The sequence below is a fragment of the Lentzea sp. NPDC058436 genome (genome assembly GCF_042721515.1).
Lineage (GTDB): Bacteria > Actinomycetota > Actinomycetes > Mycobacteriales > Pseudonocardiaceae > Lentzea.
In genome coordinates this window covers 222991-277446 of sequence record NZ_JBHXLF010000009.1, presented here as the reverse complement: position 1 = coordinate 277446, position 54456 = coordinate 222991, and the positions used below count along the sequence as shown (strand labels likewise).

52 protein-coding genes, 3 tRNA genes and 1 pseudogene (1 of these 56 only partly in view) are annotated in these 54456 nt (G+C 68.2%); 22 read left to right on the top strand and 34 right to left on the bottom strand.

All coding sequences use genetic code 11. The annotated features are described in order from the left end of the window. Positions 1 to 286 precede the first annotated feature (286 nt). The 4 genes from ACFWN2_RS29310 to ACFWN2_RS29295 all read right to left on the bottom strand — a co-directional run bounded on the left by ACFWN2_RS29310 (position 287) and on the right by ACFWN2_RS29295 (position 2910). On the bottom strand, positions 287 to 943 hold the full coding sequence (locus ACFWN2_RS29310) for an NAD(P)H-binding protein (protein WP_382432776.1): 657 nt from the start codon (positions 941 to 943) through the stop codon (positions 287 to 289). A 46-nt stretch (positions 944 to 989) separates the two neighbouring features. Continuing rightward, positions 990 to 1610, bottom strand: coding sequence for a hypothetical protein (locus tag ACFWN2_RS29305; RefSeq protein ID WP_382432774.1), 621 nt, complete (start codon positions 1608 to 1610; stop codon positions 990 to 992). 315 nt (positions 1611 to 1925) lie between these two features. Further along, the gene (locus ACFWN2_RS29300; RefSeq protein ID WP_382432772.1) at positions 1926 to 2711 is read right to left on the bottom strand and encodes an NADP-dependent oxidoreductase; all 786 of its coding nucleotides are present in this window, start codon (positions 2709 to 2711) and stop codon (positions 1926 to 1928) included. 116 nt (positions 2712 to 2827) lie between these two features. Further along, positions 2828 to 2910: transfer RNA gene (locus ACFWN2_RS29295), tRNA-Leu, on the bottom strand. 116 nt (positions 2911 to 3026) lie between these two features. Here ACFWN2_RS29295 and ACFWN2_RS29290 point away from each other — a divergent pair. The 7 genes from ACFWN2_RS29290 to pknB are packed head-to-tail and all read left to right on the top strand — an operon-like array spanning position 3027 to position 12678. Next, complete coding sequence (locus ACFWN2_RS29290; RefSeq protein WP_382432770.1) at positions 3027 to 4286, top strand: DUF3662 and FHA domain-containing protein; 1260 nt, start codon at positions 3027 to 3029, stop codon at positions 4284 to 4286. Positions 4287 to 4337: 51 nt separating this feature from the next. Next, positions 4338 to 4799, top strand: coding sequence for an FHA domain-containing protein (locus ACFWN2_RS29285; protein ID WP_030465595.1), 462 nt, complete (start codon positions 4338 to 4340; stop codon positions 4797 to 4799). Beyond that, positions 4796 to 6214, top strand: coding sequence for a PP2C family protein-serine/threonine phosphatase (locus ACFWN2_RS29280; protein ID WP_382432768.1), 1419 nt, complete (start codon positions 4796 to 4798; stop codon positions 6212 to 6214). Before ACFWN2_RS29285 ends, ACFWN2_RS29280 begins: the two co-directional genes overlap by 4 nt. A 3-nt stretch (positions 6215 to 6217) precedes the next feature. After that, the gene (locus tag ACFWN2_RS29275; protein ID WP_382432766.1) at positions 6218 to 7690 is read left to right on the top strand and encodes an FtsW/RodA/SpoVE family cell cycle protein; all 1473 of its coding nucleotides are present in this window, start codon (positions 6218 to 6220) and stop codon (positions 7688 to 7690) included. Then, positions 7687 to 9159, top strand: a complete 1473-nt coding sequence (locus ACFWN2_RS29270) for a peptidoglycan D,D-transpeptidase FtsI family protein (RefSeq protein ID WP_382432764.1) — start codon at positions 7687 to 7689, stop codon at positions 9157 to 9159. Before ACFWN2_RS29275 ends, ACFWN2_RS29270 begins: the two co-directional genes overlap by 4 nt. After that, positions 9159 to 10622, top strand: coding sequence for a serine/threonine-protein kinase (locus ACFWN2_RS29265; RefSeq protein ID WP_382432762.1), 1464 nt, complete (start codon positions 9159 to 9161; stop codon positions 10620 to 10622). The genes ACFWN2_RS29270 and ACFWN2_RS29265 overlap by 1 nt, the downstream gene beginning before the upstream one ends. A 55-nt stretch (positions 10623 to 10677) precedes the next feature. Then, a complete protein-coding gene (pknB, locus tag ACFWN2_RS29260) occupies positions 10678 to 12678 on the top strand; it encodes a Stk1 family PASTA domain-containing Ser/Thr kinase (RefSeq protein ID WP_382432760.1) in 2001 nt (666 codons plus the stop codon). Positions 12679 to 12735: 57 nt separating this feature from the next. On the opposite strand, the gene ACFWN2_RS29255 is transcribed toward pknB, so the two are convergent. Further along, positions 12736 to 13377 (bottom strand): aminodeoxychorismate/anthranilate synthase component II, encoded by a 642-nt coding sequence (locus ACFWN2_RS29255; RefSeq protein ID WP_382432758.1) that lies wholly within the window; start codon positions 13375 to 13377, stop codon positions 12736 to 12738. A gap of 77 nt (positions 13378 to 13454) precedes the next feature. Here ACFWN2_RS29255 and ACFWN2_RS29250 point away from each other — a divergent pair, with 77 nt between their 5' ends. Together ACFWN2_RS29250 and ACFWN2_RS29245 are read left to right on the top strand one after the other, a co-directional pair. After that, positions 13455 to 14798, top strand: coding sequence for an FAD-dependent oxidoreductase (locus tag ACFWN2_RS29250; protein ID WP_382432756.1), 1344 nt, complete (start codon positions 13455 to 13457; stop codon positions 14796 to 14798). A 146-nt stretch (positions 14799 to 14944) separates the two neighbouring features. Beyond that, a complete protein-coding gene (locus ACFWN2_RS29245) occupies positions 14945 to 15256 on the top strand; it encodes a hypothetical protein (protein WP_382432754.1) in 312 nt (103 codons plus the stop codon). Here ACFWN2_RS29245 and ACFWN2_RS29240 read toward each other — a convergent pair. Together ACFWN2_RS29240 and ACFWN2_RS29235 are read right to left on the bottom strand one after the other, a co-directional pair. Beyond that, complete coding sequence (locus ACFWN2_RS29240; RefSeq protein ID WP_089928321.1) at positions 15243 to 15398, bottom strand: hypothetical protein; 156 nt, start codon at positions 15396 to 15398, stop codon at positions 15243 to 15245. The genes ACFWN2_RS29245 and ACFWN2_RS29240 overlap by 14 nt on opposite strands. Continuing rightward, the gene (locus ACFWN2_RS29235) at positions 15398 to 16702 is read right to left on the bottom strand and encodes a class E sortase (protein WP_382432751.1); all 1305 of its coding nucleotides are present in this window, start codon (positions 16700 to 16702) and stop codon (positions 15398 to 15400) included. Before ACFWN2_RS29235 ends, ACFWN2_RS29240 begins: the two co-directional genes overlap by 1 nt. Positions 16703 to 16914: 212 nt before the next feature. On the opposite strand from ACFWN2_RS29235, the gene crgA reads away from it, so the two are divergent. Both crgA and ACFWN2_RS29225 read left to right on the top strand, forming a co-directional pair. Next, entirely contained in the window at positions 16915 to 17181 is a 267-nt protein-coding gene (crgA, locus tag ACFWN2_RS29230; protein WP_030465604.1) for a cell division protein CrgA, read from the top strand. Positions 17182 to 17413: 232 nt separating this feature from the next. Further along, positions 17414 to 17809, top strand: coding sequence for a PH domain-containing protein (locus ACFWN2_RS29225; protein WP_382432749.1), 396 nt, complete (start codon positions 17414 to 17416; stop codon positions 17807 to 17809). Position 17810: 1 nt separating this feature from the next. On the opposite strand, the gene ACFWN2_RS29220 is transcribed toward ACFWN2_RS29225, so the two are convergent. Then, the gene (locus ACFWN2_RS29220; protein ID WP_382432747.1) at positions 17811 to 18563 is read right to left on the bottom strand and encodes a rhomboid family intramembrane serine protease; all 753 of its coding nucleotides are present in this window, start codon (positions 18561 to 18563) and stop codon (positions 17811 to 17813) included. A 167-nt stretch (positions 18564 to 18730) separates the two neighbouring features. After that, on the bottom strand, positions 18731 to 19279 hold the full coding sequence (locus ACFWN2_RS29215; protein ID WP_382432745.1) for a peptidylprolyl isomerase: 549 nt from the start codon (positions 19277 to 19279) through the stop codon (positions 18731 to 18733). Between the two features lie 93 nt (positions 19280 to 19372). Here ACFWN2_RS29215 and ACFWN2_RS29210 point away from each other — a divergent pair, with 93 nt between their 5' ends. Next, positions 19373 to 19939 (top strand): hypothetical protein, encoded by a 567-nt coding sequence (locus tag ACFWN2_RS29210; protein WP_382432743.1) that lies wholly within the window; start codon positions 19373 to 19375, stop codon positions 19937 to 19939. A gap of 1 nt (position 19940) precedes the next feature. Here ACFWN2_RS29210 and ACFWN2_RS29205 read toward each other — a convergent pair whose 3' ends face one another. Continuing rightward, the gene (locus ACFWN2_RS29205; protein ID WP_382432741.1) at positions 19941 to 20474 is read right to left on the bottom strand and encodes a DUF2020 domain-containing protein; all 534 of its coding nucleotides are present in this window, start codon (positions 20472 to 20474) and stop codon (positions 19941 to 19943) included. A 110-nt stretch (positions 20475 to 20584) separates the two neighbouring features. Between ACFWN2_RS29205 and ACFWN2_RS29200 the strand changes: the two genes are divergently transcribed. Continuing rightward, on the top strand, positions 20585 to 20980 hold the full coding sequence (locus tag ACFWN2_RS29200; protein WP_382432739.1) for a DoxX family protein: 396 nt from the start codon (positions 20585 to 20587) through the stop codon (positions 20978 to 20980). A 660-nt stretch (positions 20981 to 21640) separates the two neighbouring features. Here ACFWN2_RS29200 and ACFWN2_RS29195 read toward each other — a convergent pair. The 11 genes and pseudogenes from ACFWN2_RS29195 to dnaA form a co-directional block, all read right to left on the bottom strand. Further along, positions 21641 to 21713, bottom strand: a tRNA-Ala gene (locus tag ACFWN2_RS29195). 40 nt (positions 21714 to 21753) lie between these two features. Beyond that, positions 21754 to 21873: pseudogene (locus tag ACFWN2_RS29190) on the bottom strand (DLW-39 family protein); the annotation flags it as partial. 202 nt (positions 21874 to 22075) lie between these two features. Further along, a tRNA-Ile gene (locus ACFWN2_RS29185) sits at positions 22076 to 22149 on the bottom strand. Between the two features lie 70 nt (positions 22150 to 22219). After that, positions 22220 to 23230 (bottom strand): DUF3566 domain-containing protein, encoded by a 1011-nt coding sequence (locus ACFWN2_RS29180; RefSeq protein ID WP_382432737.1) that lies wholly within the window; start codon positions 23228 to 23230, stop codon positions 22220 to 22222. 34 nt (positions 23231 to 23264) lie between these two features. Next, complete coding sequence (gyrA, locus tag ACFWN2_RS29175; protein ID WP_382432735.1) at positions 23265 to 25808, bottom strand: DNA gyrase subunit A; 2544 nt, start codon at positions 25806 to 25808, stop codon at positions 23265 to 23267. Positions 25809 to 25864: 56 nt separating this feature from the next. After that, positions 25865 to 27835 carry a DNA topoisomerase (ATP-hydrolyzing) subunit B gene (gene gyrB, locus ACFWN2_RS29170; protein WP_382432733.1) on the bottom strand — a complete coding sequence of 657 codons (1971 nt, stop codon included), beginning with the start codon at positions 27833 to 27835 and terminating at the stop codon, positions 25865 to 25867. 245 nt (positions 27836 to 28080) lie between these two features. Beyond that, positions 28081 to 28614 (bottom strand): DciA family protein, encoded by a 534-nt coding sequence (locus ACFWN2_RS29165; RefSeq protein ID WP_382432731.1) that lies wholly within the window; start codon positions 28612 to 28614, stop codon positions 28081 to 28083. Positions 28615 to 28732: 118 nt separating this feature from the next. Then, positions 28733 to 29839, bottom strand: a complete 1107-nt coding sequence (gene recF / locus ACFWN2_RS29160; RefSeq protein WP_382432729.1) for a DNA replication/repair protein RecF — start codon at positions 29837 to 29839, stop codon at positions 28733 to 28735. A 3-nt stretch (positions 29840 to 29842) separates the two neighbouring features. Continuing rightward, positions 29843 to 30757: a phosphogluconate dehydrogenase (NAD(+)-dependent, decarboxylating) gene (gnd, locus tag ACFWN2_RS29155; RefSeq protein ID WP_382432727.1), complete on the bottom strand. Its 915-nt coding sequence runs from the start codon at positions 30755 to 30757 to the stop codon at positions 29843 to 29845. A 43-nt stretch (positions 30758 to 30800) separates the two neighbouring features. Then, positions 30801 to 31925: a DNA polymerase III subunit beta gene (gene dnaN, locus ACFWN2_RS29150; RefSeq protein WP_382432725.1), complete on the bottom strand. Its 1125-nt coding sequence runs from the start codon at positions 31923 to 31925 to the stop codon at positions 30801 to 30803. A 777-nt stretch (positions 31926 to 32702) separates the two neighbouring features. Continuing rightward, positions 32703 to 34307 carry a chromosomal replication initiator protein DnaA gene (gene dnaA / locus ACFWN2_RS29145; protein ID WP_382432723.1) on the bottom strand — a complete coding sequence of 535 codons (1605 nt, stop codon included), beginning with the start codon at positions 34305 to 34307 and terminating at the stop codon, positions 32703 to 32705. Between the two features lie 347 nt (positions 34308 to 34654). On the opposite strand from dnaA, the gene rpmH reads away from it, so the two are divergent. The 5 genes from rpmH to ACFWN2_RS29120 are packed head-to-tail and all read left to right on the top strand — an operon-like array spanning position 34655 to position 37090. Then, a complete protein-coding gene (rpmH, locus tag ACFWN2_RS29140; protein ID WP_030465619.1) occupies positions 34655 to 34798 on the top strand; it encodes a 50S ribosomal protein L34 in 144 nt (47 codons plus the stop codon). Between the two features lie 26 nt (positions 34799 to 34824). Then, positions 34825 to 35166 carry a ribonuclease P protein component gene (rnpA, locus tag ACFWN2_RS29135; RefSeq protein WP_382432721.1) on the top strand — a complete coding sequence of 114 codons (342 nt, stop codon included), beginning with the start codon at positions 34825 to 34827 and terminating at the stop codon, positions 35164 to 35166. Next, complete coding sequence (yidD, locus tag ACFWN2_RS29130; RefSeq protein ID WP_030480223.1) at positions 35163 to 35420, top strand: membrane protein insertion efficiency factor YidD; 258 nt, start codon at positions 35163 to 35165, stop codon at positions 35418 to 35420. Before rnpA ends, yidD begins: the two co-directional genes overlap by 4 nt. Before the next feature lie 5 nt (positions 35421 to 35425). Then, positions 35426 to 36472 carry a membrane protein insertase YidC gene (gene yidC / locus ACFWN2_RS29125; RefSeq protein WP_382432718.1) on the top strand — a complete coding sequence of 349 codons (1047 nt, stop codon included), beginning with the start codon at positions 35426 to 35428 and terminating at the stop codon, positions 36470 to 36472. Positions 36473 to 36502: 30 nt separating this feature from the next. Beyond that, a complete protein-coding gene (locus tag ACFWN2_RS29120; RefSeq protein WP_382432716.1) occupies positions 36503 to 37090 on the top strand; it encodes a protein jag in 588 nt (195 codons plus the stop codon). 529 nt (positions 37091 to 37619) lie between these two features. On the opposite strand, the gene ACFWN2_RS29115 is transcribed toward ACFWN2_RS29120, so the two are convergent. Next, the gene (locus tag ACFWN2_RS29115; protein ID WP_382432714.1) at positions 37620 to 38054 is read right to left on the bottom strand and encodes a hypothetical protein; all 435 of its coding nucleotides are present in this window, start codon (positions 38052 to 38054) and stop codon (positions 37620 to 37622) included. Between the two features lie 209 nt (positions 38055 to 38263). Between ACFWN2_RS29115 and rsmG the strand changes: the two genes are divergently transcribed. The 3 genes from rsmG to ACFWN2_RS29100 all read left to right on the top strand — a co-directional run bounded on the left by rsmG (position 38264) and on the right by ACFWN2_RS29100 (position 40853). Continuing rightward, a complete protein-coding gene (gene rsmG / locus ACFWN2_RS29110; RefSeq protein ID WP_382432794.1) occupies positions 38264 to 38911 on the top strand; it encodes a 16S rRNA (guanine(527)-N(7))-methyltransferase RsmG in 648 nt (215 codons plus the stop codon). Positions 38912 to 39006: 95 nt separating this feature from the next. Then, positions 39007 to 39882 carry a ParA family protein gene (locus tag ACFWN2_RS29105; protein WP_382432712.1) on the top strand — a complete coding sequence of 292 codons (876 nt, stop codon included), beginning with the start codon at positions 39007 to 39009 and terminating at the stop codon, positions 39880 to 39882. Beyond that, complete coding sequence (locus ACFWN2_RS29100; protein WP_382432710.1) at positions 39879 to 40853, top strand: ParB/RepB/Spo0J family partition protein; 975 nt, start codon at positions 39879 to 39881, stop codon at positions 40851 to 40853. The genes ACFWN2_RS29105 and ACFWN2_RS29100 overlap by 4 nt, the downstream gene beginning before the upstream one ends. An 86-nt stretch (positions 40854 to 40939) precedes the next feature. On the opposite strand, the gene ACFWN2_RS29095 is transcribed toward ACFWN2_RS29100, so the two are convergent. From ACFWN2_RS29095 to ACFWN2_RS29085, 3 genes are read right to left on the bottom strand one after another with little or no spacing between them, the layout of a single operon-like run. After that, a complete protein-coding gene (locus ACFWN2_RS29095) occupies positions 40940 to 41374 on the bottom strand; it encodes a hypothetical protein (RefSeq protein ID WP_382432708.1) in 435 nt (144 codons plus the stop codon). 21 nt (positions 41375 to 41395) lie between these two features. Continuing rightward, a complete protein-coding gene (locus tag ACFWN2_RS29090) occupies positions 41396 to 42340 on the bottom strand; it encodes a D-alanine--D-alanine ligase (protein WP_382432706.1) in 945 nt (314 codons plus the stop codon). 16 nt (positions 42341 to 42356) lie between these two features. Then, positions 42357 to 43673: a PLP-dependent aminotransferase family protein gene (locus tag ACFWN2_RS29085; protein WP_382432704.1), complete on the bottom strand. Its 1317-nt coding sequence runs from the start codon at positions 43671 to 43673 to the stop codon at positions 42357 to 42359. Between the two features lie 133 nt (positions 43674 to 43806). Here ACFWN2_RS29085 and ACFWN2_RS29080 point away from each other — a divergent pair, with 133 nt between their 5' ends. Continuing rightward, the gene (locus ACFWN2_RS29080) at positions 43807 to 44439 is read left to right on the top strand and encodes a GNAT family N-acetyltransferase (RefSeq protein ID WP_382432702.1); all 633 of its coding nucleotides are present in this window, start codon (positions 43807 to 43809) and stop codon (positions 44437 to 44439) included. 50 nt (positions 44440 to 44489) lie between these two features. Here ACFWN2_RS29080 and ACFWN2_RS29075 read toward each other — a convergent pair whose 3' ends face one another. From ACFWN2_RS29075 to ACFWN2_RS29035, 9 genes are all read right to left on the bottom strand, one after another. Then, complete coding sequence (locus tag ACFWN2_RS29075; protein WP_382432700.1) at positions 44490 to 45629, bottom strand: N-acetylmuramoyl-L-alanine amidase; 1140 nt, start codon at positions 45627 to 45629, stop codon at positions 44490 to 44492. A 220-nt stretch (positions 45630 to 45849) separates the two neighbouring features. Beyond that, positions 45850 to 46179, bottom strand: a complete 330-nt coding sequence (gene trxA / locus ACFWN2_RS29070) for a thioredoxin (protein ID WP_382432698.1) — start codon at positions 46177 to 46179, stop codon at positions 45850 to 45852. Positions 46180 to 46213: 34 nt separating this feature from the next. Beyond that, positions 46214 to 47194 (bottom strand): thioredoxin-disulfide reductase, encoded by a 981-nt coding sequence (gene trxB / locus ACFWN2_RS29065; RefSeq protein ID WP_382432696.1) that lies wholly within the window; start codon positions 47192 to 47194, stop codon positions 46214 to 46216. 77 nt (positions 47195 to 47271) lie between these two features. Beyond that, positions 47272 to 48018 (bottom strand): hypothetical protein, encoded by a 747-nt coding sequence (locus tag ACFWN2_RS29060; protein ID WP_382432694.1) that lies wholly within the window; start codon positions 48016 to 48018, stop codon positions 47272 to 47274. Next, entirely contained in the window at positions 48015 to 48632 is a 618-nt protein-coding gene (gene sigM, locus ACFWN2_RS29055) for an RNA polymerase sigma factor SigM (protein ID WP_089927514.1), read from the bottom strand. The genes ACFWN2_RS29060 and sigM overlap by 4 nt, the downstream gene beginning before the upstream one ends. Before the next feature lie 100 nt (positions 48633 to 48732). Then, on the bottom strand, positions 48733 to 50253 hold the full coding sequence (locus ACFWN2_RS29050; RefSeq protein WP_382432692.1) for a protein kinase family protein: 1521 nt from the start codon (positions 50251 to 50253) through the stop codon (positions 48733 to 48735). A gap of 37 nt (positions 50254 to 50290) precedes the next feature. Beyond that, a complete protein-coding gene (murJ, locus tag ACFWN2_RS29045) occupies positions 50291 to 51931 on the bottom strand; it encodes a murein biosynthesis integral membrane protein MurJ (protein ID WP_382432690.1) in 1641 nt (546 codons plus the stop codon). Next, positions 51928 to 54225, bottom strand: coding sequence for a DUF6049 family protein (locus ACFWN2_RS29040; protein ID WP_382432688.1), 2298 nt, complete (start codon positions 54223 to 54225; stop codon positions 51928 to 51930). Before ACFWN2_RS29040 ends, murJ begins: the two co-directional genes overlap by 4 nt. Next, positions 54222 to 54456: the end of an NUDIX hydrolase gene (locus ACFWN2_RS29035; RefSeq protein ID WP_382432686.1), read on the bottom strand. 281 nt of this gene lie beyond the right edge of the window; the window shows 235 of its 516 coding nt (coding positions 282–516); its start codon lies off the right edge, out of view; it ends in the stop codon at positions 54222 to 54224. The genes ACFWN2_RS29040 and ACFWN2_RS29035 overlap by 4 nt, the downstream gene beginning before the upstream one ends.

Below are 54456 nucleotides of genomic sequence, written 5' to 3'. Positions count from 1 at the left end.
TCTGGTTGGGGTTTCAACTCTACTCGCTTTTCGTCGTGTCCACACCCCTACCTGACTGTGGCCCGCTCTTGGTGCGACTCGTGACGGGACCCCACCGCCAACGCAACAAACAACGCAACCGGCAGCCGCCCTACGCAACAGGCGTGCCATCAACCTGCTCACAGCGCTATCCCCCGATCAGATTGCCGGGGGTCTGGGGGCAGAGCCCCCAGGGGAAGCACGCAACGCAAGGTCGCCGCACGCAAAAGGCGAACACGGCAAACAGGCGAACACGACCAACGAGCCGTCAAAGAACGCCCCGAACCGCCTCACCAACAGGCGTCTCCCCGTTGACCAACTCGATCGTCTTCCCAAAAGTGTTCCGAGCGACCAAAAGCTCAACCAACACAGCAGCAACATCAGCACGGGTAACCGGCGAACGAGGCAACCGAGGCGCCCCCAAAGTAACCAGCCCAGTACCAGGCCCATCCACCAACGGCCCAGGCCGCAGAATCGTCCAATCCAGATCCCGCCCCCGAAGATCCTCCTCAGCCATCTTCTTGGCCTTCAGATAGACCGCAAAAGCAGGATCCACCTCAGGCGAGTCAGCGGCCTCGATCCCCACCGTCGACACCTGGAGGAACCGCCGCACCCCCGCCTCCACAGCAGCGGAGGCGAACAAAGCGGCGGCCCCGTAGTCCACGGTGTCCTTGCGGGCGGCACCGGATCCGGCACCCGCACCAGCGGCGAACACGGCCGCGTCTGCACCGTTCAAATACGAGGCGACCGAGTCCAGATCAGCGGACTCCAGGTCGCACAACACCGGAACGGCTCCGGCTTCCTGCACGTCACCAAAGTGATCGGGATTGCGGACCAGTGCGGTGGCGGCGTCTCCACGGGTGGCCAGCTGCTGCTCGAGAAGCAGCGCGATCTGCCCGTGTCCGCCGGCTATGACTACTCGCATGGTCCCGACCGTAGATCAGTGAACCGCGGGCGGCACGACTCGTGGATCAGGAGGCGGTGGTGGCGAGGACCTGCTCGTAGACCAGTTCGTTGACCCAGCGCGTGATGGCGGTGTCCTCGGCGGGCACGCACTCCTGGCGGCCGGACACGTCGACCGAGAGGTCCTTCTCGTCGTCGGCCAGCAGGACGGAGACGCCGTAGCGGCGGACGCGCGGCAGGCAGTTCGCGAGGTAGTCGTGCGAGAAGGCGACCGACTCGGGGAGGACGACCGCGGCGTTGCCGTAGCGGGAGAAGGGGACCGCGGAGGCCAGTGCGGTGCGCCAGTGGCGGGCGACGGCCAGGACGCCGACGATGCGGACGGCGGACGGCGGCACGCGGCCTTCCATCTCCGGCCACACCCAGGTGGAGACGGTGGTCTTGTCGGCCTCGGGAGCCGCACCCACGCACACGCGCTCGGCGTGGGCGTCGGCCAGGAGCTCGGCCACGACGACGACCTTGCGGCCCATGAGGACCATTTCGGGGAGAACCACTCCGTGCCAGCCGAGGCGGATCGCCGCAGCGGCTGCCAACTCCTCGACGGACGCGGGCAGTTCCGGAACCGGGACCGGGGTGGTCGACAGACCGTTCGAGCTGTCGAGTGCCGCGATCCTTGCTGGGGTGCTGCTCACGCCAGTGCCTCCTCGTCACCCGCGGCGGGAGATCCGCCACGTTTCGACTCGTGCTCTGGATAAGAATTAGCAGGAAGCGCGCGGCCCGCCCCCAGGTCAGAGGACCCCCTGCGATCGACGGCGCCGACCGGTCGGTGACCGGTCGAGGAGTGGCGAGGGGAGTTCGGTCCTACGGTGCTGCCGTCTGGGTGACGTTAATCCGTATGGACGCACGAAAAGAGCTGCTCAAAGTGGGTGCGCCAGGCGTGGCGGCGAAAAACCGCTCAACGGTGCCGGTCACCGTCCGTCGACCGTTCACCGCGCCAGAACGACCACCTACATGATGATCACTGTCTTACCCGGCCCGTGACCTGCGAAAACATCAGCGGCATCACGCAACGGCACGCGTCGCGAAATCGGCACTTCCAGGTCGCCGGCCTGCACCAACGCAGCCAGACGCACCAACGCTTCCCGCGATCCCTTCATGCCGAAGTTCTGCGCCGGATCAGCGGACACGTAGTTCGTGTTGAAGGCCAACGGCGCGTAGCGCGCGTTCGCCTCGAACGACGAACGGTCGGCGCTGACGAGGTCGACCAGCGCGTCGGCCTCCACGAGAGAGTCGCCGCGACCAATTGGGATCACACGCTTCCCGGCCGCACGGGCGATCTGGACGGCGAACGACCCGACCCCGCCCGACGCACCCACGATCAGAACCGACTGAGCGGCGCCGAGGGACTCGACCAACTGCAAGGCCGTCATACCCGCGGTGGGCAATGCGGCGGCGACGGCGGGATCCATGTCATCGGGCAACGGAGCCAATGGGTTCTCCGCCGGAACCGTGACGTACTCGGCGTATGTACCGCCGCCGACCGGGCGCCGGAAGAACGTGCCGAAAATCCTCTCCCCGGAACCTTCCACCACTCCCGCACCATCTGTTCCTGGAACCAGGGGGAAGTGATGGGGAGCGGAGTCGCGCAACATCCCGTTCACGACTTTGCGGTCGAACGGGTTGACGCTCGCCGCGAGCACCCTGACCTTCAACTCGTTCGGGCCCGCCACCGGCTCCGGAAGCTCGACGAGGTCGAGGTCCGCCCCGAAATCGGCCGCCGCGATCGCCCACATGGTGCCCCCCGAACGAGTGACAGACATCACCCGGTGGATCAAGGAATCGGATAGTGCCGATCAACGAAAGAACCCCCCTCGCGATTTCCGCGAGAGGGGTTCTTTCTGTCTATCTATGGGCAAGGGGGGAGTTGAACCCCCACGTCCTTTCGGACACACGGACCTGAACCGTGCGCGTCTGCCATTCCGCCACTTGCCCCTGGAGACGTTGGGAACACTAGCACGCGTCCAAACCAGGTTCCTAATCGCCCCCTGTAGGCGTCGTCGTACCCGGATACGATCGGTACAGGAGCCGGTCCGAGCGGAAGGAGAGACATGGGCCTGCAGCGCTTCGAGCGCAAGCTGGAGGGTCTGGTCGGCAACACCTTCGCGCGCGTGTTCGGCGGCAGCGTGGTGCCCCAAGAGGTGGCACAGGCACTGCATCGGGAGGGTGACAGCAACATCCGCGAACTCGCGGGTGGCAGACTGCTAGCCCCCAACCACTACAAGGTGCTCCTCGGACCTCAGGACCACGAACGTCTTGCGGGCGACGAGCAGGATGAACTACGCATCACACAGCTTCTCGCAGAGGGCCTGCGAGAGCACCTGGCCGAGTCCGGATGGGATACCTATGGTGACGTCGTAGTCTCCCTGGAGCGCTCCGAGGCGCTGCACACCGGACAGTTCCGAACCAGCTCGTCCGTCGACCCCGACGTGAAAGCGGCCAGCCGACGGTCAGCACAACCTCGCACCGCAGGAGACCGACCCATGAGCCAGCCACCCGGCTACGGACAAGGACAGGGCCAGCCCGGCCAGGACCCTTATGGTCAGGGCGGCTACGGCCAGCAGGGCTACGACCAGCAGGGCTACGGCCAGCAGCAGCAACAGGGCTACGGCCAGGACCAGGGCTACGGCCAGCAGGGCTACGGCCAGGACCAGGGCTATGGCCAGCAACAGCAGCAGGGCTACGGCCAGCAGGGCTACGACCAGGGCTATGGCGGCGGCCAGCAGGGCGGCGGCTACGACCAGGGTTACGGCCAGCAGCAGCAGGGCTACGACCAGGGCTACGGCGGCGGCCAGCAGCAGGGCTACGGCCAGGACCAGGGTTACGGCCAGCAGCAGGGCTACGGCCAGCAGGGCTACGACCAGGGTTACGGCGGCGGCCAGCAGGGCGGCGGCTACGACCAGGGTTACGGCCAGCAGCAGGCAGGCGGTTACGACCAGGGTTACGGCCAGCAAGGTGGCTACGACCAGGGCTACAACCAGGGCGGATACGCCCCGCCGGCCACCCAGGGCGGCAACCGTCAGCTCAACGCGACGCTGCACCTCGACGACGGATCGAACCGGACGTACAACCTGAAGCAGGGTGGAAACGTCGTAGGACGTGGGCAGGAAGCCGACTTCCGCCTCCCGGACACGGGTGTCTCCAGGCGCCACCTGGAAATCTCCTGGGACGGGCAGAATGCGATGCTCGCTGATCTCGGTTCGACCAACGGCACCACGGTGAACGGCACGCCAGTGCAGACTTGGCAGCTCGCGGAAGGCGACGTCGTCCGCATCGGCCACTCGTCACTGGTCTTCCGCACCGCGGGCTAGAGGTCGACACGGGCGTCGGTAAGCAACTCAAGGCAGGAGCGGTTACAACCGGTGCCAGAGCTGGTGATGCAGCTGACCAGAGCGGGCTTTCTCGTGCTCCTCTGGCTCTTTGTGCTGGCCGCCCTACGTGTGGTCCGCTCTGATCTCTACGCAGCCTCAGGGCTCCGGGCGTCAGGTCTGCCCGGATTCCGGAGGTCCGAGAAGTCGGCGAGGGGAAGCAAGGCGCCTCGGCAACTCGTGGTCACCCACGGGGCGCTGACCGGCACCCGCATCTCGCTCGACGGCAGGCCGATCCTGATCGGCCGTGCTGACGACTCCACTCTCGTGCTGGACGACGACTTCGCGTCGACCAGGCACGCGCGGCTGTCCATGCGCGGTACCGACTGGTACGTGGAGGACCTCGGCTCCACGAACGGCACCTACCTAGACCGAGCCAAGGTCACCGCACCCCTGCGCGTACCTCTCGGCACCCCGATCCGCATTGGCAAAACGGTGATCGAGCTGCGCTCATGACCTTGGTTCTTCGATACGCGGCCCGAAGCGACAGGGGCCTGGTTCGTTCCAACAACCAGGACTCCGTGTACGCGGGCCCCCGCCTGCTCGCAGTGGCCGACGGCATGGGTGGCCACGCCGCCGGTGAGGTCGCGAGCAAGGTGGTCATCGCCTCGCTGGCCCACGTCGACGACGACGAGCCCGGCGACGACCTCCTCGGCAAGCTGCGCGACGCGGTCGCGAGTGGCAACGGCGCCATCTCCGAGCTCGTGACGAGCGACCCGGACCTGGAGGGCATGGGCACCACGCTCACGGCCATCCTGTTCGCGGGCAACCGCCTCGGGCTCGTGCACATCGGCGACTCGCGTGCCTACCTCCTGCGGGAAGGTTCCTTCGCCCAGATCACGCACGACGACACGTTCGTCCAGTCGCTGATCGACGAGGGCCGGATCACGCCGGACGAGGCCGCCACGCACCCGCAGCGCTCGTTGCTGTTGCGCGCCCTCACGGGCCACGACTTCGAGCCCAGCCTCACCGTGCGCGAGGCGCGCGCCGGCGACCGGTTCCTGCTCTGCTCGGACGGTCTGTCCGGTGTCGTGAGCCTGGAGACGCTCGACGAGGCGATCCGCATCCCCGACCCGCAGGCCTGCTCCGACCGGATGATCGAGCTCGCGCTCAAGGGCGGCGGTCCCGACAACGTCACGGTGATCGTGGCGGACGTCGAGGACGTCACCTTCGGCGACGACTACCCGATCGTCGGTGGCGCGGCCGGTGACGGCAGCGAGGAGCACAACGCTCCGCCGGACTCCGCGGCCTCACGGGCGAGCGCGCTCACGCAGCAGCGCCCGCCGATGCCGCAGCGCATGGAGGCCCCGCCACCACCCCCGCAGGACCCGAAGCGCAAGAAGCGCAACGCCCTCAAGGCGTTCGCGCTCATCTTCGTGCTGCTCCTGCTGGCAGGCGTGGTCGCGGTCGGCGGCAAGCTGTGGCTCAACACCCAGTACTACGTCGGCGCCACCGAGGACGGCCAGGTCGCGATCTTCCGCGGTCTCAACGGCTCGGTGCTCGGCTTCAAGCTGTCGTCCAAGGTCGAGGACTCGTGCCCGCCCGGATCCACGGGCTGCACCCCGATCACGCTGAAGGACCTGCAGGAAGCCGGTCGCAAGACGATCACCGCCGGCATCCGCAGCGACAACGGCCTGGACGGAGCGCGCGCCGCGGTGCGTCTGCTGCGCACGGAGCACATGCTGCCGCTGTGCAAGGACACGTCGTCGACCAGCACCACGCCCACGACGCCGTCGTCCACGCCGAGCAGCACGCCCGGCAGCGCGTCCAGCACGCCGCCCGCCAACGGGTCGCCGGAGTCCACGTCCACCGAGCCTTCGCTCACCCCCTCCCAGCAAAAGCCGGGTGTGGAATGCCGGGAGGGTCCGTAGTTGATGGGCTCGCCCGCCCCCACCGGGGAAGGCTCACCAGGCGCGTCGCCTGCGACGAACACGTCGCCAGGCCTGAAGGCGCCGACGCGACGCGGCACCGAACTGGTGATGCTGTCGTTCGCCGCCGGTCTCGTGACGCTGGCACTGATCCTGGTCGAACTGAACCAGGAACGCTCGCTGAGCATGAGGATCCTCTACCTCGGCGTCGCGTACCTGGGTCTTTTCGCGTGCGCTCACCTCGCCGTGCGCAGGTGGGCGCCCTACGCCGACCCGGCGATCCTGCCGTGCGTCGCGCTGCTCAACGGGCTCGGACTGGTGGTCATCCACCGGATCGACCTGGCCCTGGAGGGCACCGTCTTCCCGGACGGCTCCGTGTGGGACCCGGTGGCGTTCAAGCAGGTCATCTGGACCGGCATCGGCTTGTTGCTGTTCGCGGCCACGCTGAAGTTCCTCCCTGACCACCGGATGCTCGCGCGCTTCGGCTACACGTTCGGCCTCGTCGGACTGGTCGCGCTGCTGCTGCCCGGTGTGCTGCCCGGCTTCATCGCGCCGACGATCAACGGCGCGAAGATCTGGCTGCGCATCGGCCCGTTGTCGATCCAGCCGGGTGAGTTCGCCAAGATCCTCCTGATGGTCTTCTTCGCCGCGTTCCTCGTGTCGAAGCGGGACCTCTTCACCGTGGCGGGTCGCCGGTTCCTCGGCATGGACCTGCCCCGTGCCCGTGACCTCGGGCCGCTGTTCGCGGCATGGGGCGTCACGGTCGCGGTCATGGTGCTGCAGAAGGACCTCGGCTCGTCCCTGCTGTTCTTCGGCATCGTGCTCGTGCTGCTCTACGTCGCCACCGAACGTGCGGCGTGGGTCGTGCTCGGTCTCGGTCTGTTCGCCGGCGGCGCGGTCGTGGCGTGGAAGCTCTTCACGCACGTCCAGCAGCGCGTGGCGAACTGGCAGGACCCGATCGCCCGCTACGACATCATCGGCGGCGGCTACCAGATCTCGCAGTCGCTGTTCGGTCTCGCGACCGGCGGCATCGGCGGCGCCGGTCTCGGCGCGGGCCGGCCGGAGATGATCCCCGAGGCCAACACCGACTTCATCACCGCCGTGATCGGCGAGGAGCTCGGGTTCGTCGGCTTCGCGGCGCTGCTGCTGGTCTACATGGTCTTCGCGTTGCGCGGCCTGCGCGGCGCCATCGCCGTGCGCGACAGCTTCGGCAAGCTCCTCGGCGGCGGCCTCGCCTTCGCGGTCTGCTTCCAGGTGTTCATCGTCGTCGGCGGTGTCACCAAGCTGATCCCGATGACGGGTATCACCGCGCCGTTCCTGTCCTACGGTGGTTCGTCGCTTCTCGCGAACTACATCCTGGTCGCGTTGCTACTGCGAATTTCTGCGGCGGCACGGACCCCGCAGAGGGTCGCGAAGCCGAAACCGCAACAACCGGCCATCGCGGACCAGCACACTGTGATGGTGGAGCGTCCCAAATGAACACACCGCTCCGCCGCGTCGGCATGGCCATGATGGTCATGATCCTGCTCCTGCTGGGCAACGCCACGTGGGTCCAGGTGATCAACGCCGACGAGTGGCGAAAGAACGCCTACAACCGCCGGGTGCTGCTCGACGAGTACGCCCGCAAGCGCGGTCTCATCACCGTCGCCGACGGCACGGTGATCGCGGACGTCAAGGAGACGACCGACCGTCTCCGGTTCCTGCGCACCTACAACGCGGGCCCTGCCTACGCTCCCGTCACCGGCTACCTGTCGGTCACCTACGGCACCTCCGGCATGGAGCGCGCCGAGAACGACCTGCTGAACGGGTCGGACGACAGGCTGCTCGCCCGCCGCATCTCGGCGCTGATCACCGGTCGCGACCCTGTCGGCGGCAACGTCCAGCTCACCCTGAACTCCAAGGTGCAGCAGGCCGCGTACGACCAGCTGACGGCGAAGGGCTACACCGGCTCCGTCGTCGCGATCAAGCCGGACACCGGTGAGATCCTCGCGATGGCGAGCACGCCGTCCTACGACCCGAACCTGCTCGCGAGCCACGACGTGAACGAGCAGGCGGCGGCGTGGAAGCAGCTCACCGCGAAGGACGCGAACGACCCGCTGGTCAACCGCGCGACGCAGGCCCTCTACCCGGCCGGCTCCACGTTGAAGGTCGTCGTCGCGGCGGCCGCGCTCGCCGACGGCAAGACCAAGGACACGCAGTACACCGCCAAGGGGTCGATCACGCTGCCCGGCAGCACCGCACCGCTGCCGAACTTCAACGGCACCCCCTGCGGCCCCGGTGAGACCGTGCCCATGGAGACCGCTCTCGCCAAGTCGTGCAACACGGCGTTCGGTGAGATGGCGGGCCAGGTCGGCGCGAACAAGCTGCGCAGGCAGGCGGAGAAGTTCGGGTTCAACGACCCGGACCTCACGGTGCCGCTGGCCGTCGAGACCTCGACCCTCGGCCCGATCCCGGACGAGGCCGCGCTCTACCAGACCGGCATCGGCCAGCGCGACGTGCAGATCACCCCGCTGGAGAACGCGGTGGTGGCGGCGACGATCGCGAACAACGGCAAGCGCATGCAGCCGTACCTCGTGTCGAAGGTGCTCGGCCCGGACCTCAAGTCGATCGACGACACCAAGCCCGACCAGGTCGACACCGCGATGAGCACGGCGAACGCCAACGCGCTGCGCGACATGATGATCCAGTCCGAGATCAACACCGGTGGCGAGGGCCGCCTGCAGAACGTGCAGGTGGCGTCCAAGACCGGTACCGCCGAGCACGGTGCCAAGCCGCTGGAGAACAACCCGCACGCCTGGTACATCGCCTTCGCGCCGGCCCAGAAGCCGGAGATCGCGATCGCGGTCATCGTGGAGGACGGCGGCGACCGCGGTCTGGGCGCCACCGGCGGCAAGGTCGCCGCGCCGATCGGGCGTGCCGTGATGAACGCGTACCTGGCAGGTCGCTGATGCTCACGACGGGCCAGCTCCTCGCCGACCGCTACCGCCTCACCAGGCGGATAGCGGTCGGTGGCATGGGCGAGGTCTGGGAGGCGGCGGACGACAGGCTCGACCGCCGCGTCGCCGTGAAGGTGCTCAAGGCGGAGCTCTCAGGAGATCCCGAGTTCCTGCACCGCTTCCGCACCGAGGCGCGGATGACCGCGTCGCTCAACCACCCCGGCATCGCGTCGGTGCACGACTACGGCGAGACGGCGTCGATCCCGGACGGGCCGGAGGACACGGCGTACCTGGTGATGGAACTCGTCGAGGGCGACCCGCTCGCGACGATCATCTCCCGCGGCCGGCTGTCCGCCGACGTGACGCTCGACCTGCTGGAGCAGACCGGCAACGCGTTGCAGGCGGCCCACGAACGCGGGCTCGTGCACCGGGACGTGAAGCCCGGCAACATCATGGTCACGCCGTCGGGGAAGGTGAAGATCACCGACTTCGGCATCGCGAAGGCCGTGGACGCGGCTCCCGTGACGCGCTCGGGCATGGTGATGGGCACCGCGCACTACATCGCCCCGGAACAAGCTCTTGGCGGCGAGGCCGAACCGGCGAGCGATGTTTACTCGTTGGCAGTGTGTGGCTACGAGTGCATGGCCGGTCACCGGCCGTTCCTGTCGGACAACGCCGTGACCGTCGCGATGATGCACATCCGCGACATCGCGCCGCCGTTGCCGCGGGACGTTCCGCCGGGTGCGCGGGCGTTGATCGAGGCCACGCTGGTGAAGGACCCGAGGCAGCGCTACCGGACCGGCGGGGAGTTCGCCGCCGCCGTCAGCGCCGTGCGGGTGGGTCAGCCGCTGCCGACGCCGTCGGGGTTCACGATGCCCCCGCCGATTCCGCAGCAGGTCGTGCAGCAACCGCCCCAGGTGTCGCAGCCGCTGCCGATTCCGTCGCAGCTGCCGCACCACCCGACGGGTCCGGTGCTCACGGGCACCCATCCTCCGCACCAGAGCGGACTGCAACCGGTGCACCAGACCGGAACGTTCACCCCCATGCCGACACCACCGGGGAGAAACCGGACCGTCGTCTGGGTTATGGTCGCTTTTCTGGTGACCGTGCTTCTGGTGCTCGGCGTGGTGGTCCTGTGGAAGATGACCGCGGGGTCGAACGAGAGCGCCGGGCAGGGTGGCCGGCCGACCGCTTCCAATTCGGTGAACCCGAACGCTCCGGCGAACGGGCAGGCGAAGCCCGATTCCGCCGACCGGATACCGGGGAGTTCGCCGAAGCGGATCAACGAGGACGACTACATCGGTCGTTCCGGCGACGAGGTCAGCATCGATCTGATCGACCACGGCCTGGAACCACGGGTGCAGAGTGCGCAGGGCACGTCGCCGGGTGACCTGAAGAAGTGCAGGGTCACCGCCATCGAGCCGACAGGCGAGGTGCCGGTCGGCTCGCAGGTGAAGGTGACGTGCGCGCCATGAGCAAGACCAGAAACGTTTTGGGAACACCGTCGACGAGGAGCGGGACGAAGCACCGATGAGCACTCCGCGACTGCTCTCAAACCGCTACGAACTGGGCGAGACACTCGGGTATGGCGGCATGTCCGAGGTCCACAAGGGGCGGGACGTCCGCCTCGGCCGGGACGTGGCGATCAAGGTGCTGCGAGCCGATCTCGCCCGCGACTCCCAGTTCCAGGAGCGCTTCCGACGTGAGGCGCAGAACTCCGCCGCCCTGAACCACCCGGCGATCGTCGCCGTCTACGACACAGGTGAGACGCAGACCGAGTACGGCCCGTTGCCGTACATCGTGATGGAGTTCGTCGACGGGCGAACGCTGCGCGACATAGTGAAGACGCAGGGCCCGCTGTCGGGCAAGCGCGCGATGGAGGTCATGGCCGACGTGTCGGCCGCCCTCGACTTCAGCCACCGCCACGGCATCGTGCACCGCGACGTGAAGCCCGCGAACGTGATGATCACGAAGTCCGGCGCCGTGAAGGTGATGGACTTCGGCATCGCCCGCGCGCTGCACGACGGCCAGGCGGCGGTCACGCAGACCGCGGCGGTCATCGGCACGGCCCAGTACCTGTCGCCGGAGCAGGCGCGCGGCGAGTCCGTCGACGCCCGTTCCGACGTCTACGCGGCCGGCTGCGTGCTGTTCGAGCTGCTGACCGGCGAGCCGCCCTTCACCGGCGACTCCCCCGTCGCGGTCGCGTACCAGCACGTGCGGGAGGACCCGAAGGCCCCGTCGCAGCTCAACCCGAAGGTGTCGCCGCAGCTCGACGCGATCGTGCTGAAGGCGATGTCGAAGGGTCCGGCCAACCGCTACCAGTCGGCAGCGGAGATGCGCGCCGACCTGGTGCGCGTGCTGTCGGGTCAGCGCCCGTCCGCGCCCGCCGTGATGACGGCCGAGGACCGCACCGCCGTGATGAACGAGCAGGCGGCAGCCCGTCCCGCGCGCACGCAGGTCGTGTCCGGTGGCAGGCACCGCCCGGCGGCGTTGAAGTCGGAGCCGGACGACTACGACCCGATCGCCGACGAGGAAGAAGAACGTCGCGCGAGGCGCAAGAAGGCCATCATGGTCACGCTGGTCGTGATCCTCTGCGTCGCCGTGCTCGGCCTCGCCGCGTGGATCACCGCGAACGTGATGGACAAGGGCAGCGAGACGCCCGACAAGGTGACGGTTCCGTCGATCATCGGCCTGAGCCCGCTCGAGGCCAAGGACAAGATCAGGAACGTCGGCCTCGTGGCCGTCCAGGCGGACGTGGCCTGCGAGCCCGGTGCCGGTGGCGCCCCCGCGAAGTGCACGACCGACCAGATCAACAAGGTCATCGACACGGACCCGAAGGAAGGCACCCAGCTCGCGAAGGGTGGCCAGATCACCATCTCCGTCGGCGCGCCTCCCGGTGAGGGCACCGTCCCCGACCTGAAGGGCAAGACCCCGGCGGAGGCCCAGGCGGTCCTGGACAAGGACCCCAACGGCTTCAAGCTGGAGCAGGCCAACGAGACCGTCCCGGTCGACGACGCGTCCAAGGCGGGCAAGGTCGCGCAGCAGAACCCCGACGTCGGCGTGAAGGTGAAGAAGGGCAGCACGATCACCGTCCAGCTCGGCAAGGCGCCGGACAAGGTGAACGTGCCCGGTGTCGTGAACAGCGACGAGGACGACGCCCGCCAGACGCTGGAGGGTTCCGGCTTCACCGTCCAGATCGAGCAGGTCGACAGCGCCCGTCCGGCCGGCACGGTCCTGTCGCAGACCCCCGGCGCCAACAGCAAGGTCGACAAGGGCACGACCGTCACGCTGAAGGTCTCGAAGGGCAACCAGATCGAGATGCCCGACCTGGTCGGTCTCGACCAGAAGGCCGCCGAGAACAAGCTGAAGTCGTTGGGCTGGAACGGTTCCTTCAACGTGCAGAAGGAGTCCACCACGGACCCGACGAAGCGCGACCAGGTGCTCTCGCAGCAGCCGCCGAAGGGCACGGCGATCACGAAGGGCACCGCGGTGACCGTGACCGTCGGTTCGCTGGGGATCGGCGGGAGTTAGTTCTCCGGACGTGAAAAGGGGCGGCTCCCGATCGGGAGCCGCCCCTTTTTTTCTCGTCTAGAGGCGCGCGGCCGCGGCCAGCGTGCGCATGCCGTTCTCCAGTTGCGCGACCGTGGACTCCGGAACCTCGAAGCCGCAGGTCCTCAGCCAGTTGGCGAGCATCCGGTGGCCGCCGTCGGTCAGCACGGACTCGGGGTGGAACTGCACGCCCTCGACGGGGAGTTCCTTGTGGCGCATGGCCATGACGATGCCGGTCTCGGTCTTGCCGGTGACCTCGAACTCCGCCGGGATCGTCTCCGGCAGCACCGTCAGCGAGTGGTACCGGGTGGCGATGAACGGCTGCGGCACGCCCTTGAGAACGCCCTGGCCCTCGTGGAAGACGATGCTCGTCTTGCCGTGCAACAACTCGGGCGCGCGGTCGACCGTGCCGCCCCACACCACACCGATGGCCTGGTGGCCGAGGCAGACGCCGAAGACGGGTTTGCCGATGTCGGCACACTTCTTGATGACGTCGATGCTCGCGCCCGCGCGCTCCGGTGTCCCGGGGCCGGGGCTGACGAGGACACCGTCGACCTGGTCGATCTCGTTGAGGTCCACCTCGTCGTTGCGCCGCACGACGCACTCCGCACCCAGCTGAGCCAGGTACTGGACGAGGTTGTAGACGAAGCTGTCGTAGTTGTCGACCACGAGCACGCGCATGGAGAGAGCCTAGTCGGTCGCGTCGAGTGAGTTAGCTCTCGTCTTCACTCAGGTAAGGCTACCCTAAAATAGGTGTCATGAGTCGCACCTTGCGCGTCGCCATCGTCGGCGCCGGACCGGCCGGCGTGTACGCCGCCGACATCCTGACCAAGTCCGACGTCGACGCGCAGATCGACCTCTTCGAGAAGCTGCCTGCGCCCTACGGCCTCGTCCGCTACGGCGTCGCCCCCGACCACCCCCGCATCAAGGGAATCGTCGGCGCCCTGCAGAAGGTGCTCGACCGCCCGTCGGTCCGCTTCTTCGGCAACGTCGAGTACGGCGTCGACATCAAGCTCGACGACCTGCGCCAGTTCTACGACGCCGTCATCTTCTCGACCGGCGCCGCCACCGACCGCGCGATGGACATCCCCGGCATCGACCTGCCCGGCAGCCACGGCGCCGCGGACTTCGTCTCCTGGTACGACGGCCACCCCGACGTCCCGCGCACCTGGCCGCTGGAAGCCACGTCCGTCGCGGTGCTGGGCGTCGGCAACGTGGCCCTCGACGTGGCCCGCATCCTCGCCAAGACCGCGGACGAACTCCTCGTCACCGAGATCCCGGCCAACGTCTACGAGGGCCTCAAGTCGTCGCCGGTCACCGACGTGCACGTCTTCGGCCGCCGCGGCCCGGCCCAGGCCAAGTTCACGCCGCTCGAACTGCGCGAACTCGACCACTCGCCGAACGTCGAGGTCATCGTCCACGCCGAGGGCATCGAGTTCGACGAGGCCTCGATGCACGCGATCAGGACCAACAAGCAGGTCGAGATGATCGTGAAGACCCTCCAGGAGTGGGCGATCCGCGACGTCGGCACCCGCACCCGCCGCCTGCACCTGCACTTCCTGGAAGCACCGGTGGAGGTCCTCGGCTCCTCCTGCGTCACCGGCCTGCGCACCGAGACCCAGGAGCTCACCGGCGACGGCAACGTGCGGGGCACCGGCGTCTTCACCGACTGGGACGTCCAGGCCGTCTACCGCGCCGTCGGCTACCTCTCGACGCACCTGGCCGACATCCCGTTCGACCACGTCGCCGGCACGATCCCGCACCTCGCGGGCCGCGTGCTCGACCTCGACGAGGTGCCCATGCCCGGCGTCTACACGACCGGCTGGATCAAGCGCGGCCCGATCGGCCTCATCGGCCACACCAAGGGTGACGCGCTGGAGACCATCACCAGCCTGCTGGAGGACGCCGCGGCACTGCCCCCGGCCACCTCCCCCTCGCCCGCCTCGGTGGTCGAGTTCCTCACGCAGCGCGGCGTGCCGTTCGTGACCAACGAGGGCTGGAGCCGGTTGGACTCGCACGAGATCGCGCTGGGTGCGGCTCACGGACGTGAACGCGTGAAGGTCGTGTCGCGCGAGGAGATGACCTCGGTGTCCAACGGCTGAGCTTGAAATGCCTGAACGGCTGACCGCCGTTCCTCGATGAGGCCGCCATCGCGTCTGGACGCGATGGCGGTTTCAGTTTTCGGTCGCGCCCGTGGCTCGCCTGCGACCTGCTGGTCGCGGGTGCCGACACCCCGGCACTGTGCGAGTTGGCGGGTGAGCCGCCGGCCCGGCTGGACTCGCGTGAGGCCTGTCCGCTGATCAGGCGGGTGTTCGCCGAACTCGACGTGCCGCTGATGGCCGAGGAGCAGGCGGAGTGGGTCCTCGGGAGCGAGGTCGCCCGCCGGATCCTCGCCGGCGAGAACAGAGACGACTGGGAGGACCACGTCTGGCGAATCCTCCAGCCGCTGCCCAATGACGCGCGCCTCGCGCTGAACAGCTACGACGACGATCCCGAGCCGTTCCTCGGCTACGTGCGCGAGTACCTGGAACGAGCCGAGGAGCAGCTCACTCGGTGGTGACGTTGTTGAACGGCAGCAGCGGCTCCGCCCACGGGAACACCACGAACATCAGCAGCGCGACGATGCCGACGACCAGCACGACGGCCTCGGCGATCCGCAGGTACAGCGGGCCCGGCAGGTGCCGCCAGATCCAGCCGTACATCAGGCCTCCGTCATCTCGGGCGGCACGAAGCCGTCTGCCACCGGGTAGCTCTTGGTCTCGATGGCGTGCACGATCAGGCGCTGCTTGTCGGAGAAGCGCGGGTGGCAGGTCGTCAGGGTGAGCAGGCGGGCCTGCTTGTCGGTGGGAACCGTGGTGCCGACCTGGTGCGGGATCGGGGCGATGACCTCGCCCTGGCTCGGGACGACGATCTCCTGACCGACGGTCTTGGCGTAGGCGTCGCCGTACGTCGTCGCCAGCGGTGCCACGCCGGCGCAGGGTGCTTCCTTCGACTTCGGGTTCGCGGCCCAGCCCGCCACCTCGCTGCTCATCGGGAGCACTCGGTAGACGAACCACTGGGTCTGGGTCTGCACGACGATCGAGTTGCACGATTCGAGCAGGTCGAGGTCGTTGAACGGCGCGCCCTTGCCGACGCGGTGGCCCGCGATGGAGAAGTTGCCGCCCTCGCCCGGCTGCGCGGTGTCCTTGTAGTGGCCGGGGCCGATCTCCAGGTGCTTGTCCGTGGTGCCCTCGACGACGGAGAACTTCCAGTCGTTGCCGAAGACCGGGATGTACATCTTCGCGAAGGCCTTGCCCTCGATGAGGTTGAGCTGCGACTTGCGGTTCGGGTCGGCCGGGGGCGGCGTGACGACGTTCGAGCTCCACTCGGAGTCGAGCGCGGCGGTCGCGTCCTCCTGCTTGCCCGCGGAGAGCAGGTCGGTCACGTAGACCTCGTAGACGACGAACAGCAGCACGACCAGGCCCAGCGTGATGAGGGTTTCGCCGAAGCCGCGCACCGCCTTGCGGGCGAAGCTGTCCGGCGGCAGGTCGTTCTTGGCCGGCTCGTCGTCGTAGTACTCGTCATCGTCGTAGTAGTCGTCGGCGCTGTCCTGAACGCGCGGGATCACCTCGGTGGGCGGGTCGACCGGGCGGGGACGCGGTGGCATCGGACGAGGTGGCATTCCCCTCGGCGGGGTTCCCGGCGGCGGACCGGGACGGCCGGACTGGGGCATGCCGCGTGCGGGGGTACCGGTCTGCGGAATGCCGCGAGCGGGAGTGCCGGTCTGCGGAATGCCGCGAGCGGGAGTGCCGGTCTGCGGAATGCCGCGAGCGGGAGTGCCGGTCTGCGGCACACCTCGTGCGGGCGTGCCGGGCGGCGGCGTCTGGAAGGGCTGACCCGGCTGGCCGAACGACGGCGGGCCCTGACGGTGCCGCGGCGGCGCGTTCGGGGGCAGGCTTCCGGAGAAAGCGCTGGTGAACTGCGTTGCTTCCGGCGGCAGCTGACGAGGGGAAGGAGTGGGTCGCACCTGCTGAAGGTCGTCACGACGGGGTGCAGGACGCCCTGGTGGCGGCTGCTGCGGTCCCGAGTTCACCTGAGAACCTCCGCGCGCACTGTGAACTGAAAACAACTGCGTCTACAAGGATGGTTCGCTGACCACCGCCGCTACGTTAACGTGTCTCCTGAGTAGTGCACGTAAACTCGCGTCACTCACGGATATCCACGTCAGGCGAGGACAGCATGCCCAAGTCGAAGGTCCGGAAGAAGGCGGTCTACACCGCACCCACTGACCGCCGCACGCCGGTCAAGGTCAAGGCAGCGGGGCCGTCTCACCCGGTCTACGTCGTTGTCATGCTCGGCTTCATGCTGCTGGGCCTCGCGTGGCTCGTCGTGAACTACATCGCGGCCGAGAAGATCCCGTTCATGCTCGAGCTGGGCGCGTGGAACTTCGCCATCGGCTTCGCGCTGATGATCATCGGTCTGCTGATGACGATGCGCTGGCGCTAGGCGCTCATCAGATCACAGTTCGTGAGGTCGGCCCGGACGTAACACGTCCGGGCCGACCTTTGTTCTCTCCAGGTTCACCTGGTTCATCCGAGCGTCACCGAAGCACACAGCTGTAAGTCATCCCCATTGGGGACAAGTCCTGTGGACAACTTTGCACCAAAATGCACAAGCGACGGTTTTCCCTCATGTGGACCCGTTCGGTTGTCCACATTCATGCGGGACACTCGACAGTGTGACTCGAACCTGGTCCACGCCCGCGGCGGCGGTCGCCGTCGGGTGGGTGGCAGCCCTCGCCCTCGCCGTCGCGACCCTCGTCGCCGACGACAACGCCGGCCGTCTTCTCATCGGACTGGCAACGTTGCTGGTCAGCTACCTCGCGGCGTTCGCGTCGATCGCCAGGCCAAGGCTCACGGCGGACGCGAACGGGCTCGCCGTGCGCGGGTTCGCGAGCACGACGCTGCTGCCGTGGCACGAGGTGAAGGTCAAACTGCAGACCACCCGCCGCCTCGGCAGGGAACAGCAGACCTTGGAACTCGACGCCGACGACCGTCTCGTGGTGCTCACGAGACTGGACCTCGGCGCCGATCCCGAAGAAGTCGCCGGAGTGCTGCACGCGCTGCGCCCGTGAATCAGTTCGGGCCGCACGTCCTGGCGTACTCGGAGACGAGTTCCGCCGCCGTGTCGAGTTCGGTGGCACGCAACACGAACATGCCGCCGAGCAGGAGAACGGCCACCGCCACAGCGCCGATCTGGTAGGCGTTGCGGTTCTTCTGCGGCGCCCTGACCATCGCGAGCGTCAGCAGGCCGCCGATGACGAACCCGCCGAGGTGCCCCAGCAGCGACGCGTTGGTGAAGAGGTTGGACACCAGGTTGATGCCGACGACCACGAGGATCGTCGAGATGTCCCGCTTCTGCCGCTTGAACACGATCAGCAGGGCACCCATCAGTCCGAACACCGCACCGGACGCGCCGGCGAGCTGCTGGCAGACGGTGCCGAAGTAGAACGCCGCCGCGCTGCCGCCGAGAAGCGACAGCAGGTACACGGCGCTGTACCGCAGCTTGCCCAGTTCCTGCTCCACAACGGGACCGACCACGAAGAGGGCGGCCATGTTGAGAGCGAGGTGGATCAGGCCGAAGTGCATGAAGCCCGACGTGAAGACGCGCCACCACTCACCGTTGGCGGTGAGCTCCGGAATCATCGACGTCGCCGTGAACAGCCCCGACCGCTGGTTGTTCATCGGGCTGCCGGACTGGACGACCGTCACCACGTACGCGAGCACGTTCAGCGCGATCATCACCTGCGTGATGATCGGACGGCCGTTCGAGACGACCGCGCCCGCCGAGGTGCGCGCCTGGCGAACCGAGCGAGCACCTTCGTTCACGCAGTCGACGCACTGCATGCCGACCGACGCGTCACGCAGGCACTCCGGACACGCCGGACGGTCGCACCTGGTGCAGCGCAGCCGGGTGGGCCGATCGGCATGACGTGCGCAGACCGGGGTTTCCGGCTCCGCTCCGATCGGCCCTTCCGGTGGCACGGATGCGTTGCTCACGCGCGTTCGATCGTGATCCGCTCGATCTTGATGTCGTTGACCGGACGGTCGCCCGCGCCGGTCGTGGTGTTGCCGATCGCGTCGACGACGTCGCGCGACTCCTGGTCCGCGACCTCACCGAAGATCGTGTGCTTGAAGTTCAGCCACGTCGTCGGCGCCACGGTGACGAAGAACTGGGAGCCGTTGGTGTTGGGCCCGGCGTTCGCCATCGCGAGCAGGTAGGGCTTGTTGAACTGCAGTTCGGGGTGGAACTCGTCCGCGAAGCGGTAGCCGGGGCCACCACGGCCGGTACCGGTCGGGTCACCGGTCTGGAGCATGAAGCCCGCGATGACGCGGTGGAACAGGGTGCCGTCGTAGAACGGGCCCGAGTTCGTGCCACTCGCGTTCGCCTCGGTGTAGTTCTTCGTGCCCTCCGCGAGGGTCACGAAGTTCGCCACCGTCTTGGGGGCGTGGTCGGGGAACAGGTTGATGCGGATGTCGCCCTGCGTGGTGTGCAGGGTCGCCGTCACCTTGGTCCCGACGAAGGATTCGTTGCTGTCAGCCACCACTCCATCGTGCCATCACAGGCGGAGATGTTCAGAAACGGGCACGATGGGTACCTCTATGCCATCACCGGACGACAACGTGTGGAGCACAGAATGGACGAGGTGGACGTCATGACCCGAGCCGGCGAGAACGTTGGCAAGGCTGTCGGCACCGGTCTGAAGGCCGCGCGTCAGGGTGTCGTTCGCGCTGGTCACGCCGCTGAGGCCAAGCTGGCCGACCGCGGCATCACAGCAGACCAGGTTCGCGGCGCACTCGTCGAGCGAGCTGACACGCTCATGGGCAAGGCCGAGGACTGGGAGAAGCAGACTCGTCGCTCTCGCAAGCGCCTCGCGAAGAAGAGCGCACAGACCCGCGCCGACCTCATGGGCAAGGCCGAGGTCGTGCGCAAGGAAGTGAAGAAGGCAGCCAAGCACGCGCGCAAGGACGCCAAGGTGCGCGCCAAGGAGATCCGCAAGGCCGCGGCCCAGCTCGGTGCCGACGCACCGAAGCGCCGCCGCTGGCCGTGGGTGCTGGGCCTCCTAATCGCGGCCGCCGCGGCGGGCTACGTCGCGATGACGCGCAGGCCGCAGGAGGTGCACCTGCAGGACGAGGACCAGGCCCCGCACGCGGAGCCCGTCCTCAACGGCCAGGTTCCCACGCAGAAGGAACCGGTCAAGTAGGTCAGAGCTTCAGCCCCTTGATCGCCTCCTCGGCGATCCGGCGGGCCTTGATCGACTGCTTCTGGTTGCTCGTGACCACGACAGCGGCGTCGCTCTTCGCCACGGCGTAGACGACGCCGCTGTCGCCGTTCACGTACCCTCCGGTCCACCCGGTGGGCGAGTTCGCGGGCTGTGAACCGTCCGGCGCCGCCTCGTTCACGATCAACTTCGCAACGCGCTCGTCACCCACGTACACCCGCACGGTCAGCTGAACTTCCGTCGCGTTGGCGTAGAAAAAACACGCAGGGTGAGGTTCGTCCGTTGACAGTTTCACTTTGGGTACAAGCTGACCGTTGGCCTGCGCGACAAATGTGGTCGCCAGGTACGGGCAGGTCCCGTCTTTCGCGGGCTGGGGCGCGGGCGGCACAGTCGCAGCCGCGCTGGTCGTGGTGGTGACCTGCTGGGGCTGACCGGTCGGCACCGGCGACGCTTGACCGCCGACCGTGCCGCATGCGGCGAGAACGCCGAGCAGGGGCAGCAACAGTGCTCGTTTCATAGGGGCAACAGTCAACCAGATACGGAGAGCGCCCGAACCGGCACACTCGGGATTGGTCCATACCTTTTGTGCCCCTGTCCCCTGCCACAGCCCCCGGAAGGACGTTGACCATGGAGTTTCTGGAGCAACGACGAGAGCAAGCCCTGGCACTGTTTCGCATCGTCATCGGCCTGCTCTTCGTGTTCCACGGCGTCCAGAAGATCTCGAAGGGAACAGAACTGCTGTCGTGGCCCGGCGGCCCGATGAGCCTCATCGAGCTGATCGGCGGCGGCCTGATCATCGTCGGCCTGTGGACGCGCTGGGCGGCGCTGCTCAGCTCCGGCGCCATGGCCTACGCGTACTTCGTGGTGCACCAGCCGAAGGGCCTGCTGCCGATCCAGAACGGCGGCGAGCTCGCGGCGGTCTACTCCTGGGCCTTCCTGCTCCTGGCCTTCACGGGAGCCGGCGCCTGGAGCATCGACCACCTCCGCAAGAAGTCCGCGAAGAAGTCACTCGCCAACGCATGACATGAGACCCCCTGCCGCGGAACTCACCTGAGGCCCTCGTTCGCAACGCCGCGAACGGGGGCTTCGACATTGAGAGGGCAAGAGAGAAGCAGGGATGGGAGAAAGCAGGGGGTGGGAGGACGGGCTGCAGGGCACGGGGACAGAAGAGCCGGGGGCGAGAGGCGGAGGGGCCGAAGAGTGGAGGGCGAGAGGGCTGCAGCCGAGAGGGCTGCAGGCGAGAGGGCTGCAGCCGAGGAGGCGGAGGGCGGAGGACGCCCAGGGGCATGGTCGGCGGGGCCATGGGCTAGCGGGCCACAACGCGGCGAGCGACGGGTCGCGGCGACGACCGGCGGACCAATGGGCGGCAATCCGCAGGTCGCGCTCCGCAGGTCGCGAACAGTAGGCGGCGGCAGGCCGCAGGGGGGTGGGCCGTGAGATGAAGAGACCGCAGGGTGGAGAGACCGCAGTCCGCGCACAAGCCGGCGAGCAGCGAGCCGACAAGCCGTGGACGGCTCGGCTCGGCTCGAGCGAATGACCGCGGAGGGGCCGCCAAAGCCGAAGGCGAGACGGCCGGGGGTCCGGGGGCGGAGCCCGCCGGCTGGGGTCTGGGGGCTCGGCCCCCAGAAAACACTTCGGAACGTAAAAGGCTCGCGCTCTCCGCGAGCACGAGCCATCCATACGTGGAGACGAGGGGAATCGAACCCCTAACCCCCGCCTTGCAAAGGCGGTGCTCTGCCAATTGAGCTACGTCCCCGAGCCTGAGGGCGGCGGGCCACCCGTCAGAGCGAAGATCAGTCGGTGGGAGCGGTGGCCTCGCGCCACAGGTCCGCGTCGGCCTTGGCCGAACGGTTGCGCTTCACGAAGAACAGGACCGCACCGGCGACAACGACGAGTGCGATGATCTTCTTAGCCACTTCGAATCCCTCCCAAAGACCGTAAAAGCAAGCGACCCCACCACGTTACAGCAAGGCTGCGGCAGCCGAGCGATCAACTGTGATGGGGGTCCGGGGGCTCGCCCCCGGCCGGGGGTCTGGGGGCTTGGCCCCCAGATAAAAGACGATGATTCGAGATTCGGTCGGCGTATTTCTCGCCGACACAAAAACCCCTCGAATCGAGTGGGCCTAGGAGGACTTGAACCTCCGACCTCTTCATTATCAGTGAAGCGCTCTAACCGCCTGAGCTATAGGCCCTCGATCATCACCCCTTGGGGCAACGAGGAGAACCTTACAGGATCGTCCTTCGCTGCCCCAAATCAGGGGGTCACTCTCGCTCGGAGAGCGTCAACTCCAAGCCACCGGCCAGATCCGCGGACACGTTGTAGACGAACGCGCCCACGGTCGCGAGGGCCGTGAACAGCACGATGTTGACGGCGCCGATGATCGCCGAGACGCCGAAGACGCGGCCGGCGCTGATCAGCGGTTCGCCCGGCTCGTTGGCCTGGAGCAGGTCGTTCGCGGTGCTGTTGATCTTGTCCCAGACGCCCATGCCGTGCAGCACGCCGTAGAGCACGCCGACCGCCACGAGCCAGACGAAGAACAACGCGACGCCCAGCACCAGGGCGAGCTTGAGCACCGACCAGGGGTCGACGCGCTTCACCTGGAGCGAGGCGCGGCGCGGGCCGCGGCCGGGGCGGCGGGCCGACGGGGTGGACGCGGCAGGGCGGGAACCGCTGCTGCCCATGTTCACCGACGTGCGGCTGCTGCCGAGTCCCGCGGGCACCGCCGAGCCCGTGACCACGGGCTTCTGCACCTTCACCGTGTCCGGGTCGGTCAGCGGGAAGGCCGGAGCCGGCTCGGACGACGGAACGGGCGGCGCGGCCGGGGCCGTGTACGTCTCGGTCGCGTCGTGGTGGGAGGCCTCAGTGTCGTTCGTCACGCGCTGCCAGGGCGGCGGTGCCGAGACGACGACCGGCTCGTCAGCGGTCGGAGTCGGTGCCGGAGCGGCGACCGGAGCCGACGGTGCCGGCGTGTTCAGCGAGACCGTCTTCTCCTCGACCGGGGCAGCGGCCGCGGGTGCCGGGGTCGCCGCCTTCTCGGCCGGCTTGTCGTCGGCCGGCTTCTCCTTGGCCGGCGCGGAGGCGACGGCTTCCGCCGCCTTCTCCGCCGACACGGGCTTGGTCTTGTCCTGCGCGGTTCCACCCGAGGAACCGGAGGCCGCCGCTGCCGATTCCGCCTTCTCCGCAGGCTTCTGCGCAGAACTCTGGGGAGTCGGTTTGGTGATCACCGCGGTCTTGTCCGCGTCCCGACCTTCGCGGTTCTCGGGTGGAGTCACGAGCTTGTCCTTGACCTCTCGCTAGCGATTCCGGCTACTCGGCCGAGTCGGTGGGGGTGGCTGCCTGGTCGGCGGCAGAATCCTCCGCGACAGACGTCTCACCGTTAGTGACGTCGACGGGCTCATCCGCGTTGCGTGCGACGGCGATCAAAGTGGTGCTCTCGCCGAGGTTCATCAGCCGCACGCCCTTCGTCTGCCGTCCAGCCTTGCGCACCTGCTCGGCCTTGGTCCTGATGACCCCGCCGGTCGAGGTGATGGCGTAGAGCTCGTCGTCCACGTCGACGATGAGCGCTCCGACCAGCCTGCCACGTCGTCGGTCGTGCTGAATGGTCAGCACACCCTTGCCGCCACGCCCCTGGACCGGGTAGTCCTCGATGGGCGTTCGCTTCGAGTACCCACCGTCCGTCGCGACCAAAACGAACAGGCCTTCCTGGACGACACCGACGGACAGCAGCTCGTCGTCGGCGTTGAACCGCATGCCCTGCACGCCTGACGTGGCGCGACCCATCGGGCGCAGCACGTCGTCGGTCGCGTGGAAGCGGATCGACTGGCCGTCGGCGGAGACCATGAGCAGGTCGTCGTCGGCCGAGCAGAGCACCGCGCCGACGAGCTCGTCGTCCTCGCGGAGGTTGATGCCGATAAGTCCACCCGATCGGTTGGAATCGAAGTCGGTGAGCTTGGACTTCTTCACCAGACCCTTGCGGGTGGCGAGCACGAGGTACGGCGACACCTCGTAGTTCTTGATCTGGATGACCTGCGCGATCTCCTCCTCCGGCTGGAACGCGAGGAGGTTCGCGACGTGCTGGCCGCGGGCGTTGCGGTTCGCCTCAGGCAGTTCGTACGCCTTCGTGCGGTACACACGGCCCTTGTTCGTGAAGAACAGGATCCAGTCGTGCGTGGAGCACACGAAGAAGTGCGCCACGATGTCGTCCTGCTTGAGCTGTGCGCCCTGGACGCCCTTGCCGCCGCGCTTCTGCGCCCGGTAGAGGTCGGTCTTGGTGCGCTTCGCGTAGCCGGTGCGCGTGATCGTGACGACCACGTCCTCGACCGCGATCAGGTCCTCCATGGACACGTCGCCGTCGAACGGGATGATCTTCGTGCGGCGGTCGTCGCCGTGCTTGTCCACGATCGCCATGAGCTCCTCGCGCACGATGGCGCGCTGCCGCTCCGGCTTCTCGAGGATGTCCTTCAGGTCCGCGATCTCGACCTCGATCTCGGCCAACTGGTCGATGATCTTCTGGCGCTCCAGGGCGGCCAGGCGGCGGAGCTGCATCTCCAGGATCGCGTTGGCCTGGACCTCGTCGACGTCGAGGAGCTCCATCAGGCCCGTGCGCGCGATGTCCGGCGTCTCGGACCGGCGGATCAACGCGATGACGGCGTCGAGCTGGTCGAGCGCCTTCACCAGTCCGCGCAGGATGTGCGCGCGCTCTTCGGCCTTGCGCAGGCGGAACCGCGTGCGCCGGACGATGACCTCGATCTGGTGCTTCACGTAGTGGCGGATCATCTGGTCCAGGCGCAGCGTGCGCGGCACGCCGTCGACCAGGGACAGCATGTTCACGCCGAACGAGTACTGCAGCTGGGTGTGCTTGTAGAGGTTGTTCAGCACGACCTTCGCCACCGCGTCGCGCTTGAGCGTGATCACGATGCGCATGCCGATGCGGCGGTTCGACTCGTCGGCGATGTTCGCGATGCCGGTGAGCTTGGCGTCGCGCACCAGCGAGGCGATGTTCTCGACCAGGTTGTCCGGGTTGACCTGGTACGGCAGCTCGGTGACGACCAGGATCGTGCGGCCCTTGGCGTCCTCGTCCATCTCGACGACCGCACGCATGCGGACCGAGCCGCGGCCGGTGCGGTACGCGTCCTCGATGCCGGAGGTGCCGAGAATCTGGCCGTACGTCGGGAAGTCCGGGCCCTTGATCCGGGCGATCATCGCTTCGAGGGTCTCCTCGTCGGAGGCCTCGTGGTTGTCGAGCGCCCACACCACGCCGTCCGCGACCTCGCGGAGGTTGTGCGGCGGGATGTTGGTCGCCATGCCGACGGCGATGCCCGAGCTGCCGTTGATCAGCAGGTTCGGGATGCGCGACGGCAGGACCGTCGGCTCCTGGATGCGACCGTCGTAGTTGTCGCGGAACTCGACGGTGTCTTCCTCGATGTCGGCCAGCATCTGCATGGCCAGCGGGGAGAGCCGGCATTCCGTGTACCGCATGGCGGCGGCGGGGTCGTTGCCCACCGAGCCGAAGTTGCCCTGGCCCTGGATCAACGGGTAGCGCAGGGCCCACGGCTGGGCGAGACGCACCAACGCGTCGTAGATCGCCGAGTCACCGTGGGGGTGGTAGTTGCCCATCACGTCGCCGACGACGCGCGCGCACTTGTTGAAGCCGCGGTCGGGACGGAAGCCGGAGTCGAACATCGAGTACAGAACGCGGACGTGCACGGGCTTGAGCCCGTCGCGCACGTCCGGCAGCGCACGACCCACGATGACGGACATCGCGTAGTTGATGTACGAGTTCTGCATCTCCTGCTGGATCTCGACCGGCTCGATGCGGTCGTGCTGCGGGGGCAGAGTCGTCTCGCTCACTGTTCTCTTTCCTTCTCGCCAGAAACGCCAGGATGCCTAGGGACCAAGACCGCGACTCAGATGTCGAGGAACTTGATGCTCTTGGCGTTGCGGGTGATGAACGAACGGCGCGCTTCGACGTCCTCGCCCATGAGCACGCTGAACAGCTCGTCTGCGGTGGCGGCGTCGTCCATGGTGACCTGGCGCAGGATCCGGTTCGCCGGGTCCATCGTGGTCTCCCACAGCTCCTCGGCGTTCATCTCGCCAAGACCCTTGTACCGCTGGATGTTGTCGTCCTTGCCGAGACGCTTGCCGCCGGCGATGCCGTCCTTGATCACGGCGTCGCGCTCGCGGTCGGAGTAGGCGTACTCCGGCTCGGTGCGCTGCCACTTGATCTTGTAGAGCGGCGGCTGCGCGAGGTACACGTGGTTGTGCTCGATGAGCGGCTGCATGAAGCGGAACAGCAGCGTGAGCAGCAGCGTGCGGATGTGCTGGCCGTCGACGTCGGCGTCGGCCATCAGCACGATCTTGTGGTAGCGCAGCTTCGACAGGTCGAACTCGTCGTGGATGCCGGTGCCCAGCGCCGTGATCAGCGACTGGACCTCGGTGTTCTTGAGGACGCGGTCGATGCGCGCCTTCTCGACGTTGATGATCTTGCCGCGGATCGGGAGGATGGCCTGGTACATGGAGTCCCGGCCTTCCTTGGCCGAGCCGCCAGCGGAGTCGCCCTCGACGATGTAGAGCTCGCAGCGCTCCGGCTCGGTCGAGCGGCAGTCCTTCAGCTTGCCGGGCAGGCCGCCGATGTCCAGGGCGCCCTTGCGGCGCACCAGTTCGCGGGCCTTGCGGGCGGCGATGCGGGCCTGTGCCGACGACACCGACTTGGTGACGATCGTCTTGGCCTCGTTGGGGTGGCGCTCGAACCAGTCGGCCAGGTGCTCGTTCGTCGACTTCTGCACGAACGACTTGGCCTCGCTGTTGCCCAGCTTGGTCTTCGTCTGGCCCTCGAACTGGGGCTCCTTCAACTTCACCGAGATGATCGCGGCGAGACCCTCGCGGATGTCGTCACCGGTGAGGTTGGTGTCCTTCTCCTTCAGCAGCTTCTTCTCACGCGCGTACTCGTTGACGACACGCGTCAACGCGGCGCGGAAGCCCTCTTCGTGCGTGCCGCCCTCGTGCGTGTTGATCGTGTTCGCGAACGTGTAGACCGACGCCGTGTAGCCGGTGTTCCACTGCATCGCGATCTCGACCTGCAGGTCGTCGCCCTGCACCTCGAAGCCGATCACCTTCTGGTGCACGGCCTCGCGGGTGTGGTTGATGTGGCGGACGAAGTCCTCCAGACCACCCGGGTAGTGGAAGGTGCGCTCCTTCACCGCGGCCTTGTGGCCCTCGGCGTCGGCCTCCTCGTCCTCCGGCGAGACCCGCTCGTCGCGCAGGACGATCGTGATCCCCTTGTTGAGGAACGCCATCTCCTGCAGGCGGCGCGCGATCGTCTCGACGTTGTACTCGGTGGTCTCGAAGATCTCCGGGTCCGCCCAGAACGTGACCGTGGTGCCGGTCTCCGTCGTCGCCTCGCCCTGGCGCAGCTCGTGCGCGGGCTTGGAGGCCTCGTAGCGCTGGGTCCAGACGTGGCCGGCGTTCTTGATCTCCAGGTCGACGGCGGTGGACAGCGCGTTCACCACGGAGATGCCGACGCCGTGCAGACCGCCGGACACCGCGTAGGAGTCGCTGTCGAACTTGCCGCCCGCGTGCAGCTTGGTCATGACGACCTCGACCGTCGGCACGCCCTCGACGGGGTGGATGCCGGTCGGGATGCCACGACCGTCGTCGATCACCCGGACGCCGCCGTTGGCCAGCAGCGTGACGTCGACCGTGGTCGCGTACCCGGCCATCGCCTCGTCGACCGAGTTGTCCACGACCTCCTGGACCAGGTGGTGCAGACCGCGCTCGCCGGTCGAGCCGATGTACATACCCGGCCTCTTGCGCACTGCCTCGAGGCCTTCGAGGACGGTGATCGAGGACGCGTCGTACTCATTCTTCTTAGCTGACACGGGCCTGGAGTCTCCTCGCTGATGCGGGCAGGGCCCGCACGGTGTTCCCCGACTTCTGGGATGGTGACGCTCTACCCGTGATTCTACCGGGGCACCCCGACAGAACGGGGGCAAGGACACCTTTGATTCGGTCAGAGAGCGCCTCAAGAAGCACGAGACGGGTCAGGACGGCTGAAACGGGGGTTTAAATCCGCTGGTGAACGCTCATTGAGCCACAGAATCGCCGCTGAGCCCTTGACGGGACCTCACCCGTAGGTGTCACGCGGACCGCGCCCCGGCGCGTGCCTGGGGCCGTGTCGCCAGCTGGGAGCGTCCGGACCCTTGATCTTGAGCCGTTTGACGATGCCGTGGCCCACGCCCGCGGCGATGCGCTTGATCAGCTCGCGCTGCAGGAGGCGCAGCTGGGTGGCCCACGCCGTGGACGATGCCTGGACCGTCAGTTCACCGTCACTGAGCGCGATCGGTTTCGCGTGCTCGGCGACGTCCTCCCCCACCAGTTTCGCCCATCGGCCGAAGACCTGGCCACCCTGGAGCTGCTCGACCCAGCCGCGGTCCGCCGCGATCCTGGACGCGATCCGCCCGAGCGGCTGGGGGTCGCGGTCGTCGGGCCCTGCACCCGACCAGCGACGCCGGCTGCGGTTGACCGAACGGCCCTTCGACCTGCTCCCCGGCACCCGTCCGCGGGCCTTCGTACTGGCCTTCGCCGCCTCCAGAGCGGCTCGCGCGAGGTCCGAACCCTTGAGTGGCTCACCCTCAGGTGTGAATGAACCTGTGGACAAGTCCGGATTTGTGACGGAGTTATCCACACCATCCACAGACTTGTCCCCAGATGTGTGGGCGGACACACCCGATCGAGCTACATGTGGGGGCTTCGAACCCCCAGAGTCAGCCTCTGAGTCAGACACGTCGCACCTCCCCGCCGTGGACCTCGAACCGGGCACCGGTCAGCTCGTCCGGAACGTCCTCCGCCACCGCCGCGGTGATCAGCACCTGCTCGGCGGCGGCCGCCACCTTGGCCAGTTGCTGCCGCCGGCCGCGGTCCAGTTCCGCGAAGACATCGTCCAGCACGAGCACCGGTTCGATGCCGTCGACACGCATCAACTCGTAGCCGCCGAGCCTCAGGGCCAGCGCGAACGACCATGACTCTCCGTGACTGGCGTAGCCCTTCGCCGGGAGCTCACCGAGCGTCAGATCCAGGTCGTCCCGGTGGGGACCGACGAGGCACACGCCGCGTTCGATCTCCTGCCGCCGCACCCTGTCGAGCTCGGCCAGCAGCAGGTCCTCGATGCTCTCCCTGTCCTCCGGCAGGTCGCCGACGCTCGACCGGTACGAGATGAGCGCCGGACGCGACTCCGGTGCGACCTCCGCGTACGCCGAGGTCACGTGGTCCGCCATGTCGCGGACCAGCTTCAACCGCGCGGCCAGCAGCTCCGCGCCGTGCTGGGCCAGGTGCCCGTCCCAGACGTCGAGCGTCGAGAGATCAGCCGACCGCGAGTGCTTCACCGTCTTCAGCAACGCGCTGCGCTGCTTCAACACACGGTCGTAATCGCTGCGCACACCGGCATAGCGCGGTGCGCGCAGCACGAGCATCTCGTCGAGGAACCTCCGCCGATCGCTCGGATCGCCCCTCACGAGAGAGAGGTCCTCCGGTGCGAACAACACGGTGCGCAGGATCCCGAGCACGTCACGCGGCCGGGGCACCGGACCGCGGTTGATCCGCGCCCGGTTCGCCTTGCCGGCCGTGATCTCCAGTTCCACGAGCAGCTCGCGGTCGTCGTTGACCACGGCCGCCCGCACCACGGCGCGCTGGGCGCCGTGCCGGATCAACGGCCCGTCGCTGGAGACGCGGTGCGACCCCAGCGTGGCCACGTACCCGATCGCCTCGACCAGGTTCGTCTTGCCCTGGCCGTTGCGGCCGACGAGCACCGACGCGCCGGGCTCGAGCTCCAGGTCGGCGAGCTGCCACGACCGGAAGTCGCTGACCTGGAGGTGTCTGACGTGCACTCGCTAGCCCTGGGTGCTGCCGCCGCCGGACGACGGCCCGGCGAGGTGCACCGAATGGCCGCCGAACTGGTTGCGCAACGCCGCGACGGCGCGCATCGCCGGCGAGTCCTCCTGCCGGGAGGTGAACCGGGCGAACAGCGCGGCGGAGATGACGGGGAGCGGCACCGCGTTGTTGATGCCCTCCTCGACGGTCCACCGGCCCTCGCCCGAGTCCTCGACGTACCCGCGCAGGTCGTCGAGCTCCGGGTCGGACTCCAGCGCGCGCACCAGCAGGTCGAGCAGCCACGACCGCACGACCGTTCCGCGCTGCCACGCCGAGATGACCGCGGGCACGTTGTCCACGACGTCGGTCTTGTCGAGGAGCTCGAAGCCCTCGGCGTACGCCTGCATCAGGCCGTACTCGATGCCGTTGTGGACCATCTTCGAGTAGTGGCCGGCGCCGACCTTGCCCGCGTGCGCGAAACCTTCTCCGCGCGGACCCTCCGGACGCAGCGCGTCGAAGATCGGCATCGCCTGCTTGACGTGCTTCGCGTCGCCGCCGACCATCAGCGCGTAACCGTTGTCGAGGCCCCACACGCCACCGGACACACCGGCGTCGACGTAGCCGATCTCCTTCTCCGCCAACAGGTCCGCGTGGATCCGGTCGTCGGTGAACTTGGAGTTGCCGCCGTCGACGACGAGGTCGCCCGGCTCCAGCAGCTCGGACAGCTCCTTCACCGTGTTACGGGTGATGTCGCCGGCGGGCACCATGACCCACACCACGCGCGGCGTCTGGAGCTTGGACACCATGTCCGCCAACGACTCCGAGTCGGTGACCTCGGGGTTGCGGTCGTAGCCGATCACCTCGTGACCGGCCCGGCGCACCCGCTCGCGCATGTTGAAACCCATCTTGCCGAGGCCGACGAGTCCGAGCTGCACGGTGTTCTCCCCTGTGTTCTTCTGGTACCCGGTAAGGGTTTTCTCAGCCGGGAAGGCGAACGGGCATCAGCAGGTACAGGTAGCCCGGCGCCACGTTCCCATCCTCGTCCACCGGCTTGAGCAGCGCCGGTCGGCTGGGTGTGGTGAAGGACAAGTGGACTTTCTGCGTGCGGACGGCTCCGAGGCCGTCCAGCAGGTAGCCCGGGTTGAACGCGATGGTCACCGCGTCGCCGGTGTACTCGACGGGGAGTTCTTCCTCGGCCGATCCCTCGTCGTCGCCACCGGCCGAGAGACGCAGACCACCGTCGACGAACTCGAGGCGCACCTGCGTGCCGCGCTCGGCGACGAGCGACACGCGCTTGATCGCCTGCTGCAGCGCGTCGATGTCGATGATCGCCGCGGCCGAGTGCTCGGAGGGCAGCAGCTGGCGGTACTTCGGGAAGTCGGCGTCGAGCAGGCGGGTGGTGGTCCGCTTGCCGGAGCCGGACAGGCCGAGCAGTCCGTCGTTGGCCGCGAGCGACATCTCGACCTTGCTGCCGCCGGAGCCGAGCGTCTTCGCGGCGTCGCCGAGCGTGCGGGCCGGGACGAGGACGGCGACCTCGCCGAGGGACGCGTCGGGCTCCCACGGGAACTCGCGCATCGCGAGCCGGAACCGGTCGGTGGCGACGAGGGTCAGCTTGCCCTCGCCGATCTCGACGCGGACGCCGGTCAGCATCGGGAGCGTGTCGTCCTTGCCGGCCGCGACGGCGACCTGGCTGACCGCTTCGCCGAAGACCTCGCCGGGGAGCTCACCGATCAGCTGCGGCATCGACGGCAGAGCCGGGTAGTCCTCGACCGGCATCGTCGGGAGGCTGAACCTGGCGCTGCCACAGCTGATCATCATGCGAGCGCCGTCGACCGCGATCTCGACGGGGTGGTTCGGGAGCGCCTTGGTGATGTCGGCGAGAAGACGACCGGAGACCAGTGCGCGGCCGCCGTCGGCGATCGTCGCGGGGACGCCGACCTGAGCGGAGACCTCGTAGTCGAACCCGGAGACCGTCAGCGAATCGTCCGACTCCGCGTCGAGCAGCACGCCGCCGAGCACCGGAACCGGTGGACGGGACGGAAGGCTGCGAGCGACCCAGGCGACAGCGTCGGCCAAGCCGTCGCGTTCGACGCGGATCTTCATGAGGCGTCCTTTCCTCGACAGTCGACAAGCCCATCCACGACAACGTGCCAGTGGGGGGTCAGGGAGCCTCGACCCTCGGCTTCCCGAGGTGCGGAGCAACCACGTTAGAGCGTCCTGGCCCTTCCCGTCACTTCGGGGTTCGGGCACCGATCCCCGGGAACCATCCCCCGCTGTTTTGCTTTGAAGTTCTTCCTTGAAGAGAACCAACAGCAGTAACAGTAAGGGTTGTGGATTGTGGGGACAGCCGTTAAACCTGCAGGTCAAGGTGTCACCCACCATGGGGACAAAGGGGGGATGGCACCCGGGGACAGATCGGCGCACCCGGGGACAGCCAGTTGTGCACAGCTCGCGATCCACAGATCGTCCACAGTTGTCCCCGGGTGCGTCCCCGGGTGCGGGCCAGTTGTACCCGGGTGTTCAACAGGCTTCTGTGGCCAGATCGTGGCCGGGGCCACAGACTTTTCCAGTTGTCCCCACCCCTTCGAGTGCCGGGGGCGAACAGAAAGCTTCGCCGGGCGGGCGATCGAGCCTCGTCTACCTGGGTACGTGCGCGGCGCGTGGTGGTGGTTGGAGCCGCACGTACTGATGTATCCCCATGTCATCGCCGAACCGCTCCCCGGGTGCTCGCGTCCGAACCGCGGCCTCGCCCCCGGGTGCTCGCGGTCGGGTCGTGTCGCCGCCGTCGCGGGTCGAACGGACCCGTCGCGCGGCCGGGTCCGGGCGTGCGAAAAAGGGGCCCTCCGCGATGGAGGACCCCTTCGTTGCCACCCGGGTGGGTCAGGAGATGTGGCGGGCGCGCTGCTTGATGCGCGACGTCAGCTCCTGCACCTGGTCGTAGATGCGCCGGCGTTCGGCCATCTCCTTGCGGATCTTCTTGTCCGCGTGCATGACCGTCGTGTGGTCGCGGCCGCCGAACGTCTGGCCGATCTTCGGCAGCGACAGGTCCGTCAGCTCGCGGCACAGGTACATGGAGATCTGCCGCGCCTGAGCGAGCGCCTTCGTCTTGCCGGGGCCGCACAGGTCGTCGATCGAGACGCCGAAGAACTCGGCGGTGACCGCCATGATCATCGGCGCGGTGATCTCCGGCGCGTGCGAGTCGGGGATGAGGTCGCGCAGCACGATCTCGGCGAGCTGGATGTCGACCGGCTGGCGGTTGAGCGACGCGAACGCCGTGACGCGGATGAGCGCGCCCTCCAGCTCGCGGATGTTGCGTTCTATGCGGGAGGCGATGAACTCCAGCACGTCCGCGGGAGCCGCGAGCCGGTCCTGGGCCGCCTTCTTGCGCAGGATCGCGATCCGGGTCTCCAGCTCGGGCGGCTGGATGTCCGTGATCAGGCCCCACTCGAACCGCGTGCGCAGACGGTCTTCCAGCGTCTCCAGCCGCTTGGGCGGCCGGTCGCTCGACACCACGATCTGCTTGTTCGTGTTGTGGAGCGTGTTGAACGTGTGGAAGAACTCCTCCTGCGTACCTTCCTTGCCCTCCAGGAACTGGATGTCGTCGACGAGAAGAACGTCGATGTCCCGGTAGCGGCGCTGGAAGGCGACCTTGCGGTCGTCGCGCAGCGAGTTGATGAAGTCGTTGGTGAACTCCTCGGTCGACACGTACCGCACGCGCATGCCGGGGAACAGGCGCTGGGCGTAGTGCCCGACGGCGTGCAGCAGGTGCGTCTTGCCGAGGCCGCTCTCGCCCCAGATGAAGAGCGGGTTGTACGCACGGGCGGGAGCCTCGGCCACCGCGACGGCCGCGGCGTGCGCGAACCGGTTCGAGGCGCCGATGACGAACGTGTCGAAGTTGTACTTCTCGTTCAGCCGTGTCTGCGACGGCGACGGGTTCGCGGGCCGCGTGTACGGGAGGTTGGCGTTCGGCGCCATCCCGCTCGCGGTGTTCGCGGTGTTGAACGTCGGCCAGATCTCGGAGACGGCGGCGAGCGCGTCGCCGGCCTCGTCCACCTCTTCCTCGGCACCGTCGCCGGTGAGGTCGTCCGTGATCACGGGGCCGGGCGTGTCGCCGTTGGGGATCGCCGGGACGACCGGCACCACCGGCTGGGTGACCTGCGCGGTCTGGATCGCGTGGACCGAGATCGGCGTGGTCGGCGGGCTCACGACGGGACTCACCGGTTCCGGCGAGTCGACCTTCACCGCGAGCGAGACCGACCGGCCGAGCCTGCGGGAGAGCGCCGCGGTGATCGGGTCGCGCAGCGCGCGTTCGATCGCCTCTTTCGCGAAGTCACTGGGAGCAGCGAGCAGTGCCGTTCCGTCCAGCAGACCGATGGGACGGGTGACCCTCATCCACGCGCGCTGCTGAGGGGACAGGTGGCTGGTCGCCAGTTCCTGCACCACCTCGGCCCACACGAGACCAAGATCGACCTGCTGGTTCGACACCTCCGCGCTCCCCTCCCCTCCGCCGGAGCCCAAGACTCCACATGTGGACACGGAGAATAGAGGTATCCACAGAGTTATCCACAACTGTGCACTAAAAGGTGTGTTGTGTTGCCGGTCGGTGGCGGCTCCCACGCCAGCCCGGCATGCGCGAAGGACGAACGGTAACAAGGCCCGGCACGCCTCACAAGACGTGGTCTCGGCCACCCCGATTTGGTCGCCGCACCCGGGCATGCGTACCCTCGTACGAGTCTCCCGCTTGCGACGGGCGCCTTTCGCGCGCCTACGTCCACTGCCGTCGGGGACGACCACACAGGCTTTGTCAGCAGTGAAGCACCGGGAGACCGACCGTGAGCAAGGGTAAGCGCACCTTCCAGCCCAACAACCGCCGCCGCGCGAAGACGCACGGCTTCCGGCTGCGCATGCGGACCCGCGCCGGCCGCGCCATTCTGGCCGCGCGCCGTAGCAAGGGCCGTGCGACTCTGTCCGCCTGACAGCGGCTGGTAAGCGCAGCGTCGTCGTGCTACCACCGGCCGCCCGGCTCACCCGCAGCCAGGACTTCGGCCTGGTGGTCCGCCGAGGCCGCCGCGCCGGACGACCCCGGTTGGTCGTCCACGTCTTGAAGCCCGACGTGCCCACCTTGGATTCGTCCAAGGTGGGCTTCGTCGTGAGCAAGGCAGTCGGCAACTCGGTGGTCCGCCACCGCGTCTACCGCCGCCTGCGCCACGTCGTCCGCCCGGCACTGGAAGAGCTGCCGCCGGGAACTCTCGTCGTGGTCAGGGCGTTGGCACCAGCAGCCGAGGCGTCGAGCTCCGAGCTCGCCGCCGATCTCACTTCCGCCCTGCGCAAGGTGCTGCGATGACCACGTTGCCCGCGAAGGTCGCGCTGCTGCCGGTGCACTTCTATCGGAAGTTCATCTCGCCGCTGCTGCCACCGACCTGTCGCTTCTACCCCAGCTGCAGCGCGTACGCGGTGGAGGCGTTGACCGTCCACGGTGCGCTGCGAGGAACCTGGCTGACCATCCGCCGGTTGCTGCGCTGCGGACCCTGGCACCCTGGAGGCCTGGACCCCGTTCCGCCGAGGCGGCAGGTCCCCGACGTATCCACCGAGGAGTAGCTCCCGTGCTCAACTTCATCTACTACCCGGTGTCCTTCATCTTGTGGTGTTGGCACTGGGTGTTCGGCAAGGTCTTCGGTGAGTCGAGTGGCTTCGCCTGGGCGCTGGCCGTCATCTTCCTGGTCTTCACCCTCCGCGCCATCCTCTTCAAGCCGTTCGTCGGCCAGGTGCGCTCCATGCGGCGGATGCAGGAGTTCGCGCCGGAGATGCAGAAGATCAAGAAGAAGTACCCGAACGACCGCCAGCGCCAGGCGCAGGAGATGCAGAAGCTGCAGTCCGAGCACGGTGTCAACCCGCTCGGCGGCTGCCTGCCGATGCTGGTGCAGATCCCGGTGTTCATCGGTCTGTTCCACGTGCTGCGCTCGTTCAAGCCCGGCTGGGGCGAGGTCTACTTCTTCGACAAGCAGGGCGTCGACTCGTTCGTCAACGCCAAGCTCTTCGGCACGAACCTCTCGACGTTCATCACGATGCCGTCCGACCAGCTCGCGACGTTCGGCACCGAACGCCTGAACGTCATCCTGCTGTCGGTGCCGCTGATGATCGTGGCGTCCATCGCGACCCACTTCACGGCGCGTCACTCGGTGGCCCGCCAGAACCAGGCCGCGCTGGACAACCCGCAGACGGCCATCATGAACAAGCTGACGCTCTGGATCTTCCCCCTGGGCGTCCTCGCCGGCGGTTTCTTCTTCCCTGTCGCGATCCTGCTGTACTGGCTGTCCAACAACGCGTGGACCCTCGGCCAGCAGCACTTCGTGTACAAGCGCATCGACGCCGAGGAAGAGGAGAAGAAGGCCACGGTCGTCGAGACCCGCCAGGCCCTCGCTCCCAAGCCGGGCGCGAAGCCGGTCAACCCGAAGAAGCCCGCCTCCGGAGCCAAGCCGGCCAACGGCGCCAAGCGCATGCCGACCGCGGGCCCGAGCGGCGCACCGAAGGCCTCCGCGCCCAAGGCCTCTTCGCCGGACGCCACCAACGGCAGCTCCAACACCGAGATTCCCGGCCTGACCCCAGGCCGATCCACCAGCAAGAAGCCGGGCAGCAAGAAGCGCCGCTGATTTCGGGCGTTGCCCCGGAGAGGAGACATCGTGTCGGAGACCTTGCAGGCGACCGACGACGTGGAGGCGTCGTCGGAGGCCGCAGCCGAGTCCGAGACCACGGCCGCGGCCGAGTCCGAGACCGGGACCGAGCCGCAGTCGCAGAGCAAGACCGAGGACCTGCTCGTCCAGGAAGGCGACATCGCGGGCGACTACCTCGAGCGCCTGCTCGACCTGCTCGACTACGACGGCGACATCGACCTGGACGTGGAGAGCGGCCGGGCCATCGTCAGCATCGACGGCGGCGAAGACCTCGCCAAGCTGGTGGGCCCCCGAGGCAACGTCCTCGAGTCGCTGCAGGAACTCACCCGCCTCGCCGTCCAGCAGGAAACGGGAGTCCGCTCCCGCCTCATGCTCGACATCGCCCAGTGGCGAGCGGGCCGCCGCGCCGAACTGGCCGAGATGGGCCGCACCACCGCGGAGAAGGTCGTCGCCTCCGGGGAGCGCGCCCGCCTGCACCCGATGACCCCGTTCGAGCGCAAGGTCGTCCACGACGCCGTTGCCTCGGTGGCGGGTGTGCACAGCGAGAGCGAGGGTGAGGAGCCGCAGCGGCGGGTCATCATCTTCCCCAAGCCGTAAGCGGCACCGCTTTCACTCACGGCCCCTGGTTCCTGTTGGAACCGGGGGCCGTTTGCTGTGTCTGGGGTGGGAGGGGCGAGGTTGGGCGCTGGGGTGCAAGGGCGAGGCTGGAGTGAGGGCGGCTGGCTGCAGGGCGGACTGCGGAGCGTGGGAGGGCGCAGTGCGTAGAGCGAAGGGCGTTGGGCTGAGGATGGGCGGCGCTGAGTCGAGTGCGCTGACAAGAGCGCAGAGCCTGCGGCGGCTCACTGGAAGGCGGAGCGCGTGGCGACGGCGCAGCCAAGCACCCCCAGGTCTCGACGCAATGGCCAAACCGAGGCGCCCTCCCTGTGCTGGAAGCGAAGCAGAAGGCGAGCACCTGTTCCGTCAACGGCGATGCCCGGCGCAGGCTCGGTGTCGTCCGCGATACGCACCCCTGCGGCAACTCACTGTGTCGGCATCTCCCCCGCTGAAACTTGCCCCCAACCCTCTGGCCGACTCCTCTGGCCGACCTCGCACGCCGGCCCCGCGCGCTGTTCCACGTGAAACCCAACTACCGCCCGGCCCACCAAGCGGCCAGCCACTCCTCCTGTGCCACCGTGTCCGGCACGGGGAACCCCCGAGCCGCCGAGATCAACCGCCACGCCTCCCCCGGCTCCACCCCCTCCATCCCCAACAGCAACGCGGCCAACAACGACGACCGCCCGATCCCCGCCCAGCAGTGGAACACCACGTGCGCCCCACCCCGGTACAGCGAGTGGAGCGGCTCGACGACGCTCACCGCGGCCGCCACGTCAGGCACCGAGCGATCCGAGATTGGGAAGCAGACGTACTGGAGTCCGGCGGCCAGCACCACCCGCTCCTGATCCACGAGGTCGCACTCGACCCGTTCCTCATCGGTCTGAGCGGACACCAGGACGTCCACCCCGAGGTGGCGCAGCCCTCGAACTTTCCCTTCCAGTAGAGCGCCGCCAGCCGGGTGCGCCATCGTTGAGACGGCGCCGGGACCGCTCCAGGCGACGGTGTAGAGAGTCGGGCGCAACTTTCCCCCAAGTTTCACGTGAAACGGCGCTCAGGATTTGGCGGAGCACACGGTCGATCCGTCATGATGGTGCCCTGGCATTCGCCAGCTTTTCCACCGGCCGCCGGAACGTCGCCGCCGCGTGGTTTCACGTGAAACGCTCACGGACGGAGAACATGGCCGGGGAGTTGCCCGACAACGCGAAGCTCGTCTTCGGTGAGCACGTTGAGCGTGCCGCCGAGTTCGTCAGGCTCCTGGAGGAGCACGGCGTCGAGCGTGGACTTATCGGTCCCCGCGAGGTCGACAAGATTTGGGAACGGCACGTGCTCAACTCGGCGGTGATCGAGGAGCTGTTCGACAAGAACGAACGTGTCGTGGACGTTGGCTCAGGTGCCGGGTTGCCTGGGGTGCCGCTGGCGATCGCGCGGCCCGACCTGAGGATCACGCTTCTTGAGCCGATGGCGCGCCGCATCGCCTGGCTTGAGGAAGTGAAGGAACGGCTGAGCCTCGACAACGTGACGGTCCTCCGCGGCCGCGCCGAGGAAGGGCCGGTGCGGAAGCAGCTGCTGAACTGCGACGTGGTCACGGCGCGGGCGGTGGCTCCGCTGGAGAAGCTCGCGAAGTGGTGCCTGCCGCTTCTCAAGGGCGGCGGACGGATGGTGGCGCTCAAGGGCGAGCGCGCTGAAGAAGAGCTCGACCGCGACGGCGGTGCGGTGGCCAAGCTCGGGGGCGTCAACCCCGAGGTCGTCGTCGTGGGAGCGGACGTACTTGAGGTGCCTACGACGGTGCTCATCGTGGAGCGCCAGACGCGGAGGGATCGGTGAGCGTGTACCCCGAGTTTCAGGCTGCCGATGTTCCACGTGAAACGAAGCCCTCCAAACCCAAATTCAAGCCGACCAACAACGGAGATGACAGCGCCGTGGTGTGGACCCCGATTGCAGAAGAGGCGGCTCGTGCGGCAAGCGTGCTGCACCCCGACGAGTCACTGCTCCCCCGCCCGACTCATCGCCGGGTGATGACCGTCGCCAACCAGAAGGGTGGCGTCGGCAAGACGACGAGCACGGTGAACCTCGCCGCCGCGCTCGCCATTCACGGACTCAAGACGCTCGTGATCGACCTCGACCCGCAGGGCAACGCCAGCACGGCGCTCTCGGTCGAGCACCGCAGCGGCACGCCGTCCGTCTACGAGGTGCTGATCGGTGAGATCTCCATCGCCGAGGCGGCTCAGGTCAGCCCGACGTCTCCGAACCTCTACTGCGTGCCCGCGACGATCGACCTGGCCGGCGCCGAGATCGAGCTCGTCTCGATGGTGGCCCGCGAGTCGCGGCTCAAGGAGGCGCTGAGCCCGGAGGCTCTGGACCAGCTGCAGCCCGACTACGTGTTCATCGACTGCCCGCCGAGCCTCGGCCTGCTGACCGTCAACGCGATGGTCGCCGCGCAGGAGGTGCTGATCCCCATCCAGTGCGAGTACTACGCGCTGGAGGGTCTGAGCCAGCTCCTGCGCAACATCGAGCTCGTGCAGCAGCACCTCAACCCCGACCTCGCCATCTCCACGATCCTCCTCACGATGTACGACGGCCGCACGAAGCTCGCGGACCAGGTGACCAGTGAGGTGCGTGGCCACTTCGGCGACGTCGCCCTCAAGACCGTGATTCCGCGCAGCGTGAAGGTCTCAGAGGCACCAGGATTCGGGCAGACGGTGTTGACGTACGACCCGGGCTCGCGCGGGTCCATGAGCTACCTCGACGCCGCCAAGGAGATCGCGATTCGCGGGGCCAAGAGGGAGGGCGCATGACGGAACAGCGCAAGGGCGGACTGGGGCGCGGTCTCGCCGCGCTCATCCCCCAGGGTCCGCCGGTCGGTGCGCCTAGCGCCATCCGGCCCGCGGCGGCGGTCGGCAACGGAGCCGCCTCCAAGACGCTGACGCAGCAGCCGGCCGGTGAGGTCGCGGGTGCTGTGTACCGCGAGATCGCGGTCACCGCGATCAGGACGAACGCCAAGCAGCCACGCCAGGTGTTCGACCAGGACGCGATCGACGAGCTCTCGTTCTCCATCAAGGAGTTCGGGCTCATGCAGCCGATCGTGGTCCGCGAGCTCACCGCGGACACGTTCGAACTCGTCATGGGCGAGCGCCGGTGGCGCGCCACGCAGCAGGCCGGGCTCAAGACGATCCCGGCGATCGTGCGGCAGACCGCCGACGACGTCATGCTGCGCGACGCGTTGCTGGAGAACATCCACCGCGTCCAGCTCAACCCGCTCGAAGAGGCGGCGGCCTACCAGCAGCTGCTGGAGGAGTTCGGGGTCACGCACGAGGAGCTCGCCGACCGCATCGGCCGCAGCCGCCCCGTCGTCACGAACACCATCCGGCTGCTGAAGCTCCCCCTCGCCGTCCAGCGACGGGTCGCGGCGGGCGTGCTGAGCGCCGGTCACGCGCGGGCGCTCCTCGGTCTGGACGACGCCGGCGCGCAGGAAGATCTCGCGGCACGGATCATCGCCGAGGGCATGTCGGTCCGCGCGACCGAAGAAGCGGTCACGATCGCCAAGAACGAGAAGCCCAAGAAGGAGAAGGCCGCGCCGCGCAAGCAGATGCACGCGCCCGGTCTGCAGGAGCTCGCCGAGCGCCTCTCCGACAACTTCGACACCCGCGTGAAGGTCGAACTCGGGCAGCGAAAAGGGCGGATCGTCGTCGAATTCGGGTCGGTTGATGATCTTCAAAGGATCATCGGCATGATGAGCCCAGAAACGACAATTCGGACATCGGAGTAGGCCCATAGGATCACACCAGGGCCTTATGTCACGGTGACGATGACGCCCCGCATCCTTACGGATACGGGGCGTCACCTATTTGTCGATCAGTGAATGGCGACCTTCGTGATCGTCAAGCCGCCGATCGGGACGACCTGACCCGGTTCGAACGACCGCCGAACCGTCGCGCCGTTCGAACCCGTGTACTCGACCCAGCCGTAGTTGCTGTCGTCCGGGTTGACGCTCGACGAACGGGGAAGCGTGACCCCGAGCGTGCCGGCGTCGCCGAAGCAACTCGTCCTCTGGGCACCGGACCCGTCGACCCAGTGGATCTTCACGCCGTCCACCGAACAGTCGACCTGCTCGGTCGCGAGGGCCGGCGTCGCCATGCAGAACGTTGCCGCCAGCGCAGCGGCGAGCGTGACAATGCGCAAGTTGTCCCCCTTGATCGAATCCCCCTTCACGGCCAGTCTGTCGGCGCACGCGCACGGGGCAAGCTTTTTCGGCGCAAACAAAAAGTGCGGCGCCGAGAAGCTCGGCACCGCACCTTCAAAGGTCGAACGTCAGCGAGCGACAGCCCGCTCGATCAACCCGGCGTAGATCTCCCCCAACGACTGCCCCGCCGCCTCGACGGCCATCGGCAGGAGCGACGTCTCGGTCAGCCCCGGCGACACGTTCACTTCGAGGAAGTAGACAGTGCCGTCCTCGGCCACGACCGCGTCGGTCCGCGACACGTCCCGCAGCCCGAGCAACCGGTGCGCCGCCACCGCGAGCTCACCGACCGCCTTGGCCGCCACCGCGTCCAACCGGGCCGGCGCGTGGAAGTCCGTCAGCCCCGCCGTGTACCGGGCGGTGTAGTCGTACACCCCGCTCTCCGGAACGATCTCGACCGCGGGCAGCGCGTACGGCCCTTCCGGACCGTCGACCACCGACACGGCCACCTCCACCCCGGAGATGAACTGCTCGGCCAGCACGGTGTCCCCGTACGCCAGGCACCCGACCATCGCCGGCGGCAGTTCGGCCGCGTCACGAACGACCTGGGCACCCAGGGCGGAGCCACCCTGGTCCGGCTTCAGCATCAACGGCAGCCCGAGCGTCGAGACCATCGCGTCCAGCACGGGCCGCGCGCCCAGCTCCCGGAACGTCGCGTGCGGCAGCACGATCCACTCCGGCGTCGCCAGCCCGGCACGGGCCAGCTCGGCCTTCGCGGTCGGCTTGTCCCACGCCCGGCGGCACGCCCGCGAGTCCGTGCCCACGTACGGCACGCCGAACATTTCGAGGATCGCCTGCACCGAGCCGTTCTCACCCTCACCGCCGTGCAGGGCGACGACGACGGCATCCGGGCGCGACGACTGCAGGCGCGAGAGCAACGAGGCGTCGGCGTCCCACTCCTCCACAGTCAGGCCCACCGACCGCAGGGCAGCCGACAGACGGCGGCCGGAGCGGATCGAGACCTCGCGTTCGTGGGAGAGCCCACCGGACAGCACAGCGACCATGCGGTCAGCCACAGCACAACTCCAAGGATCAGGCGGTGTCAGGCGACGGGGTCTGCGGACCGGACAGCTGACGGCCCGGCGTCGCCCCGAAGGTCGCGGCCAGCTGCATCTCCTCCTCGATGACGTTCGCCAGACGGCGGACGCCCTCGCGGATGCGCTCCGGGGTCGGGTAGCAGTACGAGATGCGCAACTGCCGGGAGCCGAACCCGTCCGCGTAGAAACCGGTGCCGGACGCGTAGGCCACGCGGGCCGTCACGGCACGGGGAAGCATCGCCTTCGTGTCGATGCCCTCCGGCACCGTCACCCAGACGTAGAAACCGCCGTCGGGGATGTTCCACGTGGAACCTTGCGGCATGTGCTGTTCGAGGGCCGAGATCGCCGCGTCACGCCGTTCCCGGTACGCCTCGCGGTACGTCTTGATCTGACCCTTCCAGTCCTGGGTCGAGAGGTACCGCGACACGATCATCTGGTTCAGCGTCGGCGGGCACAGCGTGGCCGACTCGGCCGCCAGCACCAGCTTCTCGCGGACGGCGTGCGGCGCCAGCACCCAGCCGACCCGCAGACCCGCCGCGAACGTCTTGGAGAACGACCCGAGGTACACGACGTTGTCCGGGTCCATCGACCGCAGAGCCGGGTACGTCTGACCGTCGAAGCCCAGCAGCCCGTACGGGTTGTCCTCCACGACCAGCACGCCGTACGTCCGGCAGATCTCCAGGATCTCGGCCCGTCGCGACACCGCCAGCGTCACGCCGGCCGGGTTGTGGAAGTTCGGGATCGTGTAGAGGAACTTGACCCGCTGACCGGCACGACGACAAGCCTCCAGCGCCTCTCGCAGCAACGAGGGCACGAGACCGTCAGCGTCCATCGCCACGTGGACGACCTGCGCCTGGTACGCCGTGAACGACCCGAGGGCGCCCACATAAGAAGGTCCCTCGGCGATCACCACGTCACCGGGGTCGCAGAAGATCCGGGTGACCATGTCGAGGCCCATCTGCGAGCCCACGGTCACCACCACGTCGTCCGGGTGGCCGTTGATGCCTTCCAACGCCATGACGTCGCAGATCTGCTCGCGCAGCGTCGGAACACCGTGCGCCGAGCCGTACTGCAGCGCCACGAGCCCCTCGGACGCCACCAGCTGACCGATCTCCTCGGACAGCGACTCCAGCGGCAACGCGGCCAGGTGCGGCATGCCGCCGGCCAGCGAGACCACCTCGGGACGGGACGCGACTGCGAAGAGTGCCCGGATCTCCGATGCCGTCATCCCTGCCGTGCGCGCTGCGTAGCGGCGGAGGTGGGGGTCAAGGCTTCTGGGGCCCTGCTTGGCTGGCTGACCGGGCATCGTCATGGGGACTCCTGTATGGGAAATGTCCCGAGCGAGTGTAACCGTCGTCCCGTTCAGGGCACGCGCCTTCCGGGTTCCGTCACATTCGCCTACCCTCGTATGGGTTCACTGTGTGTGTTAACGGGTGGAGGTCGGGGTGTCCCGTCGCGTCGTGGGCGTCACGCTGGACAACCTGGAGCATCTCTCCAAGCACAGCAGGACGTGCGTTTTCTGGGAGTTGGCTCCTCACCTGCGCGAACAGGCGGAGGAATACGGCGACACCGAGTTCGAGAAGGAAGCCTGGGTCTCCAGCGTCCTGCTCGAATGGGGTTCGTGCGGTCGTTTGATCTACTGCGACGGCATCCCCGCTGGTTCGGTGTTCTACGCACCACCGGCGGCCGTTCCGCGCAGCGCCGCCTTCCCCACCTCTCCGGTGAGCCCGGACGCCGTCCTCATGACGTCGCTGGACGTGCTCCCCGAGTTCCGAGGGGGAGGACTCGCGCGCGTGCTCGTCCAGGCCGTGGCGAAGGATCTGACGCGTCGTGGCGTGAAGGCCATCGAGGCGTTCGGCGACATGCGCCCGGACGACGAGGGCGCCAGTTGCGTCACGCCGGCCGACTTCCTCACGAGCGTCGGCTTCAAGACCGTGCGGCCGCACCCCCGCTGGCCCCGGTTGCGCATGGAGCTCCGCAGCTCCATCACCTGGAAGGAAGACGTGGAGGCCGCCCTGGAGCGCCTTCTCAACAGCGTCACCGTCTCGACGGCGGAACCCAGCTTCCGACCGGTCTAGGACAGCGAAAAGGGCCCCTCCAGCACAGCGGAGGGGCCCTTTTCGTCAGATCAGCTCTTCGACATCTCGTAGCGCAGCAGGTCGTTGAACGTGAACGTGCCCGTCGGCTGGTCGTCCTTGCCGAGCAGGTACAGGCGCTTCACGGCCACGAGGATGCCCTCGGCCACGATGTCGCGGAAACCGGGCGTGGCCAGGCGGGCGCGGTCCTCGGCGTTCGTCAGGTAGCCCACCTCGACGCGGACGGCCGTGCAGCGGGTGAGCCGCAGCAGGTCCCACGTCTTCGGGTGCGAACCGCAGCTCGACATCGTCGTGCGGGCCGTGACCTCGCGCTGGATGAACCCGGCGAGCGCCTCACCGACCGTGGACGACGTGCCGTTGCCCGTGCCGTAGTGGAACGTGGCCACGCCCTGCGCGTTCGGCGACGAGTTGCCGTCGCTGTGCAGCGACAGGATCAGGTCGGCACCCGCCTCGTTGGCGAACCGGGCGCGCTCCCCCTCGTCAGGGCAGTTGTCGGGACCGCGCGTCAGCAGGGCCTCCATGCCGGTGGCCGCCATCTTGCCTTCGAGGCGACGGGCCAGGTCCAGCATCAGGTCGGCCTCGGACAGCCCGTCCACGACCACACCGCGGTCCTGGCCGCCGTGGCCGGGGTCGATGACGATCCGCTTGCCGGACAGGCGCGAGCCGGCGCCGCGCAGGCGTTCCTGTTCGCGCAGCAGCTGCGGGCGGCCGCCGCGGACCTTCGGCTGGAGCTGGCGCAACGCGCGCACCGTGTCCGGTCCGCACATGCCGTCGACGATCAGGCCGTAGTCGCGCTGGAAGTTCCTCAGCGCCTGCTCGGTCTGCTGACCGAACACGCCGTTCGCGCGGCCGGCGTCGTAGCCGAGCTCCAGCATGCGTTCCTGCAGCATCAGGACGTCGTCACCGGTCGTCGGCTGCGACATCAGGTACGCGAGCGGCCGGTCCCCCAACCGGAACGTCGCGTCGCGCAGCGAGCGATAGGTCGCCGGTCCGACGATGCCGTCGATGATCAGCCCCCGCTGCTGCTGAAACGCGCGCACTGCGTGCTCGACCTGCTGGTCGAACACCGGCGGCGCCTGTGGGTCGGCCGGCGGAAGCAGTCCGAGCCTGGTCAGGGTCGACCGGATCTCGGCAACATCACTTCCGACGTCCCCGCGGCGGAGCAGCTGCATGCACCCTCGCTCGACTAGGGCGCCGAACCTGGTCGGCGCGTCAGTTGGGAAGTCTTCATTGTGCCCTGCTGCGCTAAGTGATCGATGCAGGGCTACTCACAGTCGTACCGAGATCACCGCCTCGGCACCAAAACGAACGTGACCCGCTCGTCTTATCGATAGACGGGCGGGCCACGTTGCGCGTTGCAAAGAAATTCTTAGGCCATGCAAGTTTTCCGGCTCAGGCCAGGACGTCCTGCAGGTCCTTCAGCAGCGCGGCCTTGGGCTTCGCGCCGACGATCTGCTTCACCGGACGGCCGCCCTGGAACAGGATCAGCGTCGGCACGGACATGATCTGGTAGTCGCGGGCGATCGACGGGTTGGCGTCGATGTCGACCTTGGCGACGGTGATCTTCGCGCTGTGCTCGGCCGCGATCTCCTCCAGCACCGGGGCAACCATCTTGCACGGGCCGCACCAGGTCGCCCAGAAGTCGACCAGCACGGGCTTCTCGCTGGTCAGCACGTCGTCCGCGAACGACTTGTCGGTCACCGTGACGGTGGCGCCTGCCATGTTGCTCTCCCTAAAAGATCTCGCAGAAGGAACTTCAGTTGCTCTTGCCGTAGCCGCCACCGACGGCCTCGGCGGCGATCTCGGCCTGCTCGGTGCCGTGCTCGGCGAGCCACCGCTCCGCGTCGATCGCGGCGCTGCAGCCGGACCCCGCGGCGGTGATGGCCTGACGGTATTCGTGGTCGACCAGGTCGCCGGCGGCGAACACGCCGTCCAGGTTCGTGTACGAGGACTTGCCCTTGGTCACGACGTAGCCCTCGGCGTCCAGGTCGATCTGGCCCTTGACCAGCGCCGAGCGCGGGTCGTGGCCGATCGCGAGGAAGAAGCCGGTGACGGGCATCTCGGACTCGGCGCCGGTCTGGGTGTCCTTGATCTTGATGGACGACACGGTGCCGTCACCCAGCACGTCGGTGACCTGGGTGTTCAGCTGCCACTTGATCTTCTCGTTGGCGCGGGCGCGCTCCAGCATGACCTTCGAGGCGCGGAACTCCTCGCGGCGGTGGATGACCGTCACGGACTTGGCGAAGCGCGTGAGGAACGTCGCCTCCTCCATGGCCGTGTCGCCGCCGCCGACCACCGCGATGTCGTGGTCGCGGAAGAAGAAACCGTCGCACGTCGCACAGGCGGACACACCGCGGCCGAGCAGCTCCTGCTCGCCGGGGATGTCGAGGTAACGGGCGGCGGCACCCATCGCGAGGATGACCGCGCGCGCCTCGTACTCGACGCCGTTCGCGACGACCTTCTTGACCTCACCGGTCAGCTCGACCGACTCGACGTCCTCGGCGCGCAGCTCGGCGCCGAAGCGGATGGCCTGCTCGCGCATCTGCTCCATGAGCTCGGGGCCCATGATGCCGTCGCGGAAACCGGGGTAGTTCTCGACCTCGGTCGTCGTCATGAGGGCGCCGCCGTACTGCGAACCCTCGAAGACCAGGGGCTCCAGCTGCGCACGTGCCGCGTAGACCGCCGCGGTGTAGCCCGCCGGTCCCGATCCAATGATGATCACGTTGCGCACGCTCACGGCTCTGCAACTCCTCGATCTCGTCGTCTGACTGGCTCAACGGATCGTAGGTGCAGCTAATTCCGTGACTTGAGCGACTACCTAGGCTTGATGGTCGTGTCGGCCAGAACGCCCGCCGGCTTGTCCGGCCCGCAGGTCTCCGGATCCAGCACGACCAGCCGGAACTCACCGAGTCCGGCGGGCAGGATCGCCATCACGGCGTCCTTGCCCTCCAGGTTGATCGGGCTGATGCCGAGCGGCGTGCCCGAGCTGGTGATGCCACCGCCCTTGAGACAGCCGGCCAACCGGTCGGGCGTCTCCAGCGGGCCGTAGTTCTGCGCCTTGAGCACTTCACCGACCGCGGAGCCCAGCTCCTCGCGCTTCAGCGCCAGCGGAGGGGCGGCGTCGGCGGGCTTGGACGACGTGGCCGCGGGGGGCTGGGCGTCGTTCGAGGTCTGCTGCGCTTCCGGCGACACGGCCAGGACGATGCCGAACGCGGCCGCGGCGGCGACCAGCACACCACCACCGCCGAAACCCAGCCTGCGGTTGCGGCGACGGCGAGCGTCGTTCAGCGAGACCACCGGCGCGATGCCCGGACGGGCCTCGGCGGCCAGCGCGGCGTCGATCCGAGCGGCCACGTGGTCGGGCATCGGGATCGGCGGCAACGCCTGCAGGTCCTCCAGCGTGGCGTCGAGAGCCCGGAGGATCTCGGCCGACTCCGCGTCCGCCTCCACCCTCGGACGCAGCTGTGCGGCGACCTCAGGGGGCAGCACACCCGCGTGGAGGTCCGCGATGAGGTCAACCGACCACGGCGGACCCATCGGCACGCGCTCCATGCCGGTCATCGACCCTCCCACTGACGTTGCTCTTGCACATTCACACCGTCAGCTGGGACGTTCGCATCTGCGATTCGGTTCCTGAGGTGCCCGAGAACTTTGGCGAGCTTGGCGCGACCTCGCGCACACCGGCTCTTGACCGTGCCCTCCGCGATGCCGAGGAGCTTGGCCGTCTCCGCGACCGAATACCCCTCCACGTCGACGAGCACGATGGGCGCCCGCTGCTCTTCCGGCAGCTCCATCAACGCCTGCTGCACCATGAGGCTGGTCTCGCGGTCGCTCATCGCGTCACGTGGCGCGACGGGCTCACCGGGACCGGCCTCGGGCAACGGCACTGTCGGTCTTGTTTGTCGGCGTCTCATCCGGTCGAGGCACGCGTTCACCACGATCCGGTGAAGCCAGGTGGTGACCTGTGACTCCGCGCGGAACGACGACGCCGCCCGGAAGGCCGAGATGAACGCCTCCTGGAGCGCGTCCGCGGCCTCTTCCGGGTCGCGCAGCGTGCGCAACGCCACCGCCCACATCCGGTCCCGGTGCCGTTTGACCAGCTCCGAGAACGCGTAGGGGTCACCTGCGGCGTGGGCCGAGATGAGATCGGCGTCCGAGCTGGCTGCGGCGGTCACGAATGGCACTTTAGCGAGGACGATCACAGGTCACCCGTACAGGTCTACCCAGCGTGGCTGAGTAGACCTACTTGGTGGGCCGCTGCGCCAGCGGCCAAAGCTACTGCGCCCTGGTGTAGAGGATCTCGCGGATCTCGGTCTGGTTCTTGCCGCCGCCCGGACTGGCCAGCTGCGTGATCCAGATCAGCACGTGCCCGGTCGCCTCGTGCTCGTTCAGCTGGATCTGCGTCTGCCCGTCCGACAGCTCCGCGACCCCGATGACCTTGGTCTCCTCCAGCGGCGAGTCGAGTGCCGAGGCGACCCGGATCTCGACCTTCGTGCCCTTGCTGGGCGAGGTGACCGTGACCGAGGCCAGCTTCACCGGCTCCGCGAACGACGCCATCAGCCCGATGCCCGGCTTCAGCGTCGGGAACGGCTGGAAGTAGTTGTCGGTCCGCCAGAACGTGCTCGCGTTGCCGTCGACGGCCCTGCTCGCCTGGTTCGCGCTGTCGGGCTGGTTCGTGACGTCGTAGACGCCGATCTGGCCCGGCTGCACCGGTCCGGCCGGCGCGGGCGGGGGCGCGGTCTGGCCGTTCGAACCCGGCTGGTTGATCACCACGGTCGGGCCGCCGCCCTTGGACGGCTCGTCGCTGAAGAACCCGACGATCTGCACGCTCAGCCACACGATCACGGTCAGCGTGGCGACGGCGAGCACCGCGACGCTGATCCACAGCTTCTTCTTCTGCTGCTTGTCCTGCCGCGGCCGCTGGGTCGTCCACACGACCTGGTCGTCGTCATCATCCCCACGGGACGCCACGGCCGGGATCAGCGACGTCTGCGCTTCCTCGGCAGCGATCTGGTCGAGGACCTGCAGGATCGCCGCGGAGGTGCGGATGCCGCCCACCGAGGTGTCCTCCAGCGAACGCACCGCGACGGACGACAGGTCGTGCGGCAGGTACGGGTGCAACGCGTTCGGCGCGACCACGGACCCGTCCGGCCCGGTCGGGGCCACCGGCACGCCCTGGGGGCCGCCCGGCAGCGCCCACCGGCCGGTGAGCAGCAGGTACAGGATCGCGCCCAGGCCCTTGACGTCGTCGCGCGCGATCGCGTCCGGCCTCGGACCGGGGAACGCGAGGCGCAGGCGGCCGTCCGAGGTGACGCGGATGCGCTGCGGGTGGTCTGCGCCCAGCACGAGACCGGCGTGGTGCGCGCCCTCGATGGCGGCGCCGAGCGGCTCGAGCAGGCGGGTCGCGGCGCCCGCCGGCAGCGGACCCTCCGCGATGAGGTCCATCAGGTCGGTGCCCTGGGTCCACTCGGCGATGACCATGCCGAGGATGCCCTCGTCGGGACGGATGCCGGTGCCCGGCGTCAGCACGTCGATCACCCTCGACACACCGGGGTGCGTGAACGACGACGCGTGCATCGCCCGTTCGACCGTCCGGCGGGCACGGGCGGCTGCTTCGCCGTTCGCCAGGTCGCCCAGGAGGATCGTCAGCGCCACGTCCCGGTTGAGCTGACCGTCCCGCGCGCGCCACAGCTCCGCGTTGGACCTCGCGTCGGTGCCGGATTTCGCGAGCAGCCGGTAGCGGCCGTTGCCGATGACGCCGCCGGGGACCAGGGCGGCGTGAACTCCGCTACTCACGGAAACGAGGGTACGGGACGACGGTCACGGACTGGAGTCACCTTCGCCGCACCAAACGGTTGATCTTGGCGATCGCCGGCTTCATCTCCGGCACTCGGAACGCGGCCAGAAGGCCGAACGCGAGCGGCAGGCCGATCAGCGTCACCAGGATCGTCTCGAACCAGGCGGCCACGACCGGGTTCGAGAACCCGATCACGCCCAGGAGCAGCAGGTTCACGCCCTTGGCGACCGCGAAGGCCACCGCGGAGGCGACCACGGTGAGGCAGACGGTCCAGATGGTGAAGCCGGTGCGCAGGCGGCCGAGGCGGATCCGCAGCCACACCTGGCCGACGATCGCGCCGAAGACGAAGCTCAGCGACATCGCGAGCGACACGCCGACGGCGAGCTGCTCGGGCTCCGACACCGCGAGGAAGAAGTACAGCAACGCGATCCGGACGGCCACGATCAACGCCTGGATCAGCGTCGGCGTGCGCGCGTCCTTCATCGCGTAGAAGACCCGGATCTGCAGCAGCGTGATCGCGTACGGCACCAGGCCGAACGCCGACAGCGCGAGCGCCAGGCCGACCGCCGTGCCGCCCTCCACGCCCGACTTGCCGAACCCGAACGCCGCCAGGCCGATCGCCACGCCCGAGACCGTCATCAGCACGCTGAACGGCATCAGCAGGATCGACGACATGCGGTTGCCGAAGAGCAGGTCGCGCACGATCGCGTCGTTGTCGTTGTTCGCCGCGGCCCGGCTCATCTTCGGCATCAGCGCGGTCAGCAGCGAGACGCCGAGGACGCCGTACGGCACCTGGGCGATCAGCCACTGGAAGTTGAACGCCGCCAGGGCGCCGTTGCCGTTCGTCGCCACCTTGGTCAGCACCGTCAGGCTGGCGAACCCGAGGCCGACGTAGAGCAGCACCCAGAACGCCAGGCCGCCGAACTCGGCGAGCCGCGCGTCCCAGCCGAACCGCCACTTGAACCGGAAACCGGTCCTGCGCAGCGCCGGGATCAGCACCGACGCCTGCACCGCCACACCGAGCGCGGTGCCGAGACCCAGCACCAGCACGTGGCTGTCGGTCATCGAGACCGGGTTGAGCGTGATGTCGCCGGGCAGCAGCCAGTAGACGCCGAGGACGACGATCACGACGAGGTTGTTCAGGACCGGGGCCCAGGTGGGCAGGCCGAACACGTGCCGGGCGTTGAGCACCGCGCTGAGCAGCGCCGTCAGGCCGTAGAACACGATGCCGGGCAGCACCAGGTAGGCGAACGCCGTGACCAGGTCCCTGTTCGCGTTCGGCGAGTCGGCGATGAACAGCGAGGTGAGCAGCGGGGCGCTGGCCACCGCGATCACCGTGCCGACGCCGAGGATCGCCGTGCCCATGCTGATCAACCACTGGGCGTACGACTCACCGCCGTCGCCGTCCTCCTTCTCGGCGCGGACCAGCAGCGGGATGGCCACGCTGGTCAGGATGCCGCCGAGCAGGAGCTCGTTGATCATCGTCGGCAGCGTCGAGGCCGCCTGGTAGGAGTCGTTGAGGGTGCCGATGCCCAGTGCCGCGACCAGCAGCACCTTCGACAGCAGGCCGGTCACCCGGCTGACGATCGTCGCGATCGCCATCGAGCCGCTGGCCCTGGCGACCGACGGCTCCTGCTTCTGCTGCTCTGGCTGGGTGGTCGTGGCTGTCTCGCTCACGCGCTCGACTTCTCCGGTGTGACGTTCTCGATGGAAGGTGCGTCGCCGTTCTCGCCGTTGCGGGCGCGAACCCGCTTGTAGATGCGACGCCCCGAGAGCAGGACGAGCGCGATCCCGGCCAGCACGGTGACGATGACCGTGATGGTGCCGTACGCGGACGACGACACCTCCAGCTTGACAGTGTCGCCGAGCGGAACGCCCTCGGGAGTGGTCAGCCGCACGTTGACCGGGAACCGGCCGGACCGCAGCACCTCGACCGGCACCCGCACGACGCGCTCACCGCGGGCGGGGAGCACCTGGTCGGCGAGGTCGAGCTTGCGGATGCCGGGGGTGTCGGCGAGGTTGATCCGGACCGTCACGCGGACGTCGAGCTTGTTCGTGAGCGTGATCGGGATCGGGCTGTCGCCGGAGCCGAGCAGGATCGGGCTGTTCGGCTGCGTCACGCCGACCATGCCGGTCAGCGCGTCGATCTCGCTCTGGCTGACCTGCGCCGCGGACCGGGCGCCCTGCTCGTTGCCCCGCCACGCGCCGGACATCGTCCGCAGCAGGCCGAGCCACAGCGGGTCGGCCAGGTCGGCGGGCGACGCGTGCGCCGTGTCCTCCTGCTGCATGGCCGCGACCAGGCCGTTGAGCTCGGCGCTCTGGTTCGCGACGGAGTCCGAGATGATCGCCGAGATCTCCCTGGCACCGGCCTCCGGCGGGTAGGCGACCTTGGCGTTCGTGACCTCAGGGGTGGCGCTGGTGAGCTCCTCCAGGCCGGTCTGCGTCGCGTACCCGCCCGCCAGCAGCTTCTGGGCGGTGGCCAGGAACTCGGTCATCTCCGAGAGCGGCGCGTGCCAGCGGCGCGGCGGCGCGACCAGCACGTTGCGGCCGTCGCCCTGCCAGCCTGCGCGGAACGCCAGCACCGACAGCGCGTTCTGCACCGACACCGGCTGGCTCTCGACCGGCGCGGCCACGCCGGACAGCGTGCGCGGCCGCGAGTCGCTGCCCTGCAGCGCGTCCGAGACCATCGAGTCGATCTTCACCGCGGTCACCGGGGTCTTGCCGCCGATGCCGACGGGCCCGGTGCCCGGTGCGTCCGCGAGACCCGTCGGGTCCAGGAGCAGCGACTTCACGCCGGGGTAGCGCCTGTCCGGCTGCGGCGTGACCAGCTCGTCGAACGTCGACTGGTCGAGCACGCCGTCCTCCGGCCAGACCAGGTCGGGCAGCGGCTGCACGCCCAGCACGTCCTGGATGAGCTTGGGACCGTCCGTCACGGCGAGCGTGCTGATGGTGGAGAGCTTCGCCCTGTTCAGCGCCACGAGGTCGGCGTCGGCGTACGGCAGCGCGACGACGCACCGGCCCGTGACGGCGAGCTTGAGCCGGTCGAGCCACAGCTCGGCCTCGCTCTGACCCTTGCCCTCCGCGCCACCGCGGACCTCGTAGCCGTTGCTCATGGCCTGCACGGTGCGCAGCAGATCGGGGTCGATGGCGAGGCACATGGCCGTGCTCATCTGCGAGATCGCCTGCTCGTAGGCCTGCAGCAGGCCGTACAGCCGGCCGTTGACCGAGAGCGACGTCGCGAGGTCGTCGTCGATCAGCTCCGAGTCGCCCTCGCCGCCGAGCCTGACCAGCCGGGGGCGGTCCGCGATCGGCCACAGCACGGTCATCTTCGCGCCGGCGCCGACCTTGCCCTTGGTCTCGCCACCGGGCACGCCGAGGACGGGCAGCAGCGTGGACAGCGCCGCGAGGCGTGCCTGGCCACCGAAGTCCGGCCTGCCGTTGATGTTCGCGAGGATCGGGTAGATGCCCGGTTTGTCGACCTCCAGCGAGGTCGGCTCGGTACCGCGCAGCGGCACCTCCAGCGTGAAGTCCTTCTGCTGGCCGGGTTCGAGCTCGCCCGCGACCGGGGTGAACTTGGGCTGCACGGCCTCGGCGGACGCCGGCTCGCGCAACGCCTTGCGCAGGTCGTCCTCGGCTTCGAGCGGCTCACCCCGTTCGAGGCGCAGCACGATGTCGAACACCTTGCGGTCGCCGACGTTGACGATCTTGCCGGTGATCTTGACGGTCGACGGGGAGTCGCTCGTCACGAACCGGGGTGTGAGCTGGTCGATGTCGAGCCGCAGGAACTGCGGCTGCGCCTGGCCGGGCTGTGCGGAAAGCGATCTGGTCGCCCACACCTGCGTAGCCGGTGCGGGCATGAACGGCAGCGCGTCCACTTCGTCCGGTTGTGACTGCTGAGCGCCGGCGGGCGGCGCTGCGATCACCACGAACGCGGCGACGGCGGCTGTGCAGACGAGCTTCCTCAGGCTCACGCCGACTCCGCCCCGTTCGGGCAGCGGTCGGAGAGCAGTTCGGCGGCTCGGCGGACCAGACGGCGCTCATCGGCATGTGCGAGTCGCTCGTCCAGTTCGCCGAGTGGCACCCACGCCACCTCGGTGACCTCCACGTCTTCGTCGGAAAGCTCTCCCCCCGTCGCTTCGAGGAGGAAGTGGTGAACCGTCTTGTGCACCCGGCGGTCGTCCGCGACGAACCAGTAGTCGATC

What these genes read in the sequence shown, in the direction of transcription:
- ACFWN2_RS29310 (WP_382432776.1), bottom strand. Translation starts at nt 943, where the DNA reads ATGCGAGTAGTCATAGCCGGCGGACACGGGCAGATCGCGCTGCTTCTC.
- ACFWN2_RS29300 (WP_382432772.1), bottom strand. Translation starts at nt 2,711, where the DNA reads ATGTGGGCGATCGCGGCGGCCGATTTCGGGGCGGACCTCGACCTCGTC.
- ACFWN2_RS29290 (WP_382432770.1), top strand. Translation starts at nt 3,027, where the DNA reads ATGGGCCTGCAGCGCTTCGAGCGCAAGCTGGAGGGTCTGGTCGGCAAC.
- ACFWN2_RS29280 (WP_382432768.1), top strand. Translation starts at nt 4,796, where the DNA reads ATGACCTTGGTTCTTCGATACGCGGCCCGAAGCGACAGGGGCCTGGTT.
- ACFWN2_RS29275 (WP_382432766.1), top strand. Translation starts at nt 6,218, where the DNA reads ATGGGCTCGCCCGCCCCCACCGGGGAAGGCTCACCAGGCGCGTCGCCT.
- ACFWN2_RS29270 (WP_382432764.1), top strand. Translation starts at nt 7,687, where the DNA reads ATGAACACACCGCTCCGCCGCGTCGGCATGGCCATGATGGTCATGATC.
- ACFWN2_RS29265 (WP_382432762.1), top strand. Translation starts at nt 9,159, where the DNA reads ATGCTCACGACGGGCCAGCTCCTCGCCGACCGCTACCGCCTCACCAGG.
- pknB (WP_382432760.1), top strand. Translation starts at nt 10,678, where the DNA reads ATGAGCACTCCGCGACTGCTCTCAAACCGCTACGAACTGGGCGAGACA.
- ACFWN2_RS29255 (WP_382432758.1), bottom strand. Translation starts at nt 13,377, where the DNA reads ATGCGCGTGCTCGTGGTCGACAACTACGACAGCTTCGTCTACAACCTC.
- ACFWN2_RS29250 (WP_382432756.1), top strand. Translation starts at nt 13,455, where the DNA reads ATGAGTCGCACCTTGCGCGTCGCCATCGTCGGCGCCGGACCGGCCGGC.
- ACFWN2_RS29240 (WP_089928321.1), bottom strand. Translation starts at nt 15,398, where the DNA reads ATGTACGGCTGGATCTGGCGGCACCTGCCGGGCCCGCTGTACCTGCGG.
- crgA (WP_030465604.1), top strand. Translation starts at nt 16,915, where the DNA reads ATGCCCAAGTCGAAGGTCCGGAAGAAGGCGGTCTACACCGCACCCACT.
- ACFWN2_RS29210 (WP_382432743.1), top strand. Translation starts at nt 19,373, where the DNA reads ATGGACGAGGTGGACGTCATGACCCGAGCCGGCGAGAACGTTGGCAAG.
- ACFWN2_RS29205 (WP_382432741.1), bottom strand. Translation starts at nt 20,474, where the DNA reads ATGAAACGAGCACTGTTGCTGCCCCTGCTCGGCGTTCTCGCCGCATGC.
- ACFWN2_RS29200 (WP_382432739.1), top strand. Translation starts at nt 20,585, where the DNA reads ATGGAGTTTCTGGAGCAACGACGAGAGCAAGCCCTGGCACTGTTTCGC.
- dnaN (WP_382432725.1), bottom strand. Translation starts at nt 31,925, where the DNA reads ATGAAGATCCGCGTCGAACGCGACGGCTTGGCCGACGCTGTCGCCTGG.
- yidD (WP_030480223.1), top strand. Translation starts at nt 35,163, where the DNA reads ATGACCACGTTGCCCGCGAAGGTCGCGCTGCTGCCGGTGCACTTCTAT.
- ACFWN2_RS29115 (WP_382432714.1), bottom strand. Translation starts at nt 38,054, where the DNA reads ATGGCGCACCCGGCTGGCGGCGCTCTACTGGAAGGGAAAGTTCGAGGG.
- rsmG (WP_382432794.1), top strand. Translation starts at nt 38,264, where the DNA reads ATGGCCGGGGAGTTGCCCGACAACGCGAAGCTCGTCTTCGGTGAGCAC.
- ACFWN2_RS29100 (WP_382432710.1), top strand. Translation starts at nt 39,879, where the DNA reads ATGACGGAACAGCGCAAGGGCGGACTGGGGCGCGGTCTCGCCGCGCTC.
- ACFWN2_RS29085 (WP_382432704.1), bottom strand. Translation starts at nt 43,673, where the DNA reads ATGACGATGCCCGGTCAGCCAGCCAAGCAGGGCCCCAGAAGCCTTGAC.
- ACFWN2_RS29075 (WP_382432700.1), bottom strand. Translation starts at nt 45,629, where the DNA reads ATGCAGCTGCTCCGCCGCGGGGACGTCGGAAGTGATGTTGCCGAGATC.
- trxA (WP_382432698.1), bottom strand. Translation starts at nt 46,179, where the DNA reads ATGGCAGGCGCCACCGTCACGGTGACCGACAAGTCGTTCGCGGACGAC.
- ACFWN2_RS29060 (WP_382432694.1), bottom strand. Translation starts at nt 48,018, where the DNA reads ATGACCGGCATGGAGCGCGTGCCGATGGGTCCGCCGTGGTCGGTTGAC.